At 69.3% G+C, this 53,535-nt stretch carries 62 protein-coding genes and 1 riboswitch (2 of these 63 cut by a window edge); of the genes, 43 read left to right on the top strand and 19 right to left on the bottom strand.

Annotated elements, in window-relative coordinates:
* The 6 genes from mnmC to AC3IS2_RS11850 all read right to left on the bottom strand — a co-directional run.
* Positions 1-361, bottom strand: the start of a protein-coding gene (gene mnmC, locus AC3IS2_RS11875) for a bifunctional tRNA (5-methylaminomethyl-2-thiouridine)(34)-methyltransferase MnmC2/FAD-dependent 5-carboxymethylaminomethyl-2-thiouridine(34) oxidoreductase MnmC1 (RefSeq protein ID WP_489197989.1). The gene continues 1,454 nt to the left of window position 1, outside the view; 361 of the gene's 1,815 nt are visible here — the first part of the coding sequence; it begins with the start codon at positions 359-361; its stop codon lies off the left edge, out of view.
* 115 nt (positions 362-476) lie between these two features.
* Positions 477-758: a hypothetical protein gene (locus tag AC3IS2_RS11870; protein ID WP_489197988.1), complete on the bottom strand. Its 282-nt coding sequence runs from the start codon at positions 756-758 to the stop codon at positions 477-479.
* A 186-nt stretch (positions 759-944) separates the two neighbouring features.
* Entirely contained in the window at positions 945-1,247 is a 303-nt protein-coding gene (locus AC3IS2_RS11865) for a hypothetical protein (RefSeq protein WP_489197987.1), read from the bottom strand.
* Positions 1,248-1,339: 92 nt separating this feature from the next.
* Complete coding sequence (locus AC3IS2_RS11860) at positions 1,340-1,612, bottom strand: hypothetical protein (protein ID WP_489197986.1); 273 nt, start codon at positions 1,610-1,612, stop codon at positions 1,340-1,342.
* A 91-nt stretch (positions 1,613-1,703) separates the two neighbouring features.
* Entirely contained in the window at positions 1,704-2,573 is an 870-nt protein-coding gene (gene motA, locus AC3IS2_RS11855; RefSeq protein ID WP_489197985.1) for a flagellar motor stator protein MotA, read from the bottom strand.
* Positions 2,574-2,671: 98 nt separating this feature from the next.
* The gene (locus AC3IS2_RS11850; protein ID WP_489197984.1) at positions 2,672-4,471 is read right to left on the bottom strand and encodes a long-chain-acyl-CoA synthetase; all 1,800 of its coding nucleotides are present in this window, start codon (positions 4,469-4,471) and stop codon (positions 2,672-2,674) included.
* A 381-nt stretch (positions 4,472-4,852) separates the two neighbouring features.
* Here AC3IS2_RS11850 and AC3IS2_RS11845 point away from each other — a divergent pair, with 381 nt between their 5' ends.
* The 3 genes from AC3IS2_RS11845 to AC3IS2_RS11835 all read left to right on the top strand — a co-directional run bounded on the left by AC3IS2_RS11845 (position 4,853) and on the right by AC3IS2_RS11835 (position 7,675).
* Positions 4,853-5,788, top strand: coding sequence for an ABC transporter ATP-binding protein (locus AC3IS2_RS11845; protein ID WP_489197983.1), 936 nt, complete (start codon positions 4,853-4,855; stop codon positions 5,786-5,788).
* On the top strand, positions 5,788-6,555 hold the full coding sequence (locus AC3IS2_RS11840; protein ID WP_489200148.1) for an ABC transporter permease: 768 nt from the start codon (positions 5,788-5,790) through the stop codon (positions 6,553-6,555). The genes AC3IS2_RS11845 and AC3IS2_RS11840 overlap by 1 nt, the downstream gene beginning before the upstream one ends.
* A gap of 97 nt (positions 6,556-6,652) precedes the next feature.
* Positions 6,653-7,675 (top strand): hypothetical protein, encoded by a 1,023-nt coding sequence (locus tag AC3IS2_RS11835; protein WP_489197982.1) that lies wholly within the window; start codon positions 6,653-6,655, stop codon positions 7,673-7,675.
* 10 nt (positions 7,676-7,685) lie between these two features.
* Here AC3IS2_RS11835 and AC3IS2_RS11830 read toward each other — a convergent pair whose 3' ends face one another.
* The 3 genes from AC3IS2_RS11830 to AC3IS2_RS11820 form a co-directional block, all read right to left on the bottom strand.
* A complete protein-coding gene (locus tag AC3IS2_RS11830) occupies positions 7,686-8,156 on the bottom strand; it encodes a hypothetical protein (RefSeq protein WP_489197981.1) in 471 nt (156 codons plus the stop codon).
* 114 nt (positions 8,157-8,270) lie between these two features.
* Complete coding sequence (locus tag AC3IS2_RS11825; RefSeq protein WP_489197980.1) at positions 8,271-8,648, bottom strand: hypothetical protein; 378 nt, start codon at positions 8,646-8,648, stop codon at positions 8,271-8,273.
* Positions 8,649-8,695: 47 nt separating this feature from the next.
* Positions 8,696-9,478: a ribonuclease T2 family protein gene (locus tag AC3IS2_RS11820; RefSeq protein WP_489197979.1), complete on the bottom strand. Its 783-nt coding sequence runs from the start codon at positions 9,476-9,478 to the stop codon at positions 8,696-8,698.
* A gap of 124 nt (positions 9,479-9,602) precedes the next feature.
* Between AC3IS2_RS11820 and AC3IS2_RS11815 the strand changes: the two genes are divergently transcribed.
* Positions 9,603-9,884 (top strand): hypothetical protein, encoded by a 282-nt coding sequence (locus AC3IS2_RS11815; RefSeq protein ID WP_489197978.1) that lies wholly within the window; start codon positions 9,603-9,605, stop codon positions 9,882-9,884.
* Positions 9,885-9,900: 16 nt separating this feature from the next.
* Here AC3IS2_RS11815 and AC3IS2_RS11810 read toward each other — a convergent pair whose 3' ends face one another.
* On the bottom strand, positions 9,901-11,253 hold the full coding sequence (locus tag AC3IS2_RS11810; RefSeq protein WP_489197977.1) for a Gfo/Idh/MocA family protein: 1,353 nt from the start codon (positions 11,251-11,253) through the stop codon (positions 9,901-9,903).
* Positions 11,254-11,380: 127 nt separating this feature from the next.
* Here AC3IS2_RS11810 and AC3IS2_RS11805 point away from each other — a divergent pair, with 127 nt between their 5' ends.
* Positions 11,381-12,055 (top strand): DsbA family oxidoreductase, encoded by a 675-nt coding sequence (locus AC3IS2_RS11805; protein ID WP_489197976.1) that lies wholly within the window; start codon positions 11,381-11,383, stop codon positions 12,053-12,055.
* A 205-nt stretch (positions 12,056-12,260) separates the two neighbouring features.
* Here the strand turns inward: AC3IS2_RS11805 and AC3IS2_RS11800 are convergent, their stop codons facing one another.
* Positions 12,261-12,635, bottom strand: coding sequence for a hypothetical protein (locus AC3IS2_RS11800; protein ID WP_489197975.1), 375 nt, complete (start codon positions 12,633-12,635; stop codon positions 12,261-12,263).
* Between the two features lie 225 nt (positions 12,636-12,860).
* Between AC3IS2_RS11800 and AC3IS2_RS11795 the strand changes: the two genes are divergently transcribed.
* Positions 12,861-13,604: a hypothetical protein gene (locus AC3IS2_RS11795; RefSeq protein WP_489197974.1), complete on the top strand. Its 744-nt coding sequence runs from the start codon at positions 12,861-12,863 to the stop codon at positions 13,602-13,604.
* A 14-nt stretch (positions 13,605-13,618) separates the two neighbouring features.
* Here the strand turns inward: AC3IS2_RS11795 and AC3IS2_RS11790 are convergent, their stop codons facing one another.
* On the bottom strand, positions 13,619-13,774 hold the full coding sequence (locus AC3IS2_RS11790) for a hypothetical protein (protein ID WP_489197973.1): 156 nt from the start codon (positions 13,772-13,774) through the stop codon (positions 13,619-13,621).
* Positions 13,775-13,871: 97 nt separating this feature from the next.
* The gene (gene thiC / locus AC3IS2_RS11785) at positions 13,872-15,791 is read right to left on the bottom strand and encodes a phosphomethylpyrimidine synthase ThiC (RefSeq protein WP_489197972.1); all 1,920 of its coding nucleotides are present in this window, start codon (positions 15,789-15,791) and stop codon (positions 13,872-13,874) included.
* Positions 15,792-15,859: 68 nt separating this feature from the next.
* Positions 15,860-15,968, bottom strand: a riboswitch (TPP riboswitch).
* Positions 15,969-16,024: 56 nt separating this feature from the next.
* On the opposite strand from thiC, the gene AC3IS2_RS11780 reads away from it, so the two are divergent.
* The 4 genes from AC3IS2_RS11780 to AC3IS2_RS11765 all read left to right on the top strand — a co-directional run bounded on the left by AC3IS2_RS11780 (position 16,025) and on the right by AC3IS2_RS11765 (position 19,371).
* Entirely contained in the window at positions 16,025-16,477 is a 453-nt protein-coding gene (locus AC3IS2_RS11780; protein ID WP_489197971.1) for a GNAT family N-acetyltransferase, read from the top strand.
* 240 nt (positions 16,478-16,717) lie between these two features.
* Positions 16,718-17,389 carry a cysteate racemase gene (gene cuyB, locus AC3IS2_RS11775; RefSeq protein ID WP_489197970.1) on the top strand — a complete coding sequence of 224 codons (672 nt, stop codon included), beginning with the start codon at positions 16,718-16,720 and terminating at the stop codon, positions 17,387-17,389.
* 207 nt (positions 17,390-17,596) lie between these two features.
* Positions 17,597-18,532 carry a nucleoside hydrolase gene (locus AC3IS2_RS11770; RefSeq protein WP_489197969.1) on the top strand — a complete coding sequence of 312 codons (936 nt, stop codon included), beginning with the start codon at positions 17,597-17,599 and terminating at the stop codon, positions 18,530-18,532.
* Entirely contained in the window at positions 18,529-19,371 is an 843-nt protein-coding gene (locus AC3IS2_RS11765) for a ribokinase (protein WP_489197968.1), read from the top strand. Before AC3IS2_RS11770 ends, AC3IS2_RS11765 begins: the two co-directional genes overlap by 4 nt.
* A 195-nt stretch (positions 19,372-19,566) precedes the next feature.
* On the opposite strand, the gene AC3IS2_RS11760 is transcribed toward AC3IS2_RS11765, so the two are convergent.
* Entirely contained in the window at positions 19,567-19,773 is a 207-nt protein-coding gene (locus AC3IS2_RS11760) for a hypothetical protein (protein WP_489197967.1), read from the bottom strand.
* A gap of 126 nt (positions 19,774-19,899) precedes the next feature.
* Between AC3IS2_RS11760 and AC3IS2_RS11755 the strand changes: the two genes are divergently transcribed.
* Positions 19,900-20,673, top strand: a complete 774-nt coding sequence (locus tag AC3IS2_RS11755; RefSeq protein ID WP_489197966.1) for a YebC/PmpR family DNA-binding transcriptional regulator — start codon at positions 19,900-19,902, stop codon at positions 20,671-20,673.
* Positions 20,674-20,676: 3 nt separating this feature from the next.
* Here AC3IS2_RS11755 and AC3IS2_RS11750 read toward each other — a convergent pair whose 3' ends face one another.
* On the bottom strand, positions 20,677-21,339 hold the full coding sequence (locus AC3IS2_RS11750; protein WP_489197965.1) for a hypothetical protein: 663 nt from the start codon (positions 21,337-21,339) through the stop codon (positions 20,677-20,679).
* An 80-nt stretch (positions 21,340-21,419) separates the two neighbouring features.
* Here AC3IS2_RS11750 and AC3IS2_RS11745 point away from each other — a divergent pair, with 80 nt between their 5' ends.
* The 19 genes from AC3IS2_RS11745 to AC3IS2_RS11655 all read left to right on the top strand — a co-directional run bounded on the left by AC3IS2_RS11745 (position 21,420) and on the right by AC3IS2_RS11655 (position 39,220).
* Positions 21,420-22,154, top strand: a complete 735-nt coding sequence (locus tag AC3IS2_RS11745; protein WP_489197964.1) for an MgtC/SapB family protein — start codon at positions 21,420-21,422, stop codon at positions 22,152-22,154.
* A 78-nt stretch (positions 22,155-22,232) separates the two neighbouring features.
* Positions 22,233-22,931 (top strand): MgtC/SapB family protein, encoded by a 699-nt coding sequence (locus AC3IS2_RS11740; protein ID WP_489197963.1) that lies wholly within the window; start codon positions 22,233-22,235, stop codon positions 22,929-22,931.
* Positions 22,932-23,135: 204 nt separating this feature from the next.
* Positions 23,136-23,654 carry a crossover junction endodeoxyribonuclease RuvC gene (gene ruvC, locus AC3IS2_RS11735; RefSeq protein WP_489197962.1) on the top strand — a complete coding sequence of 173 codons (519 nt, stop codon included), beginning with the start codon at positions 23,136-23,138 and terminating at the stop codon, positions 23,652-23,654.
* Positions 23,651-24,271, top strand: coding sequence for a Holliday junction branch migration protein RuvA (gene ruvA, locus AC3IS2_RS11730; protein ID WP_489197961.1), 621 nt, complete (start codon positions 23,651-23,653; stop codon positions 24,269-24,271). Before ruvC ends, ruvA begins: the two co-directional genes overlap by 4 nt.
* 148 nt (positions 24,272-24,419) lie before the next feature.
* Positions 24,420-25,448, top strand: a complete 1,029-nt coding sequence (gene ruvB / locus AC3IS2_RS11725) for a Holliday junction branch migration DNA helicase RuvB (RefSeq protein WP_489197960.1) — start codon at positions 24,420-24,422, stop codon at positions 25,446-25,448.
* A gap of 207 nt (positions 25,449-25,655) precedes the next feature.
* Positions 25,656-26,060, top strand: a complete 405-nt coding sequence (locus AC3IS2_RS11720) for a hypothetical protein (RefSeq protein ID WP_489197959.1) — start codon at positions 25,656-25,658, stop codon at positions 26,058-26,060.
* Between the two features lie 3 nt (positions 26,061-26,063).
* A complete protein-coding gene (ybgC, locus tag AC3IS2_RS11715) occupies positions 26,064-26,516 on the top strand; it encodes a tol-pal system-associated acyl-CoA thioesterase (RefSeq protein ID WP_489197958.1) in 453 nt (150 codons plus the stop codon).
* Between the two features lie 275 nt (positions 26,517-26,791).
* Positions 26,792-27,544, top strand: coding sequence for a protein TolQ (gene tolQ / locus AC3IS2_RS11710; RefSeq protein WP_489197957.1), 753 nt, complete (start codon positions 26,792-26,794; stop codon positions 27,542-27,544).
* Between the two features lie 3 nt (positions 27,545-27,547).
* Positions 27,548-28,021 carry a protein TolR gene (tolR, locus tag AC3IS2_RS11705; RefSeq protein WP_489197956.1) on the top strand — a complete coding sequence of 158 codons (474 nt, stop codon included), beginning with the start codon at positions 27,548-27,550 and terminating at the stop codon, positions 28,019-28,021.
* 4 nt (positions 28,022-28,025) lie between these two features.
* A complete protein-coding gene (locus tag AC3IS2_RS11700; protein ID WP_489197955.1) occupies positions 28,026-28,895 on the top strand; it encodes a hypothetical protein in 870 nt (289 codons plus the stop codon).
* A gap of 321 nt (positions 28,896-29,216) precedes the next feature.
* Positions 29,217-30,605, top strand: coding sequence for a Tol-Pal system beta propeller repeat protein TolB (tolB, locus tag AC3IS2_RS11695; protein ID WP_489197954.1), 1,389 nt, complete (start codon positions 29,217-29,219; stop codon positions 30,603-30,605).
* Positions 30,606-30,754: 149 nt separating this feature from the next.
* Complete coding sequence (gene pal, locus AC3IS2_RS11690; RefSeq protein ID WP_489197953.1) at positions 30,755-31,309, top strand: peptidoglycan-associated lipoprotein Pal; 555 nt, start codon at positions 30,755-30,757, stop codon at positions 31,307-31,309.
* Between the two features lie 110 nt (positions 31,310-31,419).
* Entirely contained in the window at positions 31,420-32,571 is a 1,152-nt protein-coding gene (locus AC3IS2_RS11685) for a DUF3667 domain-containing protein (RefSeq protein ID WP_489197952.1), read from the top strand.
* Positions 32,572-32,626: 55 nt separating this feature from the next.
* Entirely contained in the window at positions 32,627-33,475 is an 849-nt protein-coding gene (locus AC3IS2_RS11680) for a tol-pal system YbgF family protein (protein WP_489197951.1), read from the top strand.
* Positions 33,466-34,815 carry a tRNA lysidine(34) synthetase TilS gene (tilS, locus tag AC3IS2_RS11675; RefSeq protein WP_489200147.1) on the top strand — a complete coding sequence of 450 codons (1,350 nt, stop codon included), beginning with the start codon at positions 33,466-33,468 and terminating at the stop codon, positions 34,813-34,815. The genes AC3IS2_RS11680 and tilS overlap by 10 nt, the downstream gene beginning before the upstream one ends.
* Before the next feature lie 54 nt (positions 34,816-34,869).
* Positions 34,870-36,837 (top strand): ATP-dependent zinc metalloprotease FtsH, encoded by a 1,968-nt coding sequence (gene ftsH, locus AC3IS2_RS11670; RefSeq protein ID WP_489197950.1) that lies wholly within the window; start codon positions 34,870-34,872, stop codon positions 36,835-36,837.
* A gap of 150 nt (positions 36,838-36,987) precedes the next feature.
* Positions 36,988-38,214: an acyltransferase family protein gene (locus tag AC3IS2_RS11665; protein WP_489197949.1), complete on the top strand. Its 1,227-nt coding sequence runs from the start codon at positions 36,988-36,990 to the stop codon at positions 38,212-38,214.
* 63 nt (positions 38,215-38,277) lie between these two features.
* The gene (locus AC3IS2_RS11660; RefSeq protein ID WP_489197948.1) at positions 38,278-38,916 is read left to right on the top strand and encodes a hypothetical protein; all 639 of its coding nucleotides are present in this window, start codon (positions 38,278-38,280) and stop codon (positions 38,914-38,916) included.
* A 4-nt stretch (positions 38,917-38,920) separates the two neighbouring features.
* Entirely contained in the window at positions 38,921-39,220 is a 300-nt protein-coding gene (locus tag AC3IS2_RS11655) for a winged helix-turn-helix domain-containing protein (RefSeq protein WP_489197947.1), read from the top strand.
* Between the two features lie 57 nt (positions 39,221-39,277).
* On the opposite strand, the gene AC3IS2_RS11650 is transcribed toward AC3IS2_RS11655, so the two are convergent.
* Both AC3IS2_RS11650 and AC3IS2_RS11645 read right to left on the bottom strand, forming a co-directional pair.
* Entirely contained in the window at positions 39,278-39,709 is a 432-nt protein-coding gene (locus AC3IS2_RS11650) for a GreA/GreB family elongation factor (RefSeq protein ID WP_489197946.1), read from the bottom strand.
* 31 nt (positions 39,710-39,740) lie between these two features.
* Entirely contained in the window at positions 39,741-39,881 is a 141-nt protein-coding gene (locus AC3IS2_RS11645; protein WP_489197945.1) for a hypothetical protein, read from the bottom strand.
* Between the two features lie 250 nt (positions 39,882-40,131).
* Between AC3IS2_RS11645 and folP the strand changes: the two genes are divergently transcribed.
* Positions 40,132-40,965, top strand: a complete 834-nt coding sequence (gene folP, locus AC3IS2_RS11640; protein WP_489197944.1) for a dihydropteroate synthase — start codon at positions 40,132-40,134, stop codon at positions 40,963-40,965.
* On the opposite strand, the gene AC3IS2_RS11635 is transcribed toward folP, so the two are convergent.
* Positions 40,937-41,500, bottom strand: a complete 564-nt coding sequence (locus AC3IS2_RS11635; RefSeq protein ID WP_489197943.1) for an ester cyclase — start codon at positions 41,498-41,500, stop codon at positions 40,937-40,939. The two genes, folP and AC3IS2_RS11635, sit on opposite strands and share 29 nt — an antisense overlap.
* A 130-nt stretch (positions 41,501-41,630) precedes the next feature.
* Here AC3IS2_RS11635 and AC3IS2_RS11630 point away from each other — a divergent pair, with 130 nt between their 5' ends.
* The 3 genes from AC3IS2_RS11630 to AC3IS2_RS11620 all read left to right on the top strand — a co-directional run bounded on the left by AC3IS2_RS11630 (position 41,631) and on the right by AC3IS2_RS11620 (position 43,493).
* Positions 41,631-41,972 (top strand): DMT family transporter, encoded by a 342-nt coding sequence (locus AC3IS2_RS11630; RefSeq protein WP_489197942.1) that lies wholly within the window; start codon positions 41,631-41,633, stop codon positions 41,970-41,972.
* The gene (gene thiD / locus AC3IS2_RS11625; protein ID WP_489197941.1) at positions 41,972-42,772 is read left to right on the top strand and encodes a bifunctional hydroxymethylpyrimidine kinase/phosphomethylpyrimidine kinase; all 801 of its coding nucleotides are present in this window, start codon (positions 41,972-41,974) and stop codon (positions 42,770-42,772) included. Before AC3IS2_RS11630 ends, thiD begins: the two co-directional genes overlap by 1 nt.
* A 148-nt stretch (positions 42,773-42,920) precedes the next feature.
* On the top strand, positions 42,921-43,493 hold the full coding sequence (locus AC3IS2_RS11620; RefSeq protein ID WP_489197940.1) for a nucleotidyltransferase family protein: 573 nt from the start codon (positions 42,921-42,923) through the stop codon (positions 43,491-43,493).
* A 194-nt stretch (positions 43,494-43,687) separates the two neighbouring features.
* Here the strand turns inward: AC3IS2_RS11620 and AC3IS2_RS11615 are convergent, their stop codons facing one another.
* Entirely contained in the window at positions 43,688-44,074 is a 387-nt protein-coding gene (locus AC3IS2_RS11615; RefSeq protein WP_489197939.1) for a hypothetical protein, read from the bottom strand.
* A gap of 274 nt (positions 44,075-44,348) precedes the next feature.
* Between AC3IS2_RS11615 and AC3IS2_RS11610 the strand changes: the two genes are divergently transcribed.
* From AC3IS2_RS11610 to AC3IS2_RS11570, 9 genes are all read left to right on the top strand, one after another.
* Positions 44,349-44,699, top strand: coding sequence for a hypothetical protein (locus AC3IS2_RS11610; protein ID WP_489197938.1), 351 nt, complete (start codon positions 44,349-44,351; stop codon positions 44,697-44,699).
* The gene (locus AC3IS2_RS11605) at positions 44,700-45,380 is read left to right on the top strand and encodes a response regulator transcription factor (protein ID WP_296177883.1); all 681 of its coding nucleotides are present in this window, start codon (positions 44,700-44,702) and stop codon (positions 45,378-45,380) included.
* A 7-nt stretch (positions 45,381-45,387) separates the two neighbouring features.
* Positions 45,388-46,833 carry a sensor histidine kinase gene (locus AC3IS2_RS11600; RefSeq protein ID WP_489197937.1) on the top strand — a complete coding sequence of 482 codons (1,446 nt, stop codon included), beginning with the start codon at positions 45,388-45,390 and terminating at the stop codon, positions 46,831-46,833.
* 110 nt (positions 46,834-46,943) lie between these two features.
* Positions 46,944-48,233, top strand: a complete 1,290-nt coding sequence (locus AC3IS2_RS11595; RefSeq protein WP_489197936.1) for a S41 family peptidase — start codon at positions 46,944-46,946, stop codon at positions 48,231-48,233.
* Between the two features lie 15 nt (positions 48,234-48,248).
* Positions 48,249-48,704 (top strand): MarR family winged helix-turn-helix transcriptional regulator, encoded by a 456-nt coding sequence (locus AC3IS2_RS11590; protein ID WP_489197935.1) that lies wholly within the window; start codon positions 48,249-48,251, stop codon positions 48,702-48,704.
* Between the two features lie 112 nt (positions 48,705-48,816).
* Positions 48,817-50,196 (top strand): hypothetical protein, encoded by a 1,380-nt coding sequence (locus tag AC3IS2_RS11585; RefSeq protein WP_489197934.1) that lies wholly within the window; start codon positions 48,817-48,819, stop codon positions 50,194-50,196.
* An 18-nt stretch (positions 50,197-50,214) separates the two neighbouring features.
* A complete protein-coding gene (gene ccmI, locus AC3IS2_RS11580; RefSeq protein ID WP_489197933.1) occupies positions 50,215-51,030 on the top strand; it encodes a c-type cytochrome biogenesis protein CcmI in 816 nt (271 codons plus the stop codon).
* A 36-nt stretch (positions 51,031-51,066) separates the two neighbouring features.
* Positions 51,067-51,567, top strand: coding sequence for a cytochrome c maturation protein CcmE (gene ccmE, locus AC3IS2_RS11575; RefSeq protein ID WP_489197932.1), 501 nt, complete (start codon positions 51,067-51,069; stop codon positions 51,565-51,567).
* Positions 51,564-53,535: the 5' portion of a heme lyase CcmF/NrfE family subunit gene (locus AC3IS2_RS11570; protein ID WP_489197931.1), read on the top strand. It continues 17 nt past the right edge of the window; the window shows 1,972 of its 1,989 coding nt (coding positions 1-1,972); it begins with the start codon at positions 51,564-51,566; its stop codon lies off the right edge, out of view. The genes ccmE and AC3IS2_RS11570 overlap by 4 nt, the downstream gene beginning before the upstream one ends.

Raw genomic sequence — 53,535 nt, 5'->3', positions numbered from 1 at the left:
CGGCCAGTTCGGGCCAGGCGGCCAGGGCGCGGGCGGCCTCCTCACGGCTCAGGGGGAAGCCTTCGATGGAGAAGACATGCAGCCGACCGTTCGAGGGGCGCGTGCGGCGCCACAGGTCCAGCAGGGCGACGATGTTCAGCCCGGTGCCGAAGCCCAGTTCAGCCACGGTGAAGTCGGCGCGGTCGGCCCAGGCCCCACTCCAGGCCTCGGGCAGGCCGCAACCTTCGAGAAAGACGGCGCGCGTTTCGGCCAGGCCGTCGTCCTTGGAGAAATAGACGTCGCCGAAACGGCCGGAGCGGGGGGAGCCGTCTTCGGCCCAGAACAACTTGGGGGAGGCGTCGTCGCTCGTGTCGTCGGTCATGGCCGGGCTTTAGCCGCCCATCATGCGGCTGGATAGCGGGCACGAAAAAAGGGGCCGCCCGAAGGCGACCCCTTTCCGCATCGCGAACCGAAGTCCGCGATCCAAGACGTAAGTCTTAGTGAGCGGCGGCCGGAGCGGCAGCAGCCGGAGCAGCGGCGGCCGGAGCAGCAGCGGCGTCGGCAGCAGCGGCCGGAGCAGCGGCGGCAGCGTCGGTGGCGGCGCCAGCAGCGGCAGCAGCGTCGGTGGCGGCGGCGTCGGCGGTGGCGGCGGCGTCCGTGGCGGTGGCGGCGGCTTCCGTGGCGTCGGCAGCGGCGTCTTCAGCCTTGTCGGCGGCGGGTTGGCAAGCAGCCAGAGCCAGAGCGGCGGCCGAAGCGGCGATCAGAGCGGTGATGCGCATAGTTTTTATCCTTCAGAAGGGAAACGCGAGATCATGAATCCTCGCTGAGGGGAGATAACGGGATCGTGAGTGAAACCGCAAGCGAAATTCTCACGGGTTCGTGAAGTCGCGTTATTCCCATGAAGAAAAGGCCGCTCCGACGTCCAGTCGGAGCGGCCTTTTACCGGCTTTTGGGGGTCGGATTTTTTAGTAGGGGGCTTTTTCCGGAGCCTTCTCCGGAGCGGCCGGGGCGGGCGCCGGGGTCATGGCGGCGCCGGCGGCGTCGGCGGCTTTTTCGGCTGCGGTCCCGGCCGAGGCGGCGGCGTCGGTGGCGGCCCCTGCAGCGGCCGTAGCCGCGTCAGCGGCGGTCGCGGCGGCGTCCGTGGCCGTGGCGGCGGCGGAATCCGCAACAGCGGCGGCTTCTTCGGTCTTCTCAGCCGGCTGCTGGCAGGCGGCCAGCGACAGGGCGCTGAGCCCAGCGGCGACGATCATCAGGCGACGGATGGTCATGTGACTATAGCCCCTTTGATTTCTGTATCCGGCGGGAGGATCCCGCCGGCGCAAGGCGTAACGCGAGATTGCTGGGTTCGACAAGTCCGATGTCAGGCCGGAGGAATCGGCGCCTTCGTCGGATTCATCGGATCGGTCGGCGGCTTGTCCTCGGGCGGGGTCGGCGGCGTCTGGGCGGGCGGCGCGGCCGATTCGCCGGGCGGCGGAGCGGCGCTGTCCGGCGACGAAGGCGTCATGGCCTCGCCGGGCGGGGCGGCGGACTCGACCGGGGACGGCGGTGCAGGCGCAGGGGGCGGCGTGTCGTTGCAGGCCGCCAGGGCCAGCAGGGCGCCGAGGCCGACGAGATAGGGCGGAAGGGCTTTCATGCGGAACTCCACGGGCGAGGCGATGCGATGCACGCGATCGTGACCTGTGGAGAACCGCCGTGAGCGAACTGTGTTCCCGTCGGCGGGGCGATCAGGCGTCCGTCGGCGCCGCGGCCAGGGCTTCTTCCATTTCCGCAAAGGAGGGCTGGGCCGTCGAGGGGATGTCGCCGCGACCGATCTCGACCGAGATCTGGGCCGCGTTACCGTGCAGGTGGGCGACGAGGACCGACCGGATGATTTTGTAGTATGCGGCTTCCTCGTCGATGATGGCCTTCAGCCGCGCGGCGAAGGGACCGACCAGGCCATAGGCCAGGAAGACGCCGAGGAAGGTGCCGACCAGGGCGCCGCCGATCATGCCGCCCAGGACTTCCGGCGGCTCGGTGATCGAACCCATGGTCTTCACGATGCCCAGAACGGCGGCGACGATGCCGAGCGCGGGCAGGCCGTCGGCCAGGTTCTGCAGGGCGTGGGCGGCTTCGAGATGCTCGTGGTGATGCTTCTCGAGCTGCTTTTCCATGGCGTCCTCGATCTGGTGCGGATCCTCGAGGTTCATGGTCATCATCCGCAGGGTGTCGCAGATGAAGTCGACGGCGAAGTGGTCCTTCAGCACCTTGGGGTACTTCTGGAAGATGGTGCTCTCGGCCGGCTTTTCGATGTGGCTTTCCAGGGCGATGACGCCCTTCGACTTCATCGTCTTGGTTAGTTGGAACAGCAGGGACAGCAGGTCCTTGTAGTCCTGCTTCTTCCATTTCGGCCCGGCGAAGGTCTTGCCGAAACCGGCCAGCGACGACTTGATCACCGGCAGGCTGTTCGAGATCAGGAAGGCGGCGACGCCCGCGCCGCCGATGGCCATGAACTCGTGCGGCAGGGCGTGCATGATGACGCCGAACTTGCCGCCCGCCAGGACGTAGCTGCCGAACACCATGGCGAACAGCAGGACAATGCCGATAATCTGGAACATGGGGCGGTCGGACGTCCTGCGGGAGAAAACTCAGGACGCCCGTTATCGGCGTTAATGCTTAAGGGCGGGTTTCGTCGATCCCGGTTTGGGACGGAAACTCAGAGGCGGGTGGTCCCGTCGAGGATCGCCTCATAGGCCTTGGCGGTCAGCTTCTGGTAGGCGCCCTTGGCCCCCCGCACATAGACGGCGCCCTCGACCTTCTCCAGATCGAAGCCGTCGGCGACCAGATCCACCTTGCGGTATTTGAAGGTGCCGGTGGTCTCGGCCGACTTCATCAGGCGCAGGAAGACCGGGCGCGCATAGGGCGGCAGTTGCTCGTCGGCGTAGGCGGCGAAGGCGGCGGGGTCGAACTTGCCCTCCAGCACCAGCCCGGCCATGCCGGCCTTGCCTTCCTGACCGGGGACGGCGACGCCGTAGGCGATGACTTCCTGAACGCCCGGGGCGTCATGCAGCCGCTGCTCGACCTCGGCGGTCGAGACGTTCTCGCCCTTCCAGCGATAGGTGTCGCCCAGCCGGTCCATGAAGTAGAAATAGCCCTCGCGATCCTGACGCATCAGGTCGCCGGTGCGGAACCAGCGATCGCCCTTCTTGAAGACGTCGGTGAGGATCTTCTTTTCCGAGGCCTTCTTGTCGGCATAGCCCGAGAAGTCGTGGCGGATGTCCGAGGCGATCTGGCCGATGGCCTCGCCGGTTTCGCCCACCGAGACCAGTTGGCAGGTTCCGTCCGCGCGGCGCAGCGGCTCGCCCGTTTCCGGGTCGAGGGCGATCAGGCGGATGTTGATCTGCGACTTCAGATAGCTGGGCACGCGGCCGATGGCGCCCGCTTTGCCGTCGAAGTTGAACAGGGAGACGTTGCCCTCGGTGGAGCCGTAGAACTCCATGATGTCCTTGATGCCGAAGCGCTGCTGGAACTCGCTCCAGACGTCGGGGCGCAGGCCGTTGCCGAAGGCCAGGCGCAGCTTGTGCGCGCGCTCGTCCTCGTTGGGCGGGCAGTTGACCAGGTAGCGGCACAGCTCGCCGATATAGACGAACATGGTGGCGCCCGTGGCCTTCACGTCCGGCCAGAAATGGGTCGAGGAGAATTTGCGGCGAACGATCATCCGCCCGCCGTTCAGCAGGATCGAACCGACGCCGACCAGGCCGCCGGTCGAGTGATACAGCGGCAGGCAGTTGTAGAGAGCGTCCTGGGGCGTCGAGGCCGTGGCCCCGGCGAAGGCGCGCATATAGGTGCGAGCGCGCGAATGGGGGATGCGCGCCGCCTTGGGCAGGCCGGTGGTGCCCGAGGTGAAGATGAACAGGGCCGTGTCGCGGTTGGTCAGGCCCTGGCGCAGGCTCTTGTCGGGCCGCACCGAGGAGGCGCTGCGCACGGCGTTGTCGATGTCGCGGCGGTCGTTGGTCTCGTCCTCGTCGGCCAGGCCGTGGACCCAGACCATCAGATTGCGGTCGACGAAGGGGCGGGCCTCCTCCACCGCGCGCCAGCTGTCCTGGTCGGTGACGATGTTGAAGGCGTTGGAGATGGTCAGGCAGTGGGCTAGCGCTGCGCCCGTCAGATTGGTGTTGATCAGGGCCGTGGCCACCCCGACCTTGGAGAAGCCGAACCAGGCGGCCACATATTCCGCCCGGTTGTGCATCACCAGGGCGATGACGTCGCTGCGCTTCAGGTTCCGGCCCTTGGCCCAGTTGGCGTAGCGGTTCGCCAGGGCTTCGAACTCGCGGTAGGTGAGGCTGCGTTGTTCGTCCTGGATGGCGATGTTGCCCCCGAACTTGTCGACCGCCTCCTCGAGGTCGTCACAGAGCAGGACGTCGCTGTCGAGGGTGATGGGCTTGATGCGTTTCAGCAGGCGGTACAGCCCGCCCGCGAACTTCATATCGCGCCGGATGTTCGCTGCCAGACCCATCGCCGCTTCCGCCCTCGTTAGATTGTGTTCCTATGGTGATGAACGGGCGACGGCGACGGGTCAACCGGAAGACCGCGTTGAAACGCCGTCAGACCGAGATTATCGCGCAAACTTGCGCATCTGACTGTTACGCAAGGTCAATCTCGGGCGAAAGGTCGGCTTGAGCCTTACAGTAGTCGGCGGCGGAAAGTTCCCGTTACGTCAATCGGTCGGGCGCGCGATGACCGTGGTTGAACATGGGGCCCGGTCGTCGTGACTTTGCTCAGGGGGCGGATTGCATGGCGCGCGGCGCGGGCGTCACGCGCCAGACGACGTCGCCCATGACGGGCCTTGAGCGCGTCCCGGCGCCTTCCTATCTGCCAAGCCTTGCCGGGAGGGGCCATGACATCCGTCATCACTATCGAAGGTCTGACCAAGACCTACAAGTCTGGGCTTCAGGCGCTGAAGCGCGTCGATCTGGAGATCGAGAAGGGTGAGATTTTCGCCCTGCTGGGGCCGAACGGGGCGGGCAAGACGACGATGATCTCCATCGTCTGCGGCATCGTCACCCCCTCGACCGGGACGGTGACGGCGGACGGCCATGACATCCAGAAGGACTATCGCGCCGCCCGCACCAAGATCGGCCTGGTGCCGCAGGAGCTGACGACCGACGCCTTCGAGACGGTTCTGGCCACCGTCACCTTCAGCCGGGGCCTGTTCGGCAAGGCGCCGAACCCGGCCCATATCGAGCGCGTCCTTCGCGACCTCAGCCTGTGGGACAAGAAGGACGCCAAGATCATGACCCTGTCCGGCGGGATGAAGCGCCGCGTCATGATCGCCAAGGCCCTGAGCCACGAGCCCGACATCCTGTTCCTGGACGAGCCGACGGCGGGCGTGGACGTGGAGCTGCGCCGCGACATGTGGACCCTGGTGCGTCGCTTGCGCGATCAGGGCGTCACCATCATCCTGACCACCCACTATATCGAGGAGGCCGAGGAGATGGCCGACCGGGTGGGGGTCATCCTCAAGGGCGAACTGATCCTGGTCGAGAAGACCGCCGACCTGATGAAGAAGCTGGGCAAGAAGACCCTGACCCTGAATCTGCAGGAGCCGATGGCTGTGATTCCGGCCGAACTGGCCGAATGGGACCTGAGCCTGAAGAACGAAGGCGGCGAACTGGAATACGCCTTTGACGCCCACGCCGAGAAGACCGGAGTGCCGTCCCTGCTGCGCCGCCTGTCGGACATGGGCATCGCCTTCAAGGATCTGAACACCCGCCAGAGCTCGCTGGAAGACATCTTCGTCAGCCTGGTCCACCGCAACGGAGAGGCCGCGTGATGACGTTCAACGGACATGGCGTCTGGGCCATCTATCGTTTCGAGATGGCGCGGGCGCTGCGCACCCTGTGGCAGTCGATCGTCACGCCGGTGATCACCACGGCCCTCTATTTCGTCGTCTTCGGCGGCGCCATCGGCAGCCGGATGAGCGAGGTCGGCGGCGTGCCCTATGGCGCCTTCATCGTGCCGGGGCTGATCATGCTCAGCCTGTTCACCCAGTCGATCTTCAACGCCAGCTTCGGCATCTATTTCCCGAAATTCACCGGCACCATCTATGAGATCCTGTCGGCGCCCGTGTCGCCGCTGGAGATCGTCATCGCCTATGTCGGGGCGGCGGCGACCAAGTCGGCGGTGCTGGGGCTGATCATCCTGGCGACGGCGGCCCTGTTCGTGCCGTTGCAGATCCTGCACCCCTTCTGGATGCTGGCCTTCCTGATCCTGATCTCGACCACCTTCAGCCTGTTCGGCTTCATCATCGGCGTCTGGGCGCAGAATTTCGAACAGCTGCAGGTGATCCCCATGCTGATCGTCACGCCCCTGACCTTCCTGGGCGGGGCCTTCTATTCGATCGACATGCTGCCCGACGGCTGGCGGACCGTGACGCTGTTCAACCCGGTCGTCTATCTGATCTCGGGCTTCCGCTGGGCCTTCTACGGCGTGGGGGACGTCAGCGTCGGCATCAGCCTGACGGCGACGCTGGGCTTCTTCTTCGCCTGTCTGGCGGTGGTGGGCTGGATCTTCAGGACCGGCTATCGGCTGAAGAACTAGGTCGGATCCCGCGCGTCACGAAACCGCCGAACTCGCTCCGCAGTTTGGGGGTCTGCCGATCCTTTCGTGATGCGCGCCGCCCGGCGCCGGAGACCGAATGTCCGACGCCGACGACCAGTCCGTACCCTTCGCCCGCCGTCAGGTGCAGTGGGGCCGCCCGCCCCAGACCACGTTCCGCGCGGGACCGTTGCCGCGCGGCTCGGGCCTGATGCCGCCGGCAGCGCCGGCTCCCAAGGCTGAGGCCCCGAAAGCTGCGCCCCGTCCAGCCGTCCCTTCGCCCGCAGCGCCGCGCCCGGCCTCGGGCGGGGTTTTCAGCGGCTCGCTGGTGCCGCAACGCCGCACACCGCAGCCGGCCGCCGCGCCGACCCTGATCACCGCCCCGATGCCGACGCTGGCGCCCGCGCCGCAGCCTGCGCGCGCCGCCGCGCCCCTGGCCCCGGCCGCGCCGGTCGACACCACGCCCCGGCCCTTGCCGCAGGCCGCGGCGGCCCCGATCGCGGCGCGCGCCCCGGCGCCCGCGCCCAAGCCGGTCGCGCCGCAGCCGCAATCGGCCCCTGCGCCCCGCCCCGCAGCCGCCGCTGCGTCCAAGGTGGAAACGCCCCTGGCTCCGGCTACGTCGCGCGCCACGACCCGCAAGGGCGCCAGCCGCACGCCCCTCTATGTCGCCGCCGCTGCTGTGGTGGTGATCGGCGCCCCGCTGGCGACCTGGCTGGTCGCCCGATCGAACAGCGAACCGGCCTCGCCCTCGGCGACTGTTGCGCCCGCTGCTGCGGCTAGGCTGGAAGCCTCGCCGCCCCTGGCCGCTCCCGTGAACGCCGCGCCGGTTGAAGCCGCCGCCGTCGCCCCCGCTGCGCCCGCCGCGCGTCCCGGGCCTCGCCCGGCCCGCGCCGCGCCGGTTCGGTCCGCCGCATCCGCGGAAACGCTGGTCGCGAACACGGCGCCGCCGTCCGCCGCCACGCCGCCGCCAGCCGTTGCGCCGCCTGCAGCGCCGCCGCCTGTCGTGGTGATCGCCCCCGCGCCCCAGCCGGTCCAGCCCGCCGGCCCGCCGCCGACCGCCGCGCGCCCAACCCAGACGGACCCCGACGCCCCGGTCGTCACCAAGCCCCAGCCGCTGGACTAGATCAGCAGAACTAGGGTTTGGGCGGCGGCGTCTGCTCGGCCAAGGGCGGCACTAGGGTCGCCTTGCGTATGGCGTCGGTGAGCAGGTCGCGGTCGAGGGCGCTCTGGCGGAACGGTTGATCCGAGGACCCAAAGAACTGCGTGCCGTAGATCTGCGGTCGGCCCGTCGCCAGCAGGTAGCGATCCAGGCTGGCGGCGGCCAGCCTGGCGCCGCGCGCCTCGCCCTGGCTCAGGGCGGCGGTCGCCAGGGCGTGGGCCAGCAGATAGTCGTCCGGGTGATCGCCGTGCTGGAGGATGACGCCCGCCCGCAGGTAGTCGGTCCCGGAGCGAACCTCGTCCCGGTCCAGCATGGCGCGGACCTGGTCCCGGCGCTCGGCGTCGGCCATGCTTGCCATCATGCCTTCCTTCAGATCAGGGACGCCGTCCTTGCGCGCCCTTTGGTCGGCGTTGAACAGGGCTGTGAGCGCCCGATTGTCGGCCACGGGCGCAGGCGCGCCGTCAGGTCGATCCGAGGGACCGCAAGCCGCGAGCAGAAGCAGGGCTGCGAATAAAGGGAGCAGTAGTTTCATGCCCCTGGATAAGGGGAACGGCAACGCTTAGCGCAAGGTCAGGTATCCGCGTTCGACCATGCGGCGCAGGGCTTCATAGACCTCGGCCAGTTCCTCGTAGGCGGCGCGGGCGGCGGTCAGGCGGGCGGTCTGGTCGGGGGTGACGGCCGAGCCGGATTCCGACAGACGCAGGGCCTCGGCGGCCCAGCGGGCGCGGGCGTTGGCGGTCAGGACGGCCAGCTTCTGGAACGTGCCGACATCGACCCGTGACAGAGCCTGGCCGATGACCTCGCGGTTCGAGATGAAGGCGGCGTAGTCGATCTGCTCCAGCAGGCCGCGCAGGCGGCGCTGCTCCTGCGGGTCCTGGTCGTTCGGCTCGAAATGGTCGCGCTGGCGGCGATAGCTCTGGGTCAGCACGGTCGACATCGGCGGCGCTCCACAAGGACTGCGGAGCCGAGGCTGCGCCGCTTCGGTTAACGGGGCGTTTGCACGTCTGCCGAGACGCCAGTGGGCGCCAGCTTCAACCGCTCGCGGTCGGGCGCGCCCAGGCCGCGCGGGCAGGGCATGGGGCGGTAATCCTTGGAGTAGCAGAGCCGCGCCTCGCGGAACCAGCCGTCGGTGGTGGCGATGAAGACGCCGTCGCGCGGCAGGCCGGGGTTGGCGGCGACGAAGGCGTCGCGGATGGCGCCGGCGGTCAGGCGGGCCTCGGGGATGGCCTCCAGATCGGGCTTGTTCAGCCCGTTCCACATGCGCGCGGCCCGTTCGAAATAGGCTTCGGGGCTGTCCCAGCCGCAGGTCCCGTGGGCGGCCCATTCATGCTGCTGCAGGGAGGGCGAGGGGATCATGCAGAAGTGCTTCTTCACCGTCGCGACCGGGATGGCCGGGCCGGGGGCGGCGCAGTAGCGCGGGTGGCGGTCAGCGGCGCCGTTGGGCCACAGGCCGTGCAGGGTCAGGCCGAACTGGTTCTGGGCGCACTGATAGCGCTCGTCCGGGTAGTCCTTGCCCGAGCGGCAGGCCTGGGGCGACCAACTGACGGCCAGCATGTTGAAGGCGACCGGCACGTCGGGCGCCGCCTCGTCCGCCGGCACGCGATAGGGGCGGGCGGGCGTCAGGTCGGCGGGGACGGCGCAGGTCGCGCCCTCGGCGGCGGCTGCGACGACGGGCGGCGACAGGCGCGGCTCGCACGCGGCCGCCAGCAGGGCGGCGCCCAGAACAGCGCCCCAAACGGCTGACGGGGACAGCGAGATCGGCCGCATGGCGGGCTCCGGTCGGACGGGCGAGGAAAATCGACGCCTAAACGCTTCGCGCCATGGGGTCGAGACGGAACCCGGCGCCCGGTTCGCTCATTGACAAAGCGTGAGCATAACTGGGGACCCCGCCATGCCCGAACAAACCGCCTTCGAGGCCGCCCTGGAAGAGGCGATCGCCATGCTGGAGCAGGGCGAAGGCATGGACCAGGCGCGCTTCGACGCCCTGCTGGCCGAGTTGGAGGCTCGCCGCCCCGCCCTGGAGGCCGTGCCCGAGGACGACCCCCGCGCCGAGAAGGCCCGCGAACTGCAGGCCCGCGCCGACGCGCTGGAGCGCCGCGCCGCCATCGGTCACGGTCAGATGGACGAGGTCAACAGCCTGCTGTCGCCCCTGATGGGCCGCAAGGGGGGCTGAGGCCCTCGCCAGCCTTCTAGTAGCGCCCGTCGAAGCCGAAGGCGGGCTTGCGCTCGCTCCACTTGCCGCGGGTGAAGTCGGGGAAGTCCAGGGTGCGGTTGCCCTCCGCGATGGACTGTTCCGACAGGGGGGTGATCGCGCTCCAGCTGACGCCGTCATAGATGTCCAGCGGCATCGGCGCCTTGGCCTTCAGCGCCTCGACGAAGGCGTGGATGACGAAGAAGTCCATGCCGCCGTGGCCGGTCCCGGCGGCGAGGGCCTCATGGGTCTTCCACAGCGGGTGATCGTACTGGTCGAACCAGGCCTCTTGCGCGTCCCACTGGTGGGCCGGGCTGCGGCCCTCGATGTGGACCGACTTGTTCAGATCCATCCAGAGGCCGCCTGTGCCCTGAACCCGGAAGCCCAGCGAATAGGGGCGCGGCAGGCTGGTGTCGTGCTGCAGCAGGATGGTCTCGCCGTTGGCGCAGGTGATCGAGGTGGTGACGACGTCGCCCAGCTTGAACTTGACCGCCGCATTGGGGTGATCGGCCCCGCCGGTCTTGACCACGTAGTCGTGCAGGCCGCGCGCCTTGGACGAATGGCTGGTCAGATTGACCATCCGGTTGCCCCGGTTCAGGTCGATGTAGTTGGCGATCGGGCCGATGCCGTGGGTCGGGTAAAGCTCGCCGTTGCGGTTGACCGAATGCCAGGTGCGCCAGCGCGCCTCGGACCAGGCTTTCGGCCCGAACTCGACGCCGCCGCCATAGGGCTTCTGCGGGTCGCCGCTGTTGAACTTCACCGCGCGCAGGTCGTGCTGATAGCCGCCCTGCAGGTGGACCAGTTCGCCGAACAGGCCGGCCCGCACCATGTTCAGCGCCGCCAGGACGTCGCGGCGATAGCAGACGTTCTCCAGCACCATATAGGGGGTGCCGGTGCGCTCGTGCGTCTCGATCAGGTCCCAGTGGTCCTGCAGCGTCACCCCGGCGATGACCTCGCAGGCGACGGGGATTTTCGCCTCCATGGCGGCGATGGCCATGGGCGCGTGCCATTCCCAGGGCGTGGCGATGACCACGGCGTCGAGGCCGGGGTGGGCCAGCAGGTCCAGATAGGCCCGGTCCGGCGCCCCCTCATAGGCGCGCGGCGCGGGACGGCCGGCGGCGGCGATCATGCCCTTGGCGCGGGCGATCATCAGGGGCTCGATGTCGCAGATGGCGACGATATCGACGTCGTCGCGCTTGAGCAGGATGGGCATCAGGCTCTGCGCCCGCAGGCCGACGCCGATGACCCCGATCTGCAGCCGGTCGGTGCTGTTGCGCGTCCGGGCCAGGGCGGGCGTGGCCAGGGTCGCGGCGGCGGCGGAAGAGGCGGCGATGAAGGCGCGGCGATCCATGAGGGCTCCGTGAAACTGGGTGGATTCCGCCATACGTCATGACATTGGCCGCGTCATCAAAAGAGGGGCTGGCGGTGGCGATCAGCAACACCATATGGTGCGGATAACAAACCCCAGGAACCGCCTCATGACCGACGCCGCGCCCGCTCCGAAAACCCTGAAGATCGACTTCGTCTCCGACGTGGTCTGCCCCTGGTGCGCCGTGGGGCTGGGCGGGCTGACGACCGCGCTGGAGACGCTGAAGGGCGAGGGGATCGGCGCTGACATCGCCTTCCAGCCGTTCGAGCTGAACCCGCAGATCGCGCCGGAAGGCGAGAACATCGTCGAGCACATCGGCCGCAAATACGGTTCCACCCCCGAACAGTCGGCCCAGAACCGCGAGATGATCCGCGCCTGCGCCGCCGAGGTCGGCTTCGACATGCGCATGGGGCCGGAGAGCCGCATCTGGAACACCTTCGACGCCCACCGCCTGCTGCATTGGGCCCACGAGACGGCGCCGGAGAAGCAGGAGGCGCTGAAGCGCGCCCTGTTTACCGCCCACTTCACCGACAACCGCAACATCACCGACGCCCGCGTCCTGACCGAGGCCGCCGAGGCGGCGGGGCTGGACCGGGCCGAGGCGGCCGAGGTCCTGGCCTCTGGCCGCTACGCCGTCGAGGTGCGCGGCGCCGAGGACCTGTGGCGCGCGCGGGGCATCACCTCGGTCCCCGCCGTGGTGGTCGAGGGCAAGTACCTGATCAGCGGCGGCCAGCCGGCGGCGGCCTTTGAAGAGGCGCTGCGCAAGATCGCGGCGGAGGTTTAGGGACTCTTAGATCCTCCCCCGCATCGCGGGGGAGGGGGACCGCGTAGCGGTGGAGGGGGCGGATACGGCCCGACCCTCTGTCGAGAGGACGCGGGTCGGGGCTTGGAATTCGAGACGCGGCGCCTGAACTCGCCCCCTCCACCATGCTGCGCATGGTCCCCCTCCCCCGCTGCGCAGGGGAGGATCCGGTTAGGGCGGGTCTGCCTCACCCAGAAAAGCAGAGTCCAATTCGTCTGAATCGTCCGAAATCCAGCTTCAGGTCGTAGCGGGCGCAGACGGCCTCGGCCGCGTCTCCGGCCAGATAGTCGCGCCGCGCCGCCGCCCAGGTCCGCTCCGAGCGGACGCGATAGCCTGTGTCGCCGGTGGGGTCGCCCAAGCCGTCGCCCATGACGCCATTGGGGGCCTCTGGTTCGGCGGCGTCGCCGACAGGCGGCCCGTCCGCCTCGGCGGCTTCGGCCGTCGAGGGCCGGACATGGTCCGGGATGTAGCTGATGTCGCCGAGCTCATCCTGCTCCCACCGCCCTGATGCGATGATCCGGGGCTCGGCCTCGTGCCAGCATGCCTCCCGCGCGTCGTCCATCTCGCCTCCTCCTGCCTGCGGGAAGGAGGTTGGAGGACGGGTGCGTCAGGATCGGACGGGGGTGCTGCCCTCCCCATTTTCATGGGGAGGGCAGCACGGTTAGCTTCGAGTGCGCTTGGCTTCGGACTTGGGCTTAGCGCGAAAATTACTCATTTGGGGCGCTGCAGATTGGGAAAAATCGGACCATCAATAAAGGGGCAGTGCGTATTCTGCGGGCAAGGCTCCATGAGCCGAGAGCATTTGTGGCCCGCTTGGGCGAAGAACATTCTGCCGCATTTGTCAGATCGTTGGCAGGTCGTTGCATACACCGGGGGTTATCGAGAAACCTACCATCCCGAGATTAAGATGGAGCGCCAAGGGTCGATCGTTGGAGCCACTCGCCGCGTCGTGTGCAAAGGCTGCAACAACGGTTGGATGAGCGCTCTAGAGGAAGACGTTCGGCCTGTCCTGACGCCGATGATGCGCGGGGAGAAGGTCGTTATTTCCCCTGCGGTCGCCAATACTCTGACGAGCTGGTTGACGCTAAAACTGATGGTCCTGGACCGTGGTCAAGTGTTCACCGAGTCGGAGCGGCGGGCGTTCTGGATCGACCGCAACCAGATTCCAGAAACGCTTACGCTGTCGTTGTTCCATTGTGGCGAAGGGTCTTGGGCCACCTCGCTGAAAGAATTTGCGATTGGCCTTACGCGGGTGGGAGCTGGCCCGCCGCCAAGCGCCAACGTGAAATTGCTAGCGTGGGGAATCGGAGAGTTGTTCGTGGTCGGGGTGTACCGTCGCGATATCATGTTCCCGCTATGGGTCCCAGATACGTCGGCTGTGATTGAGCTGTGGCCAATGCTGACCGCCCTCACATGGCCTCCAACGTACCGCCTTACGGCTACTGAGGCTGATTCAGTTTCTAGGAATTTGGAAGGGCTCGCATATCGACCTGGGGTCGGATACGGGGGAAGAATTGATGGCAACGGATGAACGCATTCGCCCCGTTACTGAGCGGTAGGTTGAGCAAAAGGAAGCCTAGCCGATTTTACTTTCGGCGCGATGAACTTGCCCGACCGTTCCTCGCGCGTGCCGGTCTTGGCGATGACGGTGGCGGCCTTCATCGCCTTGGCGATGGTGTCGGGGTCAATGCGGGACTTCATGGTCAGCGCTCCGCGTAAGGATCGGACGCGAGGCTAGCCTGAAGCCGCCTCGCGTCCATAGTCCTGATCCCGGCTTGGGCCGGGGTGAGTGGGGCGGTTAGACCTTCACCTCAATCGCCGCGCCGCCGGCCCTGAACCTGGCGCTCATTTCCGCCATGCCGGCTTCGGCTTCCTGAGCGGCCAGGCTGGCGCCGGCGTCGTTCTGGGCGAGGGCGTCCCTGCGGATGTCCTGGCTGATCTTCATGCTGCAGAACTTGGGGCCGCACATGGAGCAGAAGTGGGCGGTCTTGTGCGCCTCCTTCGGCAGGGTGGCGTCGTGGTATTTGCGGGCGGTTTCGGGGTCGAGGCCGAGGTTGAACTGGTCCTCCCAGCGGAACTCGAAGCGGGCGCGTGACAGGGCGTCGTCGTGCATCCGGGCGGCGGGGTGGCCCTTGGCCAGGTCGGCGGCGTGGGCGGCGATCTTGTAGGTGATGACGCCGTCCTTGACGTCCTGACGGTCGGGCAGGCCCAGGTGCTCTTTCGGCGTGACGTAGCAGAGCATGGCCGTTCCGAACCAGCCGATCATGGCCGCGCCAATGGCGCTGGTGATGTGGTCGTAGCCGGGGGCGATGTCGGTGGTCAGCGGGCCAAGCGTATAGAAGGGCGCCTCGTGGCAGTGCTTGAGCTGCTCATCCATGTTGGCCTTGATCTTGTGCATCGGCACGTGGCCGGGGCCTTCGATCATGACCTGACAGCCCTTGGCCCAGGCGATCTTGGTCAGTTCGCCGAGGGTGCGCAGCTCGGCGAACTGGGCCTCGTCATTGGCGTCGGCGATGGAGCCGGGGCGCAGGCCGTCGCCGAGGCTGAACGAGACGTCGTAGGCCCGCATGATGTCGCAGATGTCCTCGAAGTGCTCGTAGAGGAAGCTCTCCTTGTGGTGGGCCAGGCACCACTTGGCCATGATGGAGCCGCCGCGCGAGACGATGCCCGTCACGCGCTTGGCCGTCATCGGCACGAAGGGCAGGCGCACGCCCGCGTGGATGGTGAAGTAGTCCACGCCCTGTTCCGCCTGTTCGATCAGGGTGTCGCGGAACACCTCCCAGGTCAGGTCCTCGGCGATGCCGTTCACCTTCTCCAGCGCCTGATAGATGGGCACCGTGCCGATGGGGACCGACGAGTTGCGGATGATCCAGTCGCGGATGTTGTGGATGTTGCGGCCGGTCGACAGGTCCATGACGTTGTCGGCGCCCCAGCGGGTGGCCCAGACCAGCTTGTCGACCTCGTCGTCGACGCTGGAGAGGACGGCCGAGTTGCCGATGTTGGCGTTGATCTTCACCAGGAAGTTGCGGCCGATGATCATCGGCTCGACTTCGGGGTGGTTGATGTTGTGCGGGATGATGGCGCGGCCGCGGGCGATTTCCTGACGCACGAACTCCGGCGTGACGAAGTCGGGGATGGAGGCGCCGAAGTCTTCGCCGTCGCGGATGCAAGGCGCGTTCTGCTCGCGGCGCAGGTTCTCGCGGATGGCGACGTATTCCATCTCGGGCGTGATGATGCCGGCTTTAGCGTACTCGTACTGCGTCACCGGGCGGCCCTCGACGCCCTTGAAGACCTGATGGTTGGAGACGTCGAAGCGGGGGGCCAGGTGCTTGCCGCTGGCGTGGCCGTTGTCTTCGGGTTTGACCTCGCGCGGATTGGCCACGGGGGCGATGTCGCCGCGGTCCAGCTGCCAGCTGGATTTGACGCGGGGCAGGCCCTTCTTGATGTCGATGGTCACGGTGGGGTCGGTGTAGGGGCCGGAGCTGTCATACATCGTCACCGGCGGCTCGTTGGCCGAGGGGTGGACGGCGACCTCGCGGAAGGGGACGCGGATGTCGGGGAAGAGTTCGCCCGCCACATAGACCTTCACGCCGCCGGCGCGGGGGCCGGTGGGGATGCGGCCGGTCTCGGCCTCGACGGCCTTGCGGGCTTCGGCCAGCGGCAGTTCGATATTGGGTTCTGCGGGCGTTTCGGCGGTCGGGGTGACGGCGATGTTCATGGCGGCCTCTGTGCTTCAAGAGGTCCGCCGACGTCGGGCGAGGCGGTCCCATGGCGTAAAGCCGCCAGCGACCAAAGCGTTTCCCATCCCTTCGCCGGCATGACCCGGATCAGGTTCGACGGGTCAGGCGGTTACGCCAATCTCAGCCGCTCGAATGCGACCCCCCGGAGAACGGCGCGAACCTAGTCGGTTCCGCGTGGGGGTCAAGCGCGACGGGCGTGGTAGGAGGGGGGATGACCCAATCGCGAACCTATCGGGCCGAGGACATGGCCGGCTGTCTGGCCCTGTTCGACAGCAATACGCCGCGCTTCTTTGACGCGAGCGAGCGCGACAGCTTTGTCGGCTTTCTGGAGGATCAGGCCCTGCGCTGGCCCTATCAGGTGATCGAGATGGACGGACGCATCGTCGGCTGCGGCGGCCATGCGGTGGAGCCGGACGGGATCAGCGTCGCCCTGTGCTGGGGCATGGTGGACAACGGGCTGCACGGGCAGGGGCTGGGGCGGGTGCTGACCGAGGCGCGGCTGGCGGCGGCGCGGGCGACGCCGGGGATCAGACGGGTGATCCTGAACACCAGCCAGCATACGCAGGGCTTCTACGCCCGCTTCGGCTTTGAGGCCGAGACGGTCACGCCCGACGGCTATGCGCCCGGCATCGACCGCTGGGACATGGTGCTGCGACTGGATTGAAGGAGAAGGGGGCGGCCCGACTTCTCAGTCGGGGGGGGCGTTAAGGCCGGGCCGCCACAGACGACATCGGGGTTGGGGGGCGTCCGATGTGTCCGATCAGATAACTGCGGACCTGAAACTTGGTTCCGCGAGAATTCGACCGTTAGCCATGATTGTTGAACGAGGGTTGGCGAACCGGCGTTTTCGCCCGACGGAGCCGAGGTGAAAGATGAATTTTCGAGATAGTCACAGGCGGGCGACGTGAAGACTTTGGGTGTTCTGGGCGGCATGGGGCCGGCGGCGACGGTGGCTTTTCTGGCGCGGGTGCAGGCCCTGACTCCGGCGACGGGGGACGAGGGCCACGTGCGGGTCGTCATGGATATGAACCCGCAGGTGCCGAACCGGCATAGCCAGCCCGAGGCGGCGGGGCGGACGCTGGGCGAGATGGCCGTGCGGCTGAGGGAGGCGGGGGCCGAAGTGCTGGCCATGCCGTGCAACACCGCCCACGCCCACGCCGGGGCGATCCGCGCGGCGGGGCTGCCGTTCATCGACATGGTGGTTGAGACCGCGCGGGCGGCGAAGGCCGCCCAAAAGGATAAAGGCGCGCGGCGCATCGGGGTGCTGGCCACGCCGGGGGGCGAGGCGCTTTATGCGGACGCTCTGGCCGCCGAGGGCGTCGAGATGGTGCGGCTGTCCGACGCCGACCGGGCGCGGTTCATGGCGGTGGTGTTCGGGGTCAAGGGCGGCGACGTCGGGCCGGAGCAGCGCGCGGCCATGCGCGATCTGGCGGCGGCCCTGGTGTCGGCGGGGGCGCAAGGGCTCATCGGCGGCTGCACCGAGGTGCCGTTGCTGCTGGAGGCGGCGGACGTGGCGGTTCCATTGACGGATTCGGCGGAGGTGCTGGCGAAGGTGTGCGTGGCGAGGTGTCTCTAAGGTCGCCTCATTTCGCTCATCCCGGCGAAGGCCGGGATCCAGATCATATGGCGCGTAGTCTGCTGATCGGGCGCGATTGAGCCTTCTGCGGCCAGCCGAGAGTTTTGCATCTGGATCCCGGCCTTCGCCGGGATGAGCGCGTTCAGGGCAGGCTTATGGGATGACGCCGCGGTTGCCTCTCGCGTCGTCACGCGGCACACCGATCCAGTGAAACAGTCCCTCATCATTGATTGCGACCCCGGCGTGGACGACGCCACGGGGTTGCTGACCGCCTTCGCCTCCTCCGCGTTCGACCTGCTGGCCGTGACCACGGTCGGGGGCAATGTCAGCGCCGAGAAGACGGCGCGCAACGCCCGCATCCTGCGCCAGATCGCCGGGCGCGAGGACGTGCCGGTCTTCGTCGGGGCGGAACGACCCCTGAGGCGCGAACCGGCGGGGGCGGGGGAGTTCCACGGGGCCGAGGGGCTGGGCGATCTGGAACCGTTCGAGCCGGCGGCGCCGGCGGGCGAGGGCACGTCGGCGGAGGCCATCGTGCGGCTGGTGATGGAACGCCCTGCGGGCAGCGTGGCCCTGGCCGTCATGGGGCCGATGACCAATCTGGCCCTGGCCATGCGGGCCGAGCCGAGGCTGGCGGCGCATCTGGGGCCGGTGGTCGTCATGGGCGGGGCGCGCAGCGAGGGCGGCAACATCACCGCCAGCGCCGAGTTCAACATCTGGGCCGACCCGGACGCGGCGGCCGAGGTGTTTGCGTCGGGCTGCCGGATGATCGTCATGGGGCTGGACGCCACCCATCAGGTGCGGGCGACGGAAGGTAGGATCGCGGCCATAGAGGCGGTGGACACGGCCTCGGCGCGGGCGGCGGCGGCCATGCTGCGCTTCTCGCAGCGGACCGAGCGGGCGATCGTCGGCTGGGACGCGGGGCCGCTGCATGATCCCTGCACCGTGGCCTGGCTGCTGAAGCCGGAGCTGTTCGAGCTGGCGCCCTGCCGGATCGAGGTGGAGACTGCAAGCGAGCTGACGCGCGGGCACACGGCGGTGGAGTTCCGCGTCGAGGCGGCGACGGCGAACCATTTCTGGGCGACAAAGGCGGATGCGGACGGGGTCTTCGCCCTGATCACTGAGCGACTGGGAGCAGGGGCATGAGGATCACCGTCGTCGGGTCGATCAATCTGGACATGACAGCCTCCGCGCCGCACCTGCCGGCGCCGGGCGAGACGGTGACGGGGGCGACCCTGGCGCGTCATCCGGGCGGCAAGGGCGCCAATCAGGCCCTGGCGGCGCGGCGGCTGGGGGCCGAGGTCAGCCTGATCGGTCGGGTCGGCGAGGACGAGATGGCGGGGGCGGCCGTGGCCCTGATGCTGGCGCACGGGGTGGACCTGTCGGGGGTCGAGACGGATGTCGCGGCGCCGACCGGCGTGGCCCTGATCGCCGTCGATCCCTCGGGCGAGAACCAGATCGTGGTGGCGGCCGGGGCCAATCATCTGGTCACGCCGGAACAGCTGCCGTCGCGGATCGAGACGCCGCTGATCGCCCAGCTGGAGCTGCCGATCGAAACGGTCGAGGCGGCGGTGGGGCGGGCGACGGACTTTGTCTGCGTCAACCTGGCGCCCGCTGCGCCCGTGTCGGAGGCCCTGCTGCGCCGCGCCGACCTGATCGTGGTCAACGAGACGGAGGCGGCTTTCTATGGCGAGGCCCTGCACGTCGGCGGCGGTCGGGTGGTGATCACCAAGGGGGCGCGCGGCGCGGCCATGTATCAGCGCGGGGTGGAGATGGCCTGGGCCGTGCCGCCGCGCGTTCACGCCGTCGACGCGACGGGGGCGGGCGACGCCTTTGTCGGGGCCATCGTCGTGGCCCTGCTGGACGGGATGACGCCGGACGCGGCCCTGCACTTCGCCTGTGCGGCGGGGGCGCTGGCCGCGACCCGGCCGGGCGCGCAGCCGTCGCTGGGCACGCGGGAAGAGGTCGAGGCCTTGCTGGCCTAACCCGATCCTCCCCTGCGAAGCGGGGGAGGGGGACCATCCGAAGGATGGTGGAGGGGGCGAGGGCGGGCGCGGCGGTTAGAAGGTCGGGCGCTGGTCGAGGTGAGCGGTTTCAGAGGGCGTGGATGTTTCCGCCCCCTCCACCGCCTGTGGCGGTCCCGCTCCCCCGTGAACGGGGGAGGATTGTCGTAGGCGGCCCTAGCGCTCGTCGTACTGGCGCAGCAGGAACAGGGTTCCGACGGCGGTCAGGGCGCCCAGGGCGAAGGCGGCGACCAGGGAGCCGGTGGCGGCGGCGGTGGAGACGGTGACAGGGCGTCTGGCGTACCATTCGACGATCTCGCCCGCGTGGGCGTGGTCGAGGCCCTCGTCATAGGCGTCGTCCAGATAGGTGTCGTCGGCGGCCATCTGCGTCTCCTAATTACAGGCCTGCGCTAAATCCCCGGCGCAGTCGGGCGGTTCCCTGTCGTGACAGAGGATCGCACATCCAGTAAAGGGCGCGCCTCACGTTTCAGAAATCTGGCAGCGAGATTCATGGCCGGCCACTCGAAATTCAAGAACATCATGCACCGCAAGGGGCGCGCCGATGCGCAGCGCTCCAAGCTGTTCTCCAAACTGTCGCGCGACATCACCGTGGCCGCCAAGAACGGCATGCCCGACCCGGCGCTGAACCCGCGCCTGCGTCTGGCGGTCAACAACGCCAAGGCCGAAAGCCTGCCCAAGGACGTGATCCAGCGCGCCATCAACAAGGCCGCCGGCGGCGACGTCGATACGATGGAAGAAGTCCGCTACGAGGGCCGCGGCCCCGGCGGCGTCGGCATCATCGTCGAGGCCCTGACCGACAACCGCAACCGGGCCGCCTCCAACATCGGCGCCGCGTTCAAGAAGAACGGCGGCGCGCTGAGCGAGATGAACTCGGTCGCCTTCATGTGGGATAAGGTCGGCCAGATCATCTACAAGGCCGAGGCTGGCACCGAGGACGCCGTCATGGAAGCCGCCATCGAGGCCGGCGCCCAGGACGTCGAGAGCGACCTGGTCAAGCCGGACATCTATGAGGACGCGCCGGGCCACACCATCTGGACCGCCTTCGAGGATCTGAACGACGTGGCCGAGGCCATGTCCAAGGTGCTGGGCGACCCCAAGTCGACCGCCATCGTGTGGAAGCCGCAGTCGGAAGTGCCGGTCACCGGCGACGCCGTCGGCACCCTGTTCAAGCTGCTGGACGCGCTGGACGCCGAAGACGACGTGTCGTCGGTCTATTCCAACGAAGACATCTCGGACGAAGACGCAGCCAAGTACGCAGGCTGATCCCTAGGCGGGGCAAGCCTCCATCCAATCCTGACCCGGCTCGGCGGCCCTGAGGTCGTCGAGCGCGGGGATGTTGCGTTCGGCGTCGGCGCTGACCGTGATGTGGGACATGGCCGAGGCCGTCGGCGCATCACGGCGATAGACGGTCAGGGCGAAGGGAACATGGCCGGGCGCCTCGACGCGCCAGACGCTGTTCGTTTCGCCCACGCCCAGGGCGTAGCAGCCGATCGGATCGACGGCCGCGCCGCGCACCCGCAGCGCCTCGACCGGATCAAAAGGCACGGGCTCGCCGGTCGCCGACCAGTTGAAAATGATCCGGGTCGTGGGCGTGCGCGTCGTCTCGACGTTCAAATCCGCCAGGCGGCCCTCCGAGGCCGAGCGCCAGCGCACCGTCGACGCCCGCGCCCGCACGTCGGCGGGATCCAGCGCCGACGGGGTTCCCGCCGCGAACAGCGACAAAAGCGCATCGACCATCTGATTGGCGCGGGTGATCTTGGGCCATTGCTCGGCGCAGGCGCCCTCGGCGTAGCTCGCCATATTGGCGGTCCGGGCCAGGGTCAGGGTGCAGCGCTCCATGAACTGCTCGCGCGTTTCCTGGGCGGCGGCGGGCGTCGTCATGAGGCAGGGCAAGCAGGCGAGGGACGCAACGAAGAGGGCGGCGCGCATGGCGGCTTCCTTTCGGCTATCGCAGATAGGCTAGGATGCGCCTCATGCAGCGCGCGGGCAAGCGGAGCCGCCCCGTTCGTATGGAACGGGGCAGGGCGGCCGACCGTTGCCGTGGGATGAACCTGTCCGAGATCGAAACCTTCGCCTTGCCGATCCTCGGCGCCGTCGTCGCGGGCGGGGTGATCGGGGTCGAGCGCGAGTGGCGCGGGCAGGCGGCCGGTTTTCGCACCCATATCCTGGTCAGCCTGACCTCGGCTCTGTTGATGCTGGCGGCCATGTCCCAGGCCGACTGGGGGTTCCGCGGCCTGCCGGGCGAGACCGTCGTCACCGACCCGACGCGGATGGCCCACGGGGTGCTGACCGGCATCGGCTTCCTGTGCGCGGGGGTGATCTTCCGCACCGGCTTTTCGATCCACGGGCTGACGACGGCGGCGTCGTTGTGGATCACGGCGGCCATCGGCCTGCTGTTCGGGGCGGGGCTGTTCGTCCTGGGCGCCGTGGCCACGGTCATGACGGCCCTGATCCTGCTGGCCCTGCGGCTGGTCAGCGTGCGGCTGCCGGCGCGGACGTTGACGGATGTCGAGGTGCGCTGGCGCCGCGACGGCCCCTCGCCCGAGGCGGAGGTCGAGGCGGCGCTGAAGGCGGTCGACCCCGCGCCGCGCCACGACCGGTTTGAACTGATCGACGGCGGGGCGGTGATTCGCCGCAGCTGGCGGATCAAGGTCGGCGGCGAGGTCGAGTTGAAGGCGCTGGCGGCGCGGCTGTGCGCCCTGCCGGAGGTGACGGACTACGTCCTCGATCCCCGCGACGACTGAGCATCACGACCTCTTGCCGCCGCTCGCGGCGCGGTCCACGGTGAGCGGTCCTGCGCAGCTTGAGGGGCGGACATGGCGATGGCCTGGACATTGGAGTGGGCCTTGATCGCGCCGGTGGCGGCGGCGATGACGGCGGGCGGTCTGATCGGGATCGAGCGGACCTATCACGGGCATCCGGCCGGGTTCCGCACCCATATCCTGGTCTGCATGACCTCATGCGTGCTGATGCTGGCGGCCATGCATCAGGCGACCTGGTCCTTTGTCGCCCTGCCGGATCAGAGGCTGGTGATCGACCCGACAAGGATGTCGCACGGCATCCTGACCGGCATCGGCTTCCTGTGCGCGGGGGTGATCTTCCGCGAGGGCTTTTCAGTGCATGGTCTGACCACGGCGGCGTCGCTGTGGACCACCTCGGCGGTGGGAATGATGTTCGGCGTGGGGATGTGGGACCTGGCCCTGATCGCCGGAGGCGCGACCCTGCTGGTGCTGGCCATCCTGAGGTTCCTCGACGCCCGCCTGCCGCACGTCGGGGTGATGGACCTCACCCTGCGCTGGAACCGCGAGGCGGTTCCGGGTGAGGCGACCCTGCGCGGCCTGCTGGGCGACAGCGGGCTGAAGGCCGTGCGCATCGGCCATGTGGTCAGCCACGACGGCCTGATCCACGAACACCATATCAAGGCGCGCGGGCCGATGCCGCTGAACGTCGCCGGCCTGTCGGCGCGGCTGGGCGAGCAGACGGGGCTGGCCGGGTTTTCGGTCATGCCCAGAGACGACTGACGCGACGACTGACGCGACGACTGAGCGTCTTCCTCCCCATGAAATGGGGAGGTGGATCGGCGGCGAAGCCGGCGAGACGGAGGGGCGTTCAGCGGGGCGGCCCCTCCACCACTCCGTGGTCCCCCCCCCACGAGTGGGGAGGAGAGGCCGAAGATCGAGGCCGGTCATTGTTCGTCAACCTGGTTTGGGGCATGACTGGAACGAATGACGAACGTATCGACTCGAATCCTGGGGCTGGACCCCGGTTTGCGCCGCACCGGCTGGGGCGTGATCGAAAGCGAGGGCAGCCGCCTGCGCTGGATCGCGCACGGGGTGGTGGCTCCGCCGGAGAAGGCGCCTTTCCCCGAGCGGCTGCTGCATCTGCTGGAGCAGGTGGGCGAGATCTGCGCGGCCTATGCCTGTGACGAGGCGGCGATCGAGGAGGTCTTCGTCAACATGAACGGGGCCTCGACCCTGAAGCTGGGTCATGCGCGGGCGGCGGTCATGCTGGCCCCTGCAAGAGCGGGGTTGAGCGTGGCGGAATACGCCCCCAGCCTGGTCAAGAAGGCGGTGGTCGGGGCGGGCCAGGCGGACAAGAGCCAGGTGGCCTTCATGATCAAACGTCTGCTGCCCTCGGCGGGTGACGTGAAGGCGGATGCGGCGGATGCGCTGGCCGTGGCCATCACCCATGCGCACCATCGGCGGAGTTTGAGTCTGGGCGCGAGCCTGAGGGGCGCGGCATGATCGGTCGTCTGAGGGGCGTGCTGGCCGAGGTCGGGGAGGCGGAGTGCCTGATCGACTGCGGCGGGGTGGGCTATGTCGCCGCCTGCGGGGCGCGGACGCTGGGGCGTCTGCCGGCGCCGGGCGACGAGACGACCCTCTATATTCACAGCCAGTGGAGCGAGGACGCGGGGCCGCGCCTCTATGGCTTTCTGACGCGAGACGAGCGGCGGGCCTTCACCGTGCTGCTGGCCATTCAGGGCGTGGGGCCGAAGGCGGCGCTGAGCGTGCTGGACGTGCTGCCGCCGGGCGAACTGGCGTCGGCCGTGGCGCGCGAGGACAAGGCGGCGGTCGGCCGCGCCAACGGGGTGGGGCCGAAGCTGGCTCTGCGCATCGTCACCGAACTGAAGGGCAAGGCGCTGGGGGATGCGCACTTTGCGCCCAGCGCGCCGGGCGTCCACGCCGAGGTCGCCGCCCCGCCGCCGCCCAGCGTGACGGGCGAGGCGGTCGCGGCCCTGTTGGGCCTGGGCATAGCCGAGATCAATGCGCGCCGGGCCGTGGATCAGGCGCTGATCCGGCTGGGTGACGAGGCGGAGCTGCCGGCGGTGATCCGTGCGGCGCTGCAGGAGCTGGGACGGTGATTTCTCACATCCGCTCATCCCCGCGGAGGCGGGGACCCCGTGCTTTGGCTTTCGGAGCCGCCGCCCGCTATGAGGGCGGCATGATCGGAACCGTGCGTCGTGTCGCTCAAACCTGGGTCCCCGCCTCCGCGGGGATGAGCGGTGAAGCATGACTGACCGTCTGGTGACCGGCGACGCCGCCCCCGGCGAGCAGCACGACCGCGCGCTGCGGCCGCAGACGCTGGGCGAGTTCGTCGGCCAGTCGGCGGCCAAGGGCAATCTGAAGGTCTTCATCGACGCGGCGAGGGGGCGATCGGAGGCGCTGGATCACGTCCTGCTGTTCGGGCCGCCGGGGCTGGGCAAGACGACGCTGGCGCAGATCGTGGCGCGCGAACTGGGCGTGGGCTTTCGGGCGACGTCTGGCCCGATCCTGGCCAAGGCGGGCGATCTGGCGGCGATCCTGACCAATCTGGAGCCGCGCGACGTCCTGTTCATCGACGAGATCCACCGCATGTCCCCGCTGGTGGAGGAGATCCTCTATCCGGCGATGGAGGATCATGTGCTGGACCTGATCATCGGCGAGGGGCCGTCGGCGCGCAGCGTGCGCATCGACCTGGCGCCCTTCACCCTGGTCGGGGCGACGACGCGGGCGGGCTTGCTGGCCACGCCGCTGCGGGACCGGTTCGGCATTCCGTTGCGGCTGGAATTCTATAGCCCCGAGGAACTGACGGCGGTGATCCGCGGCGCGGCGCGCAAGATGGGCGCGGCCATCACCGAGGACGGGGCGATGGAGATCGCGCGTCGGGCGCGGGGCACGCCGCGTATCGCCGGGCGTCTGCTGCGCCGGGTGCGCGACTTCGCCGACGCCGAGGGAACCCCCATCGACCGGCTGGCGGCGGCGCGGGCGCTGGCGCGGCTGGAGGTGGACGAGGCGGGGCTGGACAGTCTGGACCGACGCTTCCTCAAGGCCCTGATCGAGAACTATGGCGGCGGACCGGTGGGCATGGACACGCTGGCCGCCGCGATCGCCGAGGCGCGCGACGCGGTCGAGGACGTGATCGAGCCCTATCTGCTGCAACAGGGCTTCATCATGCGCACGCCGCGCGGGCGGGTGGCCTGTGCGCGGGCCTATGAGCATTTGGGGCTGGAGGCGCCGAAGGTTCAGGCCGCGCCGCCGGCGGATTTGTTCGGGAAGTAGCTTTGATCCTCCCCTGCGCAGCGGGGGAGGGGGATCATGCCCAGCATGGTGGAGGGGGCGAGGGCAGGCGGTGCGCTTGGGGCTTGCCCCCCTCCACCGCTGCGCGGTCCCCCTCCCCCGTTTCGCTGCGCTGCACAGGGGAGGATTGAGCAGAGGGCTTCACCCGCCCGCCAAACCTCGCCATGCTGCGGCCTGAAGGAGACGGCGATGGCGCGAGGCGGGATCGGGATGGACCAGAAGATCGCCGTGCTGGGCGCAGCCGTGCTGCTGCTCGGCGCGCTGAGCCTGGTCGCCCTGAGTCAGGGCGCGCGCTTCGGCCCGAAGCAGCCGACGTCGGCCGAGCGGGCGTTGACGCAGGTGAAGGCGCAGATGGGGCCGGACGCCGAGGTGCGCTATCTGGAGGCCGGCAAGCGCCGGGCGGTCTGCGGTTATGCCGGGATCATGGGCGAGCGGCGGGCGGTGGCCTTTGTCTCGCGGCCCAACCGCATCCTGCTGGGGGACGATCCCCTGGGCGCCGAGTTCGCGGAAATGAAGGCTCGGTTCTGTCCCGGTTTCAATCCGGCCCCGCCGACGGCTAAGGCCTCGGCGACTTCTGCTTCCGTCCAGGGCTGACCGATGACCGACCTTCCCACCGCCGGCCGTTTCGACGGGCAGGATCACCTGCTGCCGGTGCGGGTCTATTACGAGGACACCGACTTCACCGGCCTGGTCTATCACGCCAACTATGTCCGCTATTTCGAGCGGGGGCGGTCGGACTTCCTGCGGCTGGCGGGGGTGGGCCACGTCGAACTGCTGGAGCAGGACGAGCCGCTGGCCTTCGTGGTGGCGACGCTGAACATCGCCTACGCCAAGCCGGCGCGGATCGACGACGCCCTGGTGGTGCGGACGCGTTATGAGGCCATCAAGGGGCCGCGCCTGATCATCCGCCAGACGGTCGAGCGCGACGGCGAGGTGCTGTGCCGGGCCGATGTCGTGGCGGTCTGCATCCATATGGACGGGCGGCCGAGGCGGCCGACGAAACGGCTGATCGAGCTGGTGACGCCGTGGTTGTCGGGGGAGAGCGCCTAGGGCTTTCCTCCCTGTCGCGTAGCGATGGGGAGGTGGATCGGCGGCGTAGCCGGCGAGACGGAGGGGGCGGCTCGACGCCAGCCCTCTGTGCCGCCCCCTCCACCGCTACGCGGTCCCCCTCCCCACAAGTGGGGAGGAAAGCAGGACAATAACGCGCTTGTCAGACGCGCCCCCCGTGACGCCGGGGCCGACGACCGCTAGACCCGCCGCCATGAAACCGCCATGTCCGCCCGCTCGATAAGGGCGGACGACCCGGACCGACCCAAGGACGCCGCATGACCCTGCCCGCCGACGCCTCGCTGCTGAACCCCATCGAGCTGTTCATGACCGCCGACTGGGTGGTGAAGACGGTGATGATCGGCCTGGCCGCGGCGTCGGTCTGGTCGTGGACCATCATCATCGACAAGGCCGTGCGCTTCGCCCGGATGAACGCCCGCGCGGCCGAGTTCGAGAAACAGGTCGAGAGCGGCCGCTCGCTGGAAGACGTCGCCGCGCAAGCCGGGGCCCAGCCCGCCGATCCGCTGCCGCGCATGCTGGTGCTGACGCTGCAGGACTGGCGCGAGGCGCGGGCGCGCGGGGCCATGACGGACACCCAAGGGAACATGCTGATCGCCCGCATCGACCGGGCGCTGGATTCGGTCATCGCCCGCGAGAGCCAGAAGATCGAGCACGGCCTGGGCGTGCTGTCGGTGGTGGCCACGGCCTCGCCCTTCATCGGCCTGTTCGGCACGGTCTGGGGCATCATGAACGCCTTTGACCGCATCGCGGCGGCGGGCAACACCAATCTGACGACCGTGGCGCCGGCCATCGCCGAGGCCCTGTTCGCCACGGCCATCGGTCTGGCGGCGGCCATCCCGGCCTATATCGCCTTCAACGCCTTCTCGGTGTCGGCGGGCAAGTTCACGGGCCGTCTGGAAGCCTTCGCCGACGACCTGCAGTCGGCCATCGCCCGACGTCTGGGCGCGCCCTCGGCTCCGCCGCCCCCGCCGGTTCCCTCGGCCGACCTGAACCTGCGTCGGGGCGTCTGACCCATGGCCATGGGTGGAGGAGGAGGCGGCTCGGGCGGACGCGGCCGTCGCCGCGCGCGCAAGCGTCCCTTAAGCGAAATCAACGTCACGCCGCTGGTGGACGTCATGCTGGTGCTGCTGATCATCTTCATGATCTCGGCGCCGCTGCTGACCGTCGGCGTGCCGGTGGAGCTGCCCAAGACCGAGGCCAGCGCCGTCGAGACGACCGACAAGCCGATCACGGTGTCGATCGACCAGAACGGCGCCATCTTCATCGGCGAGAGCGAAGTCCGCTGGGAACAGCTAGCGCTGCGCGTGGCTGAAGAGGGCGGCGACAAGGCGCGCGACAAGCCGGTCTTCATCCGCGCCGACGGCCGCGCCCCCTATCAGGCCGTGGCCCGCGTGATGGCGCGACTGTCGGCTGCGGGCTTCTCCAAGCTGAACCTGATCACCGACACGGCCGCCGAAACGGCCGCTGACGGGGCGGCGGAGGGCTGATCGCTTGCGTCGCCCCTCACCGGCCATCCTGGGATCCATCGCCCTGCACGCGGGGGTGGTGGCGCTCGCCCTGGCGTCGTGGTCGTCCACGGAGGACGAGCCCAAGCCGCTGGTGAACTCGGTGCCGGTGTCGATCGTCTCGGAGACGGTGATCGCCGCCGCGCCCGCCGACAATCCGCAGCCCGAGCCCTCGCCGGAGGACGGCGTCACCGCCCCGGTCGAGACGCCGCCCGAGCCGGTTCCGCCGGAACCGAAACCCACGCCGCCCGCGCCGCGTCCGACGCCCGTGCCGCCGCGCCCCACGCCGAAGCCGCCGGAGAAGGCCCCCGCGCCGCGCCCGACGCCTGCGCCGACCCCGCGTCCCACGCCGCCGCGACCGGCGCCGCCCGAAAAAGCGCGCCCGACCCCGCCGACGCCGGCGCGTCCGACGCCGCCCGCACCGGCTCGCCCGGCGCCAGCCCGGCCCGCGCCCGGTCTGGACCTGGACGCCCTGGCCGGACCGCCGCGCCAGACGCCGAACCGGGGCCGTCCGGCCACGGGGCAGCAGGGGGCGGGGCAGGCCAGCCAGGCGACGGGGCCGCAGGTCGCCGCGATTTTCAACCAAGTCTATGATCACTGGAACGTTTTCATCTCCTGCAACATGCCGGGCGGAGATGAGCTGCGGATTCAGATGGATGTGACCCTGTCTGCGGATGGGCGGATCACCCGGGGGCCGACGCTGGTCAATCCGCAGTCCAGCGCGGTCTATCGCGCGGCCGCTGATGAAGCGATGCGAGCCCTGCGCCAGACGGCGCCGTTCGACGTGCCGACGGGCTTCCCCGGCGGGGCGTATCGTCCGACTTTCAACACCGAGCGAGCCTGCGTCAATCGGTAGGTTTCAGCGCCTTGCGATCCTCCCCTGCGGAGCGGGGGAGGGGGACCATGCGGAGCATGGTGGAGGGGGCGAGGTTGCGCGCCGTCGTCTCGCGGTCGGGCGTCGGATGGCGCGAAAGGGTTTTGAGCGTTGTGGCTGCGGCCGCCCCCTCCACCGCTTCGCGGTCCCCCTCCCCCGTGAACGGGGGAGGATCCAGGAAGAGGCGACGTCCAAAGTCTGAAAGTCGCCCCATTCCGGGGCAAGCTTGTCTTTCACAAGCTGGTTTTTGTCATACGGTCTGGCGATAAGGACCGACGAGCCGTCCAACTCTGGGAGCCCCCTATGCGTCTGCACCTTCTCCTCGCCTCGGCCGCGGCGGTCGTCATGGCGGCCCCGGCGATGGTCCAGCCCGCGTCGGCCCAGACTCAACCGGCGGCCGCGCCGCAGCAGACCGCTCCGGTCGAGGTCGAGATCGACCAGGGCGTGCTGCGTCCGCTGCAGATCGCCGTGGCCCCCTTCACCGGCCCGAACGGGCCGCAGATCTCGAGCGTGGTCAGCGGCAACCTGAAGCGGTCGGGCTTCTTTGACCCGCTGGATCCGCGCAGCTTCATCGAGACGGGCCTGACCCTGGCCAATGCGCCCAACTTCCCGCAGTGGACCGCGATCGGGGCGCAGGCGGTGCTGTACGGCGGGGTGACGCCGCGCGCCGACGGGCGGGTGGACGTGGGCTTCCGCCTGTATGACCCCTACCGCCAGTGCCAGTTGGTCAGCTATCAGTTCACCGCCACCGGCGAGCAGTGGCGCCGCATCGCGCACAAGATTTCGGACGTGGTCTATCAGCGCCTGACGGGCGAGGCGGGCTTCTTCGATTCGCGGGTCCTGTTCGTGTCGGAGAGCGGCACCCAGCTGAACAAGCTGTCGCGCCTGACCATCGTCGATCAGGACGGCTACAACCCCGTCTTCCTGACCCAGGGCGACGAGGTGATCATGTCGCCGCGCTTCTCCTTCTCGAACCCCGACGAAGTGACCTATGTGGCGCTGGGCCGGGACTACAGCCGCATCTACCTCTACAATCTGTCGACCGGCCGTCGCGAAAGCCTGGGCGAGTTCGACGGCCAGGTGTTGGCGCCGCGCTTCTCGAACGACGGGACCAAGATGGCCTTCTCGATCATTCGGGGCGGCAACACCGACGTCTATGTGATGAACCTGCGGACGCGCCAGCTGTCGCGGCTGACCAGCGACCCCGGCATCGACACCTCGCCGTCGTTCAGCCCGGACGGCAACCAGATTGTCTTCACCTCGGACCGCTCGGGTTCGGCGCGGCTCTATACCATGCGGGCGGACGGCTCGGGCCAGCGCCCGATCTCGCGCGGCGGCGGCAGCTATACCGCTCCGGCCTGGAGCCCGCGCGGCGACCTGATCGCCTTCACCAAGCAGCAGGGCGGGCGCTTCCACATCGGCGTCATGAAGTCGGACGGCACGGGCGAGCGCATCCTGTCGTCCAGCTATTTCGAGGAAGGTCCGTCCTGGGCCCCGAACGGCCGCTACATCGCCTTCGCGCGCCAGAGCCCCGGCGGCGACACGCGTTTGTGGACGGTGGACCTGTCGGGCCGGGTGGTGTCGCAGGCGGGCTATCAGGAGCGCGGGTCCGACCCGGCCTGGTCGGGCCTGCTGGACGCGCCGCCGGCCAATCTGGGCGTGGGCCAGGGACCCGACAGCTGCCCCGCCTGATGCTTACGGCTTCGTGAGATCACGAGCGGAGCCATTCCCATAAACTGTGCGTTATCGCGGCTGGCGCGGCGCCGCGTCGCAGTCTAGCTGACCCGCACAAAGCCAAGCTTGAGGCCGCCGTCCTCAGACCGAACCAAGGAGACGACCCGATGAATTCTTCGACCCTGATCAAGCTGGCCGCCGTCAGCGCCGCCGTCGCCGCCCTGGCCGCCTGCGCGCCCAAGCCCAAGGTCGAGCCGGCCGTGCCGACGCAGCCGGCCCAACCGACCGGCCCGCAGTATCCGACCGCCCCGACCGGCCCCGTCGAAGGCGGCAATGTCGGCGCCGCCATGCCGGGTTCGGAACAGGACTTCGTCGTCAACGTCGGCGACCGCGTCTACTTCGACCTGGATAGCTATTCGGTGCGCCCGGAAGCCCAGCCGCGTCTGGACGCCCAGGCCGCCTGGCTGGCCCGCTATCCGCAGGTCACGGTCCGCATCGAAGGCAACGCCGACGAACGCGGCACGCGCGAATACAACCTGGCCCTGGGCGCCCGCCGCGCCGAGGCCGTCCGCACCTATCTGATCCAGCGCGGCGTGCCGGCCGGCCGCATCGACACCATCAGCTTCGGCAAGGAACGCCCGATCGCCGAGGGCTCGACCGAGCAGGCCTGGGCCCAGAACCGCAACGCCCACACCGCCATCGTGTCGGGCGCCCCGCGCTAAGCTCACGCAGCAGCGGCTGAATGACGGGAGGCGTCGGCTTTGCAGCCGGCGCCTCTTTTCTTTGCAGGCGGGTCGGACCAAAGTCCGCGCCGAATCCGGGGGGAAACAGCATGATTGATCTGGAAGCAGCAGGCGGAGCCGTCACCGGCGGGATCATCGCCGGCGCGATCGAAAAGCCGACGGGGCAGGCGGGCGAGCCTCACACGGTCTGCGCCGACTGCGGGGCCGAGGTCACGGGGCGGTTCTGCTCGAACTGCGGCCAGCCGGCCCATGTCCACCGCACCCTGCTGCATCTGGGCGAGGAGATACTGCATGGCGTCATGCATTTCGACGGGCGGCTGTGGCGCACCCTGCCGCTGCTGGTGCTGAACCCAGGACGACTGACGCGGGAATGGGTGCAGGGCAAGCGGACGCGCTACGTCTCGCCCCTGGCCATGTTCCTGTTCACCCTGTTCGTCATGTTCTTCGCCCTGAGCTTCATGCCGCATCGGGCGGTGACAATGCAGTCCATGCCGCAGCAGATCGCCGCCCAGCGCGAGGCCATTGCGGAAGCCGAGCGAGTCGTGGCCGAGGCGCGCAAGGAGATGGAGGCGGCCCAGGCGGCGATGGAGCCCGCCGACGACGCGCCGCCGGCGTTCAACAGCGGCGCGCGCGCGGGCGCGGCCGCCGGGGTTCTGGCCGCGGCTGAAGCCGGGGTGATCAGCGAGAAGGCCAAGCTGGAACGCCTGCAGCATGACGCCGTCGAGGGCCGCAAGGACGGTCTGGCGCCCGGCAGCTGGCAGGCCCAGGTGGCGGACGCGGCGGGATCGGTCGATAAGAACCGCCAGGCCGACGACCTGACCAAGACCGTGGCCAAGAAGCTGAAGAACCCGGATCTGGCGCTCTACAAGCTGCAGCAGACCATCTACAAGTTCGCCTTCCTGCTGGTGCCCCTGTCGATCCCCTTCGTGGCCCTGATGTTCCTGTGGAAGCGGGGCTTCACCCTCTACGACCACGGGGTCTTCGTCCTCTATTCGCTGACCTTCATGTCCCTGCTGCTGATGGTGGTGGTGGTGCTGGCGACGACGATCAAGGGGGCCGGCCCCATCGCGGGCGTGGTGGCGACATTGATCGTGCCGGTGCACATGTTCGCCCAGTTGAAGGGCGCCTATAGCCTCAAGATCTTCTCGACCCTGTGGCGGACCGTGGCCCTGCTGATCTTCTGCGAGATCGCGGCGACCCTGTTCATCATCGCCATCATCTATCTCGGCTTCGGCCATTGATGGGGCCGCTGACCTCGGCCTTGCGGCCGCCGCAAATCGGTGGGACGACATAGACATGCTGAAGCTGCCATTCCGACTGACCAAATCCGCCGCCATGACGGCCATCGGCCTGACCCTGATCGGGGGCGCGGTCGTCGCCCAGACCGTGCCGATGGAGCCGGTCCAGTGGGACAAGCGCCGCCTGGACCAGCTGGACCGCAACGTCCGCCGTCTGGAGCGCGCCCTGACCCAGAGGAACGCCGCCGGCCAGCCCGTCCTGGTCGAGCCGGACCCCGAGGTCGTGGCCATGCAGGGCCAGCTCGAGATCATGGATCGCCGCCTGTCGGACCTGGAGCAGACCTTCCAGCGGGTGAACGCCGACGGCGAACGCCTGACCTTCCAGCTGGATGAGGCGACGCGCGACAACGCCGCCCTGAGCCGCCGCCTGCGCGACGCTGAGGGGCGGATCGAGAAGATGGAAAAGGCCGCCGAGGAAGAGGCCGAGCTGAACGGGCCGATCGTCGCCAATTCGCCGACCGGCGACGCGGGGCAGGACCTGGCGGCGGCGGTGCGGCTGCTGGCGACCGACGCCGTGCGCGGCGAGCGGGCGCTGGAGACCGTGGTCGTGACCTGGCCGAACACGCCGCAGTCGCGCGAGGCCAACTCGCGGCTGGGCGATCTGCACGTGGCGGCGCGCGACAACGCGGCGGCGGTGGCCGCCTACGCCGCGGCGCTGAACGGCTGGCCGCGTCTGGCCTGGGCGCCCGAGACGACGCTGAAGCTGGCCGAGGCCCTGCGCGCCACCGACCGCAACACCCAGGCCTGCGGCGCCCTGAACGAGTTCACCCGCCGCTACGCCGAGACGGCGACAGCGGCGCAGAAGACCCGCGCCACGCAACTGCGCACGCGGGCCGCCTGCACCTGAACGGCGCCGACGCCGAGGCCCTGACCGGCCGGGTCCTGGCCCGGCTGGACGCGCGGCTTGCCAAGAACGGGGATGCGGACAGGGACGAGCCCGTCGTTCTGGCCCTGTCGGGCGGGGGCGACTCCCTGGCCCTGCTGCACTTGGCAGCTGAGTGGACGAGGACGCGGGGACGGCGGCTGCTGGCCCTGACGGTCGATCACAACCTCAATCCCCAAAGCGCGGACTGGACCCGGTTCGCGGGCGAGGCCGCGCGCGCGGTCGGGGCCGACTGGCGCGCCCTGAGCTGGGATGACGCTGCGGCGGGCCATGAACAAAAAAAGGCGGGGCTGACGGCGCGGGCGCGGGCGGCGCGGCACGGCCTGATCGCCGAGGCGGCGCGGGCGGCCGGGGCGCGGGTCGTGCTGCTGGCCCACACCGCCGACGATGTCGCCGAGGCCGACTGGATGCGGGCGCGGGGTTCGACCCTGGGGCGGGTGCGCGAGTGGTCGCCGTCGCCGGTCTGGCCCGAGGGGCGGGGGCTGATGCTGCTGCGGCCCCTGCTGGACGAGCGGCGCGAGGAGTTGCGGGATTATCTGCGGGCGCGGGGGCAGGGCTGGATCGAGGATCCGGCCAACGCGGATGAGCGCTTCGGGCGCAGCCGGGCGCGGGCGGCGTTGGGGGGCGACTTGGCGGGAGCGCAGGATTGCGTGGCCCTCCCTACCCGGTCTTCGCTTCGCTTCGACCACCCTCCCCATGAAGGGGAGGGAGAGGCGTCGCCTTTGGCCTGGGCCGGGGTGCTGGAGGTTCCGCGCGACGCATCGTCATCGGCGCTGGCGGCGGCCCTGCTGTGCGCGGGCGGCGGATCGGTTCCGCCGCGCGGCGAGCGGCTGGCGGGGCTGATGGCGCGGCTGGCGGCGGGTGAGGATTTCACCGCGGGCCTGGCGGGGGCGCGGGTCGAGGTGGAGGGCGCGAGCGTGCGGCTGATGCGCGAGCCGGGGGAGATGAAGCGGCGGCCGCCCGGGTCCGTGGCGCTGGCGCAGGGCGCAGCGGCGGTGTGGGATGGGCGGTTCGAGATCACGGCGCGCGAGCCGGGCTGGCGCGTCGAGGCGGCGGTGGGGCGGCTGGCGCGGCTGGCGGAGGCCGACCGGCGGGCGGTTGCGGGCCTTCCGGCGGCTGCGCGGGGCGGCTTGCCCGTGCTGGTCCGGGACGATGGCGGCGGCCCGATTCTGGCATGGAGAGGGGCGTGCGTGCGGGCGTTGGGCGCGGGGCGTCTGGCTCTGGCTCTGGGCGAAACGACGCAGGAGGCCGACCTCTTTCACCCCATGCATGGCGAAACCGCGCCGACTGACCTATTTTCGTAGAAAGACTGCTGATCGGCGGAGCCTGATGGTGCGCGCCGAGAAACCGAGGACCGAATGAATCTGCGTAACTTCGCCATCTGGGGCGTGATCCTGCTGGGTCTGGTGGCGCTCTACGCCGCCATCGGCCAGAACGGCGGCGCGGCCATGCCGGGCGCCAAGGCTGCGGCGGCGGGTCGTCCGACGCCCATCACCTATTCGCAGCTGATGACCGCCGTGGAGCGCCAGGAGATCAAGTCGGTCGTCGTGCGCGGCGAAACGATCAACGGCGTCTACAAGAACGACAGCAAGTTCACCGCCGTCACCCCGGTGCCGAACACCGACCTGGTCGAGCAGATCCGCAAGACCGGCGTCGATGTGGACGCCAAGAGCACGCGCCAGCCCTGGTGGTCGGGCCTGTTGGGCCTGCTGCTGCCGGTGGCGCTGATCATCGCCTTCTGGTTCTTCATCATGAACCGGATGCAGGGCGGGGCCAAAGGCGCCATGGGCTTCGGCAAGTCCAAGGCCAAGCTGCTGACCGAGCACAAGGGCCGCAAGACCTTTGACGACGTCGCGGGCGTGGACGAGGCCAAGGAAGAACTGCAGGAGGTCGTCGACTTCCTGAAGGACCCGGCCAAGTTCCAGCGTCTGGGCGGCAAGATCCCCAAGGGCGCCCTGTTGGTCGGCCCTCCCGGCACCGGCAAGACCCTGCTGGCGCGCGCGGTGGCGGGCGAGGCGGGCGTGCCCTTCTTCTCGATCTCGGGTTCGGACTTCGTCGAGATGTTCGTCGGCGTCGGCGCCAGCCGCGTCCGCGACATGTTCGAGCAGGCGAAAAAGAATGCGCCCTGCATCATCTTCATCGATGAGATCGACGCCGTCGGTCGCCACCGCGGCGCCGGCCTGGGCGGCGGCAACGACGAGCGCGAGCAGACGCTGAACCAACTGCTGGTCGAGATGGACGGGTTCGAGTCCAACGAAGGCATCATCCTGATCGCCGCCACCAACCGTCCCGACGTTCTGGACCCGGCCCTGCTGCGTCCCGGCCGCTTCGACCGTCAGGTCGTGGTGCCCAACCCCGACGTTTCGGGCCGCGAGCGTATCCTGCGTGTGCACATGAAGGACGTGCCGCTGGCCGCCGACGTCAATGTGAAGACGATCGCGCGCGGCACGCCGGGCTTCTCGGGCGCCGACCTGGCCAACCTGGTCAACGAAGCCGCCCTGATGGCCGCCCGCAAGGACCGGCGCATGGTGACGCACCGCGACTTCGAGGACGCCAAGGACAAGGTCATGATGGGCGCCGAGCGCAAGTCGATGGCCATGAACGAGGAAGAGAAGCGCCTGACCGCCTATCACGAGGGCGGCCACGCCATCGTCGCCATCAACGTCAAGATGGCCGACCCGGTGCACAAGGCGACCATCGTCCCGCGCGGCCAGGCCCTGGGCATGGTGATGCAGCTGCCGGAAGGCGACCGCTATTCCATGAAGTACCAGCAGATGGTCGACCGCATCGCCATCATGGCCGGCGGCCGCGTGGCCGAGGAGCTGATCTTCGGCAAGGAGAACATCACCTCGGGCGCCAGCTCCGACATCCAGCAGGCGACCAAGCTGGCCCGCCGCATGGTGACGCAGTGGGGCTTCTCGGAGGTGCTGGGCACCGTGGCCTATGGCGAGAACGAGCAGGAGGTCTTCCTGGGCCACTCGGTCGCGCGCAGCCAGAACATCTCGGAAGAAACCGCTCGCCTGATCGACAGCGAGGTCAAGAAGCTGGTCACGTCGGGCTGGGACGAGGCGCGCCAGATCCTGACCGACAAGGCGGCGGATCTGGAGAAACTGGCCCAGGCCCTGCTGGAGTACGAAACCCTGTCGGGTCAGGAGATCAACGACCTGCTGGAGCGGGGCATCACCCCGAGCCGCGACGACGCCAACTCGCCCGTGCCCGGACCGTCGGTCTCGGTGCCGCTGACGCCGGTGTCGGACGGCACGGACGTCGAGACGCCCAAGTCGGAGCCGGTCGCCGTGCCGACGACCAGCGTGCCGACCGTCTGATCCTAAGGACAGGCTGACATGAGGAAGGGGCGGGCCGCGTGGCTCGCCCCTTTTTCGTGGCCGCGAGGGGCGCGCCTGAATTTCAAGCAGACAAGTTTGTAATTCAGACTAGTCTGTGAGATATGGCGTTATCCGAAACAGGAGGACGCCATGACGGCATCCGCATTCGACCAATCCGAACGCCTGCACGGCCTCGACGGCCTGCGGGGCGCGGCCCTGCTGCTGGGGGTGGTGCTGCACGCGACCCTGTCCTTTTTTCCCACGCAGATCTGGATCGTCGCCGACGACCAGACGTCGGTCTGGGCCAGCGGGCTCTTCTTCGTCATCCACCTGTTCCGCATGGCTGGGTTCTTCCTGATCGCCGGCCTGTTCGCCCACCTGATGCTGAAGCGGCGCGGCGCGCTGGGCTTCATCAAGAACCGGCTGATCCGCATCGCCGGGCCGCTGGCGGCCTTCTGGGGACCGGCGCTGGCGGGGATCGTGGCGGTGCTGGTGTGGAACGCCTCGCTGCACGGCCTGACGGCGGCCGACGCGCCGCCGCCGCCGACCTATGACTGGACCAATATCCCGCTGACCCATCTGTGGTTCCTGTGGGTGCTTTTGTGGTTCTACGCGGCCCTGCTGATCGTGCAGGCCGTCGCTGCCCGGCTGGACCGGAGCGGCGCTCTGGGGCGCGGGCTGGACCGGCTGGCCGGCGGGTTGATCGGGCCATGGGGGCCGTTCGTCCTGGGCGCGCCGCTGGCCCTGGCCCTGTGGCTGGAGCCGAACTGGATCGCCTTCTTCGGCATTCCGACGCCGGACGCCGGGCTGGTTCCCGAGACTTCGGCTCTGGTGGGCTTTGGTCTGGCCTTCGGCATGGGCGTCCTGCTGGATCGCCGTCGCGACCTGCTGGCGCGCATCGAGGCCTGGACCCCCGCCTATCTGGGGCTGGCGCTGGGCGCGGGGACGACGGCGCTGATGCTGTCGGGCGGGCCTGTGCCGAACCTGACGCCGATGGTCGATCCGGCGGCCAAGGCCATGACGGCGGCGGCCTTCGCCGTGGCCACCTATGCCTCGATGTTCGCCGTCGTCGGGCTGGCGCTGAGGTTCTGGTCGGGGCACAGCGCGGTGCGGCGCTATCTCGCCGACGCCTCCTACTGGATCTACATCGTCCATCTGCCGCTGGTGATGGCGGCCCAGGTGGCGGTGCAGGACTGGGCGCTGGCCTGGCCGGTCAAGCTGGCGATCGTCGTGGTCGGGGCCAGCGCCGTGTCGCTGGCCAGCTATGAGTTGATGGTGCGCCACGGCTTCATGGGGCGCTGGCTGAACGGGCGTCGCGTGCCGTGGCGCAGGGCGCGCGTCAGCGTCCCCGTCGCCGCCAAAGCCGCCGCCGAATAGCTTGCCAACCTTGGCGGCTGCGTCCATCCGGGGAGGCAGCCGCGTCGCGCCAGGAATCACCCGATGACCGACAAGTCCCGCACGCCCGAAGCCGACCTCGCCTTCATGCGCTCGATCGTGGAAGGCGGCGGACGACCGCCGATGACCCTGGCGATCTGCTATCTGGCGGGGGGGCTGCTGTACGGCCTCCAGTGCCTGTTCCACGTCGGGCAGGTGCTGGGTCTGATCCGCTGGCCCGACCTGGCCAATCTGGCTTTCGTCGTCGGGATCACCACGGCCTTTCTGGCGGTGCTGACTTGGGCCATCCTGAAGGACCGCAAGGCCGGGCCGTCCAACCGGGGGCCGCTGGCGACACGGGTCACGAACGCCGCCTTTAGCGCCACGGGCATGGCCAATGCGGCTGTGATCATTGTTTTTGGCGTGGGAGCGGTGCGGGATCAGGATTTCGCCGTCTGGCTCTATTACGCCGCCATCGTCTTCGCCCTGCAGGCGGCGGCCTGGTATGTGGCCTGGGTGCTGAAGAAGAAGGGCTGGATGCTGGCGGTGTCGCTGGGCGGATGGGTCACGGCGGTGGCCCTGGGCGTGCTGGTGCGTCAGCCGATCGCCTATCTTGGCGTCTGCACCCTGGCCCTGTTCCTGCTGTTCGCCCTGCCGGGGTGGGTTCTGTTCCGCGACGCCCGCTCGGGCGCCAAGGCCGGTTGAAGCCATGGGGCTGGCTGACTTCGGACGGATCGACGAGGTCATCCACGGCCGCATGCGGCTGGGGATCATGGTCTATCTGGCCGATGCCGAGGCGGCGGACTTCACCGAACTGAAGACCGTGCTGGAGGCGACCCAGGGGAACCTGTCGGTCCACCTGAAGAAGCTGGAAGAGGCGGGCTATGTCGCCATCAGCAAGAGCTTCGTGAAGAACAAGCCGCTGACCCGCGTCGCCATCACGCCCGAGGGGCGGACGGCGTTCGCGGCCTATCTGGACGCCTTGGGCGGGTTGATCGGGCGGAAGTAGCGAGGGCTTTCCTCCCCATGAAATGGGGAGGAAAGATCAGCGCCAGCGCAGCGCCTTTCAGTGGGCGGCGGACTCGATAGGGTCGAGGTCCTCGATCAGGATCGGCGTCAGCTTGCGGGTTTCGCCCGACGGGTCGGGCCAGAGGATGGACTGGCCTTCCTTCAGGCCGATCAGGCCGGCGCCGACATGCGACAGGATGGAGACGCGGCCGGCGTCGATGTCGGCCTCGCGCGGCAGGACCAGCTGGACGCGGCGCACCTCGGGGTGGCGGTCGTCGGCGTAGTGGAGCCAGCGGTTCAGCGTCACCACGTCATGCGGCAGGTCGGCGTCGTCGCACACCTCGGCGCGGTCCAGCTCCTGTTGCAGCAGACCGGCGGGGCCGGAGCCGGGCAGGTCGCCGACGAGGCGGTCGAGGGCGTCGAAGTCCTGGCGGCTGAGGACGATGGCGGGCAGGGCCGGAGGGCGGCCGCGGGTCTTGGCGGTGGTCATGTCGGTTCTCGATGTAGGGAAAGAAGAGGGGTCAGGCGGCCGAGGGGCCGTCGTCGTCGCTGTCGTCAGCGGGCGGCGCAGGCGTCGGAGCGGGCGACGTGTCGGGACGCCGGAAGGGCAGGATGTCGGCGCCGCGAACGGGCGCGCCGGGATCGTCTTGAGGTGGAGTCATGGCAGGCGTGTTCGCGGACGGCCGACGAGCGGCGTGCGCGATCCTGATGTTGGGGAACTAGGGAAGAATGCGAAGCGACGCGCCCCGTAGCGGACGACAGCGCAAGCTGGCCGCTACGGGTTAAAGGCCTTCGACGCGGCGACCCGCGTGGGTGAGGCGTCGAGCCTGGCTGACGAAACGTTCCATAGTGGCTAGAGGCTGAGCCTCAGCGCGCGGAAAGTCAAACCGGCGCCCCGGGAGTTCTTGTCGCATGAGCCAATCCCTCGTGAAGCCGCCGCTGGTCATGGGTATCGTCAATGTGACGCCCGACAGTTTCTCCGACGGCGGGCGACTGGCGACGCAGGAGACGGCGCTGGCCCATGCGCTGTGGCTGATCGAACAGGGGGCGGAGGTTCTGGACATCGGCGGCGAGAGCACGCGGCCGGGGTCCGAGCCGGTCAGCGAGGATCAGGAGATCGCGCGCACCCTGCCGCTGATCACGGCGCTGCGGGCGCGCTGGGACGGGGTGATCAGCATCGACACGATGAAGCCGGGCGTGGCGCGGGCGGCTGTGGCGGCGGGGGCAAGCATGTGGAACGACGTGACGGCGCTGAGCCATGATCCCGACAGTCTGGCGACCGCCGCTGAGCTGGGCTGCGCGGTGGTGCTGATGCACATGAAGGGGGCGCCCAAGACCATGCAGGACGACCCGCGCTATGACGACGTGGTCGGCGAAGTCGTCGCCCATCTGGCGGCGCGGGCCGAGGCGGCGCTGGCGGCGGGGGTGGCGCGCGAGAAGATCTGGCTGGACCCCGGCATCGGCTTCGCCAAGACGACGGACCACAATCTGACGCTGACGGCGCGGCTGGAGGCCCTGGTCGAGCTGGGCTTCCCGGTGCTCTACGCCGCCAGCCGCAAGCGGGTCGTCCAGGGCGTGGATGAAACCGCCGTCGCGGCGACCGACCGGCTGGGCGGCTCGCTGGCCCTGGCGCTGGAAGGCGCACGTCGCGGCGCGCGGATGGTCCGCGTCCACGACGTGCGCGAGACGGTGCAGGCGTTGAAGCTGCAGGCGGCCGTTAGGGCGCGATCCCGACCTGTTTCATGAAGGCCTGGTTGTCCCAGTAGAGCCATTCCTCGACCATGACGCCGTTTTCCCAGCGGCCGACGGTCAGCATGGGCAGACGGAAGGCCTTGCCGGTCGGCGGGATGACCTTGCCGCCGCCGATGTCCATCGGCTGGGTGAAGGTGCCTTCCATGATCCCCTGAACCGCCGTGAATTCGCCGTCCGCCAGCTTGATCGGATGCTCCTTGATCCGAGTGTCGGGGGCGAAGACGAACTGCGGCTTCAGCATCTCCAGATGGGCCGCGATCCCGGTGCTGGTGGAGCCGTCGGGGTAGTGAACCACGATGTTCTCGGCGTGGCTGCGGCCGATTTCGTCCCACTTCTGGCCGCTGTAGACGTTGAAATCCAGGTCGTCGAAATTGGCCAGATTGCGGGTCTGCTCGGCGGTGTGGGTCGATCCGGCTGCGGCGGTCGCGGCGGGGGCCTTTTCGGCGGCGCTCTTGTCGGCCGCGGGCGGCGAGCAGGCGGCCAGGGCAAGGCTGCCGGCGGCGGCGACGATGATAGCAGAATGACGCATGGTCCCTCCCAGAACGGTCGGCGGGTATCGCGCGACCGAACGTCGAAATGCCTCAGCCCTTTTGTCGTTCCGTCCGTGGGCGGCGGGGAAAGCGGTTGCCCCGATGCGGCGGCTGGGTCATGCAGCGGCCATGTCCTGGCTGATGTCTTTCAATCCGTGGTTGGTGCTCGTGGTGGCGGGCCTGTTTGAGGTCATGTGGGCCTCGGGCATCAAATATGTCGGCGTGCAGCGGCCGTTGTTGTCGCTGGGCGTGGTCGTGGCCCTGGTCGCCAGCATGGTCGGTCTGTGGATCGCGACGCAGAGGCTGCCGGTGGGCACGGCCTATGCGGTGTGGACCGGCATCGGCGCCGTGGGCGCGGCCGTGGTGGGCGTCGTCGTCTATGGCGAGCCGGCGACGGCGGTGCGGGCGGTATGCATCCTGCTGATCGTTTCGGGCATTGTCGGACTGAAGCTGTTTTCGGGAGCGCACTGATGGGCGAGTCCAAAGGACGGGTCTTGATACTCGCCGGGTCGGATTCCGGCGGCGGGGCTGGCATTCAGGCCGACATCAAGGCGGTGACGATGCTGGGCGGGTTCGCCGCCACGGCGATCACGGCCGTCACCATCCAGAACACCCTGGGGGTTCACGGGGTCTATCCCCTGCCGATCGACGTGATCGAGGCCCAGGCCAGGGCGGTGCTGGACGACATCGGCGCCGATGCGCTGAAGACCGGGATGCTGGGCTCGGTCGAGGTGGTCGAGGCGGTCGCGGGCCTGATCGACTATGCCGGAAACGTGCCGACGGTGGTGGATCCGGTGATGATCGCCAAGGGCGGCGAGCCCCTGCTGGAGGATCGCGCCGTCGAGGCGGTGAAGCGGCTGATGGTGCCGCGCGCAGCCCTGCTGACCCCCAATGCGCCCGAGGCCGAGGCTCTGACCGGGATCGCGGTGGCCGATCTGGACGGCCAGCGCCGGGCGGGCGAGGCCCTGCTGGAGATGGGGGCGCGGGCGGTGCTGATGAAGGGCGGGCACGTGCCGGGCGCGACGGTGATCGACCTGCTGCTGACGCCTGAGGGCGAGACGGTGCTGGAGAGCGAGCGGATCGACACTCGCCACACCCACGGCACGGGCTGCACCCTTGCAAGTGCGTGCGCCGCCGGGATCGCCAGGGGGCTGCCGCTGCAGACGGCCGCAGCCGAGGCCTGGGCCTATGTCGCCGAGGCAATCCGTCGCGCGCCGGGCCTGGGCCAGGGGCACGGGCCGCTGGATCACGGCTGGCCGCTGCGGGGCTGATATCCGCGTCATCCCGGAAGCCCGCAGGGCTATCCGAGACCGCGAGAAGCGCAGCGTTTGGGGCGGTCCCGGCTCTTCGCTCCGCTACGGCCGGGATGACGGAGATTTTGGTTTTCGGGCTTTCGGAATCGCCCTCACAGACGCCCCCATGACCCTGGAAACCCGACTGACCGAGATCGTTCGCGCCGACGCAGGCCTGATGCACGTCCTGAGCGTGATGCGGGGGCTGGATCTGCCGGACTGGCGGCTGTTTTCGGGGGCGGTCTATCAGGCGGTGTGGAACGCCCAGACGGGGCGGGCGACGGGCTATGGGATCAAGGACTACGACATCGGCTATTTCGATGCCGACACCTCGTGGGACGCTGAGGACGTGGTCATCAAGCGGGTGGCCGCCGCCTTCGACGAACCGGTGCGCGAGCGGGTCGAGGTGCGCAACCAGGCGCGGGTGCACCTCTGGTTCGAAGGCAGGTTCGGCGAGCCCTATGAGGCCCTGACCTGCACCGACGAGGCGCCGGCGCGGTTCGTGGCGCCGGCCTTCGCCGTGGGGGTGCGGCTGGAGGCGGACGATGCGATCAGCGTGGTGGCGCCGTTTGGGCTGGAGGACGTGTTCGACCTGACCATCCGGCCCAATCCCACGCGGGGTCTGGCCAAGGGCTGGGACAAGGTCATCGCCAATGCGCGCGGGCGCTGGCCGGAGATCACGGTGGTCGAGCCGGCATAATGCCCAGCGTCATCCCGGCCGAAGCGTAGCGAAGAACCGGGACCGCCAAAGACGCGGCGTTTCTTGCGGTCCCGGATAGCCCTGCGGGCTTCCGGGATGACAATGCGGATAACGAAAAGGGCGCGACCCTTGCGGATCGCGCCCCTCGGCAGGGCCTCAGACAGGGAGGGACGAGGCCCCGTTTCGGTCAGCCGTCACCAGCGACGGTCGTCGTGATCGCGACGTTCGTAGCGGACCTTGTCCGACAGGCGGTCGTAGCGGCGGTCCAGATCCTGGCGTTCCCAGCGGGTCAGGCCGCCGCGCATATAGTGGCGCTCCAGACGGACCAGGCTGTCCAACTCGTCCTTCAGACGCGAAGCCTCGCGATAGCTGAGCTGGCGGTTCTCGACGCCGCGGTCGATGCGACGGTCCAGGTTGTGCTTGCGCTGGGTGATCGAGTTCCAGCCGCGATAATCCTGTTCGTAGCCGCGTTCGTAGCCGTGGCCGCGCGAGGGGCCGTGGCGATCATAGCTTTGAGCGGCGGCGGGCAGGGCGGCCGAGGCGACAGCGACGGCCAGGGCGGGGATCAGCAGCGTCTTCATGGTCTTGCTCCTTCGGATCGTCGCAACCGGATCGGCTGCGTTGAGGCCAGAAGACCACCCGGCGGCTGAGCCGCGCCTGAACGGCGCGTTTCAGACAGGGTTCATCAGCATGAGAAGTTCGTCATCTTCGCCTTCGCGCCCGCCTGCGGGGCGCCTGTGGGGCGAATGGGCGACAGCGACGGAGAATCCGCCCGTGCGCGTTCCTTGTGCGGGTGAACAGCGGTAGACTGCGCGTTCAGCCCCTGTTCAGAGGCCCCTGTCTAGAAGACAACCCATGATGCGTATTCGAGCCCTCCTGCTGGCCGGCCTGATCGCCCTCGTTCCCCTGACGGACGCGGCGGCTCAATCGCGCGGCCGCGACCGGGATCGCGACGATGATCCTCGCGAGCAGCCCCGCAACTATCCCGGCCAGGGCTTCCGCGACGCGCCGCGCTCGGCGCCCCAGTCCTCGCCGAGGGCGGATCCCGGCGACATCGCCCGTCGTGTCCAGTCGGGCCGTCCCGGCCGGATGCTGGGCGTCAGCCAGCGCGGCAGCGACTATGTGGTGCGTTGGGAATATCCGGGCGGGCGCGTGTCGGACATACAGGTTGACGGCCAGTCCGGCCGGGTTCGCGGAGACGACTGAATGCGGGTGCTGCTTGTCGAGGACGACGTCGATCTGTCGCGCCAGCTGAAGACCGCGCTCGCCGACGCCGGCTACGCCGTCGACCACGCCCCGGACGGCGAGGAAGCCTGGTTCCTGGGCGACACCGAACCCTATGACGTGGTGGTGCTGGATCTGGGTCTGCCCAAGATCGACGGGGTGTCGGTGCTGGAGCGCTGGCGCCGCGAGGGCAAGACCACGCCGGTGCTGATCCTGACGGCGCGCGGCGCCTGGTCGGACAAGGTGGCGGGCTTTGACGCCGGGGCCGACGACTATCTGACCAAGCCCTTCCACACCGAAGAACTGCTGGCGCGTCTGCGCGCCCTGCTGCGCCGCTCGGCCGGCCATGCGGCGGCGACCCTGACCTGCGGCGGCCTGCGCCTGGATCCGCGCGCGGCGCGGGCGACGGTGAACGGCGAGCCGCTGCGCCTGACCAGCCTGGAATACCGGCTGCTGCACTACATGATGATGCATCAGGGCCGGGTCATCAGCCGCACTGAACTGGTCGAGCATCTGTATGATCAGGACTTCGACCGGGATTCCAACACCATCGAGGTCTTCGTCGGTCGCTTGAGGAAGAAGATCGGCTCGGACCGGATCGAGACGGTGCGCGGCCTGGGGTATCGCCTGTCGCCGCTGGCCGGCGAGAGCGACGCGGCCTGATCGGGACATGACCGAGGCCGGCGAGGACGCGCCCTCGACCCCGCAGAAGCAGGAATGGGGCCGCTGGTTCGGGCGGCCCGGCCGGTCGCTGACGCGGCGGCTGATCTGGCTGGCTGCGGCGTGGATTCTGGTGGCCCTGCTGGTCACGGGCGCGGTGCTGACCTCGGTGTTTCAGGAGTCGGCGCTGCGGCGGCTGGGCAACCTGCTGGGCGACACCATCGACGAGGCGGTGGTCGCCGCGACCATCACCCCCGAGGGCGAGATCTTCGTCGGCGAGATTCAGGACGCGCGCACCCAGCGCCTGCTGTCCGGCAAATACTGGATGGTGGCCGAGCAGGGGCCGGGCGGGCAGCTGCAGGTCGTGGCGCGCTCGGCCTCGCTGGGACGGGCCGATCTGGAATATGCGCCGGATCTGGATGACCGGCTGAGGGCCGCCTTCGGCCAGACCATCAGCTACAACGCCGAGGACGGCCCCAAGGGCGAGCCCCTGCGCATCGCCGCCAGCATGAAGCAGCTGCCGGGACGGACAGCGCCGGTGGTCTTCTTCGCCGGGGTGGACCGTTCCGACATCGACGCCGACACGCGCCAGTTCGCCACCGTGACCTGGGTGGCCATGCTGCTGCTGGGGGCCGGTCTGGTCACGGCGGTCTTCATCCAGGTGCGGGTGGGCCTGCGCCCCCTGTTCGACCTGCGCGATGAAATTTCAGATGTGCGCAAAGGTAGCTCGCACCGCATCGAGGGCGTCTATCCGGTCGAGATCCAACCCCTGGCCGAACAGGTCAACCGCCTGTTGACCCACAATCAGGAGACGGTGGAGCGCCAGCGCACCCATGTCGGCAACCTGGCCCATGCGCTGAAGACGCCGCTGGCGGTCATGCTGGCCGAGGCGGGAAGCGACCAGGGCCTCCTGCCCGACATGGTGCGCAAGCAGACCAAGGTGATGCAGGATCAGGTCGATCACCACCTGCGCCGCGCCCGCGCCGCCGCCCGCGCCGCCCACGGCCTGGGCGAACGCACCCCGGTGGGCGAGGTGCTGGACGAACTGGCCGTCATGCTGGAGCGAGTGTTCGAGACCAAGGGGGTCGAGATCGACTGGCGCGCGCCCGACGATCTGGCCTTCCTGGGCGAACGTCAGGACCTGCAGGAGATCTTCGGCAACCTGATCGAGAACGCCGCCAAGTGGTGCCGGCGACGGGTGCGGATTTCGGCCGGCGCCTCGGTGCCCGGCCAGATGGTGGTGGTGGTCGAGGACGACGGCCCCGGCCTGCCCGCCGATCAGCGCGACGCCGCCCTGAAACGCGGCACGCGGATGGACGAGGACACGCCGGGCACCGGCCTGGGTCTGTCCATCGTCGAGGACCTGACCCGCGCCTACGGCGGCCGGGTGACGCTGGCCGACAGCGACATGGGCGGGCTGAAGGTGCTGCTGGAGCTGCCCGCGGCGGAGGCTTGAGGGGGCTTTGATCCCCGACCGAAAATGCCAAGCCTGCTCGGACGCCTGCGATTGACGCGACGATTTACTGCAATATATTGCGCAATATATTTCAGAATGGATCAGTGATGTTGTCTCGAGCTTTTATCTCGCTGTTGGCTGTCGCTGTGCTGGCCCCGGCATCGGTCGCGGCGCAGACCCTGGATCAAAAGGCGCAGCGAGAAGTCGTTTCCGACCTCAAGACGGCGCTGCAGCAGAACTACGTCTTTCCTGACCGCATCCCGGCCATATCGGCTGAGCTGGACCGGCGGGTCCAGTCCGGGCCGATCGAAGCCGAGCCGTTCGCCGAAAGCCTGGCCCAGGGCCTGGTCAAGGCGAGCGAGGACCTGCATTTCTCGGTCGTCTTCGATCCCGAGGAGGTCGCCGCTGACCGCCGGGCGAAGGCGGGCGGCGAGACCAGCACCCAGGCGCAGCGCGACCGGGAGCGCGGGGCCAATTTCGGTTTTCGTGACGCGCGTCGGCTGGACGGGGATCTGGCCTATGTCCGGTTCGACTTCTTCGCCGACCCGCAATACGCCCAGGAGACAGCGGCAGGGGCCATGCGTTTCGCCGAAGGCGCCAAGGGGCTGATCTTCGACCTGCGTTACAACAACGGCGGCGTGCTGGAGATGGCGCAGTTCCTGATGAGCCACCTCTATCCAGCGGGCAAGGATCAGGAATTCTTCGACTACAACTACAACGACAAGGGGGTTCAGGTGGCGCGGAGCCAGTGGAGCCTGCCCGCCGTGTCCGGCCAGCGTTCGGGGGACATTCCCGTCGTGGTCCTGACCGGATCGACGTCCTTTTCCGCAGCCGAATGGATGGCGTTTTCGCTGCAACGGCTCGGCCGGGCGACCGTGATCGGGGAACGGACCGCCGGGGGCGCGCATCCCGTCACTCGCGTGCCGATCGACGATCGGTTCATGCTGCAGGTGCCGTTCGGTCAGATCCGGGATCCGATCGACGGGAAGGATTTCGAGGGCGTCGGCGTGACCCCGGATATTGTCGTGCCGGCCTCTGACGCCCTGCTGGCGGCGCAGAAATTCCTGTTGAAGCGCCGGGCGGATGCGGGTGATGCGGAGGCCAAATGGGCCCTGGTTCCGATAGAATTGGCCATCGCCGGTCAGGCTCCGAGCGCCGCGGACCTGGATGAGGCGGTCGGGGCCTACGAAGGACGAACCCTGGTTCGCACCCCGACGGGCATCGCCTACCACTGGCGCGGTCGTTTCGTTCTGGCTCTGGACCCGATCGGCAAGGATCTGTTTGCGGTCCAGGGAACGGACGACTACCGGTTCCAGCTGGTGCGTGTGAACGGCGCTGTCGCGGGCCTGCAGCGCGTGGAGAAGTCCGGCGAGGCGGAAACCTATCGTCGCCTGGATTGAGGAGTTGTCGGGCGAATGATCGAGTTGAATCGCACCTTCCTGGGCCGCCTCAGCGAGCAGTTGAGCGAACTGATCGAGCAGCAGTCGGCCGAGGTGTTCAAGCGCGCGGGCATCGTCATTCCGGTGAAGTCGTCGTCCCTGCTGGGCGCCATCGCGACGCTCGGTCCGGTCTCGGTCGCCGATCTCGTGCGGGCGCTGGACCGGTCACATCAGCTCATTCAACAGAAGATGCCGAAGCTGCTGGCGCTGGGCCTGGTCAGTCGCCGGCCCGATCCCGACGACCAGCGCGTCAACCTGATCGAGATTACCGACAGGGGGCGCCAACAACTGGCGTTGCTCGATGGCCTGGACGGGGAGTTCGACCGCGCCTACGCCGAAATGGAGGCGGACGCCGGCCCCGTGTTCGACGGAATAAATCGCGCGATCCTCTCCCTCAAGTCCCGCCCCCTGATCGACCGCATGGTGGTCTGACTGTCCGCATGGGGTCTCATCGGGGGTTCGTCCCGCCCCAAAAGGCCCTGTTAACCCGAAGGGCGCACCCTCGGCCCTGTGGCCGGGATTCGGTTCGGCCGGAGGAGCATGGATGGCGGACCTGTCGGTCGCGCAAAGGGCCGCCCTGGCCCAGCTGATCGCCGCTTGCCCGGATCGCCTGTTGGCCCAGCTGGAAGAGCTGGCGGCGGCGATGACGGGGGATCGGGCGTGGGCGCTGCGCGACATGGTCGAGGCCGAGGTTCTGGACCGGCGACGGCGCGACGCGGCGTTCGGGCCGCTGACGCCGTTGTTCCGGCGACGCGAGGACGGGCTGGAGGGGCTGAGCTTCCCGGCGGCCGTGCCGACGCGGCTGTGGCGGCTGGCCACGCGCAACGAGCCGGAACTGCTGCCGCAACTGGATCGCGACGACGAACTGTCGCGCATGGTGGCCGACCGGCTGTGCCTGAGCGCAGCCTCGGCGGTGCGGGATCAGGGCGAGGCCCTGTGGCCGGGCGCGACGACGGCGCAGGTGGCGGAACTGGCCGCCTGTTTCGACCTGGCGGGGCTGGCGCGACGCAGCCTGACCTTCCTGGAGACCTGGCTGGGACGGCCGGGGCCGGAGGCGACGGCGGAGCTGAAGCTGGCGCTGCGGCAGGCGGCCTCGATCGCGCCGGACGGGGCGGCGCGGCTGATGGAGATCTTCTTCGCCCATCTGTCGGACGCGCGGATGATGCTGCGGCTGGTGGCCCAGGCCACGCCCGCCGCCGGGCGCGAGACCGTGGTGGGCGAGAGCGAGCTGGCCGTCTTCGTCGACCGGGTGGTGACGGCCCTGGCCCATCGCGCGGCCGAGGCGGCGGCGTTCGACCCCACGGCGCCGGGGGCGGACGCGGCCCTGCTGAAGGCCGATCTGGAGTGGTGCGCCGAGACCCTGGCCGAGATCGACATGACCCTGCCGCTGCGGGCCGACAGCGCCTGGGGCAAGGCGGTGCGGCAGGCGCGGCTGAAAATCGCGCTCAGGCTGTCCGAACTGTTCAGCGCCGCCGAGAAGGCGACGGGCAAGGTGCTGCCGGTCGAGCGCACGACCATGGCCGGGCGGATGACGCGCCCCGCGCCGCGTCTGGATGAGGCGGTGGACGCCCAGGCGGCGGGCAGGGCCAAGGCTCTGGCGGCGGTGATCGGACTGGTGCGCGGCCCGGCCACGGTGTTCGGCTGCGAGGCCGAGCGGCGGCAGACGGCGGAGGGCCTGACCGGCAAGCTGGCGACCTGGGCCGACGAGGCGATCGAGCGGCTGAACGACGGCGAAGCGCCGGACGAGGCCATTGCACGCAAGCGCATCGGCCTGACCGCCGAACTGCTGGGCCTGATCGGGGCCAAGGAGGCGGCGCGGACGGTGCGGCGGCGGCTGACGGTCGCGGGAACGGCCCCCAGCGTGGCGACGTCGGGCGTTTCCCCGTCCGGTGCGACCTCGCGAGCCTCGCGTCAGGTCGCCTGATCCGCTAGAGCGGCGGGCATGACGATCTTCTGGATCATGACGGGACTGGCCACGGCCCTGGCCGGGCTGCTGGTGCTGGCCGGGGCGCGGCGCGGCGCGGACGCGGAAGGCGTGGTGGATCGCGACGCCGCCGGACGCGAACTGGCCGAACTGGACCGGCTGAAGACGCGCGGCCTGCTGGACGAGGCGGGCTGGACCGCCGCGCGGGCCGAGGCCGGACGGCGGCTGCTGGCGGCGCGCCGCGATGCGCGAGCGCCCGAGGCGGGGTCGAAGGACCGGGTCTGGGTTCTGGGCGGGATCGGCCTGTCGGCGGCGGCGTCGCTGGCGCTCTATCTGGGCCTCGGCGCGCCGGGCATGGCGGATCAGGCCTATGAGACGCGGGTGCGCGACTGGGCGGCCTCGCCCGAGACGCTGGAGCCGGCCCAGGCCGCCGCCGTGATCGGCCGCATCGTCAAGGATCGGCCCGACGACCATCAGGCCCTGACCCTGCTGGGCGCGGCCCGGTTCGAGGCGGGCGATCCCATCGGCGCGGCCTCGGCCTTCCGCCGGGCGCTGGCGATTCAGCCGGACGACGCTCAGAGCTGGGCGCGGCTGGGCGAAAGCCTGGTGCGGGCCAACGAGGGCGCGGTCGGCGGCGACGCCGAGGCGGCTTTCCGCGAGGCCTTGAAGCGCGACCCGGACCAGTTGGGCGCGCGCTATTTCCTGGGCGAGGCGGCGCTGAAGCGCGGCGACAAGGCCGGAGCGGCGGCGGCCTGGGGCCCGCTGATCGCGGCGCTGGAGCCGAGCGATCCGCGCCGGGCCGACCTGCAAAAAAGACTGGGCGGGGCCGGATGAGCCCGCGTTGCTGCAACCTATCTGTGATGTCCTGACATGAGCTGGCTTCCCAAATCGCCCAAGGCGCGGCGTCGCCTGTGGATCGTGGCCGCCGCGGCGCCCGTGCTGGCGCTGGCGGTCGGCCTGTCGCTGTGGGCGATGAAGGACAATGTCACCTACTTCTTCTCGCCGTCCGAAGCGACCGAGGCCAATGCGCCGACGGGCCGGGTGATCCGCCTGGGCGGACTGGTCGAGGCCGGAAGCGTGGTCAAGGGCGCGGACGGGACGGTGGTCTTCGTCGTCACCGACAATGTGGGGACCTCGAAGGTCAGCTATCACGGCGACCTGCCGGACCTGTTCCGCGAGGGGCAGGGCATCGTGGCGCAAGGGTCGTTCCGCCCCGACCGGACTTTTGAAGCCAGTCAGGTGCTGGCCAAGCACGACGAGACCTATATGCCGCGCGAAGTCGCCGACCGCCTGAAGGAAAAGGGCGAGTGGCGACCCGAGACGGGTGAAGCGCCCGCAGCCCCGTCCGCAGACATGAGCCGCAGCCTGTGATCGTCGAACTGGGGGCGTTCGCGCTGATTTTGGCGCTGGTTCTGGCGGCGCTGACCACATTGCTGGCCACGGCGGGGCGGCTGCGGCTCAGCCCGGTGCTGGCGGGGGCCGGGGGCGGGGCGCTGCTGGCCTCGGCGGCGGCGACGGGGCTGGCCTTTGCGGCCCTGATCTTCGCTTTCGCAGTGTCGGATTTCTCGGTGTCGAACGTGGCTCTGAACAGCCACACCGACAAGCCCATGCTCTACAAGGTCGCCGCCGCCTGGGGCAGCCATGAGGGTTCGCTGGTGCTGTGGTGCCTGGTCATGACCGGCTTCGGCGGGGCGCTGGCCCTGGCGCGCGGCCTGCCGTTCGGGCTGAAGACCTCAAGCGTGGCGGTGCAGGGCGCGCTGTCGACCATGTTCCTGGCCTTCGCCGTCTTCACCTCCAACCCGTTTGCGCGTCTGGACCCGGCCCCGGTGCAGGGCGCGTCGCTGAACCCCTTGCTGCAGGACCCGGCGCTCGCCTTCCATCCGCCGCTGCTCTACGCGGGCTATGTCGGGTTTTCGGTCTGTTTCTCGCTGGCGGTCGCCGCCCTGATCGAGAAGCGGGTCGATCCCGCCTGGGGCCGCTGGGTGCGGCCGTGGGCGCTGGCGTCCTGGGCGTTTCTGACCGTCGGCATCCTGCTGGGGTCCTTCTGGGCCTATTACGAGCTGGGCTGGGGCGGCTGGTGGTTCTGGGACCCGGTCGAGAACGCCTCCTTCATGCCGTGGCTGGCGGGGGCGGCCCTGCTGCACTCGGCCATCGTCACGGAACGGCGCGGGGCGCTGGCGGGGTGGACGGTGTTTCTGGCCATCCTGGCCTTCACCTTCTCCATGCTGGGGGCGTTTCTGGTGCGCTCGGGCGTGCTGACCAGCGTCCACGCCTTCGCCGTCGATCCCGAGCGGGGGATGATGCTGCTGGCCATTCTGGGCGTAGCGGCGGGGGCGGCCTTCATCCTGTTTGCGTTCAGGGCGCCGGCGATCCGGTCGGGCGCGGCCTTTGCGCCGATCAGCCGCGAGGGCGCGCTGGTGCTGAACAACCTGTTCCTGACGGCGGCGGCGGCGACGGTGCTCTTGGGGACGCTCTATCCGCTGATCCTCGAGGGGATTTCAGGGGCGACCATTTCGGTGGGGCCGCCCTATTTCAACGCGACCTTTGTGCCGCTGCTGCTGGTGGCCTGTCTGATCCTGCCCGCCGGGCCGCTGCTGGCGTGGAAGCGCGGCGATCTGAAGGGGGCCTTGCAGCGTTTGTGGCTGGCGGCGGGTCTGGCCCTGGTCGCGGCGTTTGCGGCCTTCGCGCTGTTCGAGCCGAAGAAGGCGCTGGCGGCGGCGGGTCTGGGCGTGGGGGCCTGGCTGATTCTGGGCGCGCTGGCCGAGGTGGCGACGCGGACCAAGGCGTTCCGCGCGCCGTTGGGCGAGACCCTACGCCGCGCCAAGGGGCTGCCGCTGGGCGCCTGGGGCATGACGCTGGCCCACGCAGGTCTGGGCGTCTTCATCCTGGGGGCCGTGGTCGAGACCAGCTTCAAGGCCGAGGCGGCGGCGGCTGTGCCCCTCGGCGGCGTGGTCTCGTCGGGGCCCTGGCGGGTCAGGTTGGACGCCGTCGAGGTGATCGAGGGGCCGAACTATCTGGCCGAGCAGGGCCGGCTGACCGTCGCCCCGGTTGAAGGCGATGCGGTCGAGCGCGTCGTCACCGCCGAGCGGCGGTTCTTCCCGGCGGGCGGGCAGACGACGACCGAGGTCGGTCTCGACTTCCGCGGGCTGGACGACGTCTATGTGGTCATGGGCGAGCGGGCTCGGGTCGACAGCGGCGAGCAGGCGTGGACCGTGCGGGTCTATTACAATCCGTGGGCGCGGCTGATCTTCCTCGGCCCGGCTGTCATGGCCCTGGGCGGGGTGCTGTCCCTGCTGGACCGGCGGCTGCGGGTCGGGGCGGGATCGCGTCGCAAGACCG

This window comes from Brevundimonas sp. KH_025 (genome assembly GCF_057839885.1).
The sequence above is the reverse complement of the archived record's forward strand: the minus strand, read 5'-3'. Positions and strand labels throughout refer to the sequence as shown.

Coding starts and splice junctions, on each gene's coding strand:
- AC3IS2_RS11870 (WP_489197988.1), bottom strand. CDS start 758: ATGCGCATCACCGCTCTGATCGCCGCTTCGGCCGCCGCTCTGGCTCTG.
- AC3IS2_RS11865 (WP_489197987.1), bottom strand. CDS start 1,247: ATGACCATCCGTCGCCTGATGATCGTCGCCGCTGGGCTCAGCGCCCTG.
- AC3IS2_RS11860 (WP_489197986.1), bottom strand. CDS start 1,612: ATGAAAGCCCTTCCGCCCTATCTCGTCGGCCTCGGCGCCCTGCTGGCC.
- motA (WP_489197985.1), bottom strand. CDS start 2,573: ATGTTCCAGATTATCGGCATTGTCCTGCTGTTCGCCATGGTGTTCGGC.
- AC3IS2_RS11850 (WP_489197984.1), bottom strand. CDS start 4,471: ATGGGTCTGGCAGCGAACATCCGGCGCGATATGAAGTTCGCGGGCGGG.
- AC3IS2_RS11845 (WP_489197983.1), top strand. CDS start 4,853: ATGACATCCGTCATCACTATCGAAGGTCTGACCAAGACCTACAAGTCT.
- AC3IS2_RS11840 (WP_489200148.1), top strand. CDS start 5,788: ATGACGTTCAACGGACATGGCGTCTGGGCCATCTATCGTTTCGAGATG.
- AC3IS2_RS11835 (WP_489197982.1), top strand. CDS start 6,653: ATGTCCGACGCCGACGACCAGTCCGTACCCTTCGCCCGCCGTCAGGTG.
- AC3IS2_RS11825 (WP_489197980.1), bottom strand. CDS start 8,648: ATGTCGACCGTGCTGACCCAGAGCTATCGCCGCCAGCGCGACCATTTC.
- AC3IS2_RS11820 (WP_489197979.1), bottom strand. CDS start 9,478: ATGCGGCCGATCTCGCTGTCCCCGTCAGCCGTTTGGGGCGCTGTTCTG.
- AC3IS2_RS11815 (WP_489197978.1), top strand. CDS start 9,603: ATGCCCGAACAAACCGCCTTCGAGGCCGCCCTGGAAGAGGCGATCGCC.
- AC3IS2_RS11810 (WP_489197977.1), bottom strand. CDS start 11,253: ATGGATCGCCGCGCCTTCATCGCCGCCTCTTCCGCCGCCGCCGCGACC.
- AC3IS2_RS11805 (WP_489197976.1), top strand. CDS start 11,381: ATGACCGACGCCGCGCCCGCTCCGAAAACCCTGAAGATCGACTTCGTC.
- AC3IS2_RS11800 (WP_489197975.1), bottom strand. CDS start 12,635: ATGGACGACGCGCGGGAGGCATGCTGGCACGAGGCCGAGCCCCGGATC.
- AC3IS2_RS11795 (WP_489197974.1), top strand. CDS start 12,861: ATGAGCCGAGAGCATTTGTGGCCCGCTTGGGCGAAGAACATTCTGCCG.
- AC3IS2_RS11790 (WP_489197973.1), bottom strand. CDS start 13,774: ATGAAGTCCCGCATTGACCCCGACACCATCGCCAAGGCGATGAAGGCC.
- thiC (WP_489197972.1), bottom strand. CDS start 15,791: ATGAACATCGCCGTCACCCCGACCGCCGAAACGCCCGCAGAACCCAAT.
- AC3IS2_RS11780 (WP_489197971.1), top strand. CDS start 16,025: ATGACCCAATCGCGAACCTATCGGGCCGAGGACATGGCCGGCTGTCTG.
- AC3IS2_RS11765 (WP_489197968.1), top strand. CDS start 18,529: ATGAGGATCACCGTCGTCGGGTCGATCAATCTGGACATGACAGCCTCC.
- AC3IS2_RS11760 (WP_489197967.1), bottom strand. CDS start 19,773: ATGGCCGCCGACGACACCTATCTGGACGACGCCTATGACGAGGGCCTC.
- AC3IS2_RS11755 (WP_489197966.1), top strand. CDS start 19,900: ATGGCCGGCCACTCGAAATTCAAGAACATCATGCACCGCAAGGGGCGC.
- AC3IS2_RS11750 (WP_489197965.1), bottom strand. CDS start 21,339: ATGCGCGCCGCCCTCTTCGTTGCGTCCCTCGCCTGCTTGCCCTGCCTC.
- AC3IS2_RS11745 (WP_489197964.1), top strand. CDS start 21,420: ATGGAACGGGGCAGGGCGGCCGACCGTTGCCGTGGGATGAACCTGTCC.
- AC3IS2_RS11740 (WP_489197963.1), top strand. CDS start 22,233: ATGGCCTGGACATTGGAGTGGGCCTTGATCGCGCCGGTGGCGGCGGCG.
- ruvC (WP_489197962.1), top strand. CDS start 23,136: ATGACGAACGTATCGACTCGAATCCTGGGGCTGGACCCCGGTTTGCGC.
- ruvA (WP_489197961.1), top strand. CDS start 23,651: ATGATCGGTCGTCTGAGGGGCGTGCTGGCCGAGGTCGGGGAGGCGGAG.
- ruvB (WP_489197960.1), top strand. CDS start 24,420: ATGACTGACCGTCTGGTGACCGGCGACGCCGCCCCCGGCGAGCAGCAC.
- AC3IS2_RS11720 (WP_489197959.1), top strand. CDS start 25,656: ATGGCGCGAGGCGGGATCGGGATGGACCAGAAGATCGCCGTGCTGGGC.
- ybgC (WP_489197958.1), top strand. CDS start 26,064: ATGACCGACCTTCCCACCGCCGGCCGTTTCGACGGGCAGGATCACCTG.
- tolQ (WP_489197957.1), top strand. CDS start 26,792: ATGACCCTGCCCGCCGACGCCTCGCTGCTGAACCCCATCGAGCTGTTC.
- tolR (WP_489197956.1), top strand. CDS start 27,548: ATGGCCATGGGTGGAGGAGGAGGCGGCTCGGGCGGACGCGGCCGTCGC.
- tolB (WP_489197954.1), top strand. CDS start 29,217: ATGCGTCTGCACCTTCTCCTCGCCTCGGCCGCGGCGGTCGTCATGGCG.
- pal (WP_489197953.1), top strand. CDS start 30,755: ATGAATTCTTCGACCCTGATCAAGCTGGCCGCCGTCAGCGCCGCCGTC.
- AC3IS2_RS11685 (WP_489197952.1), top strand. CDS start 31,420: ATGATTGATCTGGAAGCAGCAGGCGGAGCCGTCACCGGCGGGATCATC.
- AC3IS2_RS11680 (WP_489197951.1), top strand. CDS start 32,627: ATGCTGAAGCTGCCATTCCGACTGACCAAATCCGCCGCCATGACGGCC.
- ftsH (WP_489197950.1), top strand. CDS start 34,870: ATGAATCTGCGTAACTTCGCCATCTGGGGCGTGATCCTGCTGGGTCTG.
- AC3IS2_RS11665 (WP_489197949.1), top strand. CDS start 36,988: ATGACGGCATCCGCATTCGACCAATCCGAACGCCTGCACGGCCTCGAC.
- AC3IS2_RS11660 (WP_489197948.1), top strand. CDS start 38,278: ATGACCGACAAGTCCCGCACGCCCGAAGCCGACCTCGCCTTCATGCGC.
- AC3IS2_RS11655 (WP_489197947.1), top strand. CDS start 38,921: ATGGGGCTGGCTGACTTCGGACGGATCGACGAGGTCATCCACGGCCGC.
- AC3IS2_RS11650 (WP_489197946.1), bottom strand. CDS start 39,709: ATGACCACCGCCAAGACCCGCGGCCGCCCTCCGGCCCTGCCCGCCATC.
- AC3IS2_RS11645 (WP_489197945.1), bottom strand. CDS start 39,881: ATGACTCCACCTCAAGACGATCCCGGCGCGCCCGTTCGCGGCGCCGAC.
- folP (WP_489197944.1), top strand. CDS start 40,132: ATGAGCCAATCCCTCGTGAAGCCGCCGCTGGTCATGGGTATCGTCAAT.
- AC3IS2_RS11635 (WP_489197943.1), bottom strand. CDS start 41,500: ATGCGTCATTCTGCTATCATCGTCGCCGCCGCCGGCAGCCTTGCCCTG.
- AC3IS2_RS11630 (WP_489197942.1), top strand. CDS start 41,631: ATGTCCTGGCTGATGTCTTTCAATCCGTGGTTGGTGCTCGTGGTGGCG.
- thiD (WP_489197941.1), top strand. CDS start 41,972: ATGGGCGAGTCCAAAGGACGGGTCTTGATACTCGCCGGGTCGGATTCC.
- AC3IS2_RS11620 (WP_489197940.1), top strand. CDS start 42,921: ATGACCCTGGAAACCCGACTGACCGAGATCGTTCGCGCCGACGCAGGC.
- AC3IS2_RS11615 (WP_489197939.1), bottom strand. CDS start 44,074: ATGAAGACGCTGCTGATCCCCGCCCTGGCCGTCGCTGTCGCCTCGGCC.
- AC3IS2_RS11610 (WP_489197938.1), top strand. CDS start 44,349: ATGATGCGTATTCGAGCCCTCCTGCTGGCCGGCCTGATCGCCCTCGTT.
- AC3IS2_RS11605 (WP_296177883.1), top strand. CDS start 44,700: ATGCGGGTGCTGCTTGTCGAGGACGACGTCGATCTGTCGCGCCAGCTG.
- AC3IS2_RS11600 (WP_489197937.1), top strand. CDS start 45,388: ATGACCGAGGCCGGCGAGGACGCGCCCTCGACCCCGCAGAAGCAGGAA.
- AC3IS2_RS11590 (WP_489197935.1), top strand. CDS start 48,249: ATGATCGAGTTGAATCGCACCTTCCTGGGCCGCCTCAGCGAGCAGTTG.
- AC3IS2_RS11585 (WP_489197934.1), top strand. CDS start 48,817: ATGGCGGACCTGTCGGTCGCGCAAAGGGCCGCCCTGGCCCAGCTGATC.
- ccmI (WP_489197933.1), top strand. CDS start 50,215: ATGACGATCTTCTGGATCATGACGGGACTGGCCACGGCCCTGGCCGGG.
- ccmE (WP_489197932.1), top strand. CDS start 51,067: ATGAGCTGGCTTCCCAAATCGCCCAAGGCGCGGCGTCGCCTGTGGATC.